Annotated in this window: 40 protein-coding genes and 1 pseudogene (2 of these 41 running past the window's edge); 17 read left to right on the top strand and 24 right to left on the bottom strand. The window is 72.9% G+C overall.

Annotated features, from left to right (window positions below):
- The 6 genes from acs to ACFZBB_RS08065 form a co-directional block, all read right to left on the bottom strand.
- Positions 1-526: the 5' portion of an acetate--CoA ligase gene (gene acs, locus ACFZBB_RS08040; RefSeq protein WP_391118981.1), read on the bottom strand. 1,466 nt of this gene lie to the left of the window's left edge; 526 of the gene's 1,992 nt are visible here — the first part of the coding sequence; it begins with the start codon at positions 524-526; its stop codon lies off the left edge, out of view.
- Positions 523-1,170 (bottom strand): acetate uptake transporter, encoded by a 648-nt coding sequence (locus tag ACFZBB_RS08045; RefSeq protein WP_391118983.1) that lies wholly within the window; start codon positions 1,168-1,170, stop codon positions 523-525. The genes acs and ACFZBB_RS08045 overlap by 4 nt, the downstream gene beginning before the upstream one ends.
- Before the next feature lie 183 nt (positions 1,171-1,353).
- Positions 1,354-3,201, bottom strand: coding sequence for a cation acetate symporter (locus ACFZBB_RS08050; protein WP_391118985.1), 1,848 nt, complete (start codon positions 3,199-3,201; stop codon positions 1,354-1,356).
- Positions 3,198-3,719: a hypothetical protein gene (locus ACFZBB_RS08055; protein ID WP_391118987.1), complete on the bottom strand. Its 522-nt coding sequence runs from the start codon at positions 3,717-3,719 to the stop codon at positions 3,198-3,200. The genes ACFZBB_RS08050 and ACFZBB_RS08055 overlap by 4 nt, the downstream gene beginning before the upstream one ends.
- Positions 3,716-4,471, bottom strand: a complete 756-nt coding sequence (locus ACFZBB_RS08060) for a LytTR family DNA-binding domain-containing protein (RefSeq protein WP_355341632.1) — start codon at positions 4,469-4,471, stop codon at positions 3,716-3,718. Before ACFZBB_RS08060 ends, ACFZBB_RS08055 begins: the two co-directional genes overlap by 4 nt.
- Positions 4,468-5,658, bottom strand: coding sequence for a sensor histidine kinase (locus ACFZBB_RS08065; protein WP_223187657.1), 1,191 nt, complete (start codon positions 5,656-5,658; stop codon positions 4,468-4,470). Before ACFZBB_RS08065 ends, ACFZBB_RS08060 begins: the two co-directional genes overlap by 4 nt.
- A 124-nt stretch (positions 5,659-5,782) precedes the next feature.
- Here ACFZBB_RS08065 and ACFZBB_RS08070 point away from each other — a divergent pair, with 124 nt between their 5' ends.
- Both ACFZBB_RS08070 and ACFZBB_RS08075 read left to right on the top strand, forming a co-directional pair.
- A complete protein-coding gene (locus ACFZBB_RS08070; protein WP_391118989.1) occupies positions 5,783-6,160 on the top strand; it encodes a VOC family protein in 378 nt (125 codons plus the stop codon).
- A 317-nt stretch (positions 6,161-6,477) separates the two neighbouring features.
- Positions 6,478-7,467 (top strand): Ig-like domain-containing protein, encoded by a 990-nt coding sequence (locus tag ACFZBB_RS08075; RefSeq protein ID WP_391118991.1) that lies wholly within the window; start codon positions 6,478-6,480, stop codon positions 7,465-7,467.
- 114 nt (positions 7,468-7,581) lie between these two features.
- On the opposite strand, the gene ACFZBB_RS08080 is transcribed toward ACFZBB_RS08075, so the two are convergent.
- Entirely contained in the window at positions 7,582-8,319 is a 738-nt protein-coding gene (locus tag ACFZBB_RS08080) for an SDR family NAD(P)-dependent oxidoreductase (RefSeq protein WP_391118993.1), read from the bottom strand.
- 130 nt (positions 8,320-8,449) lie between these two features.
- On the opposite strand from ACFZBB_RS08080, the gene ACFZBB_RS08085 reads away from it, so the two are divergent.
- Both ACFZBB_RS08085 and ACFZBB_RS08090 read left to right on the top strand, forming a co-directional pair.
- Complete coding sequence (locus ACFZBB_RS08085; protein ID WP_391118995.1) at positions 8,450-9,118, top strand: TetR family transcriptional regulator; 669 nt, start codon at positions 8,450-8,452, stop codon at positions 9,116-9,118.
- Positions 9,119-9,475: 357 nt separating this feature from the next.
- The gene (locus tag ACFZBB_RS08090) at positions 9,476-9,619 is read left to right on the top strand and encodes a hypothetical protein (RefSeq protein WP_391045879.1); all 144 of its coding nucleotides are present in this window, start codon (positions 9,476-9,478) and stop codon (positions 9,617-9,619) included.
- A 57-nt stretch (positions 9,620-9,676) separates the two neighbouring features.
- Here the strand turns inward: ACFZBB_RS08090 and ACFZBB_RS08095 are convergent, their stop codons facing one another.
- Positions 9,677-10,444, bottom strand: coding sequence for an FtsX-like permease family protein (locus ACFZBB_RS08095; protein ID WP_391118997.1), 768 nt, complete (start codon positions 10,442-10,444; stop codon positions 9,677-9,679).
- 4 nt (positions 10,445-10,448) lie between these two features.
- On the opposite strand from ACFZBB_RS08095, the gene ACFZBB_RS08100 reads away from it, so the two are divergent.
- Positions 10,449-10,685, top strand: coding sequence for a hypothetical protein (locus ACFZBB_RS08100; RefSeq protein WP_391118999.1), 237 nt, complete (start codon positions 10,449-10,451; stop codon positions 10,683-10,685).
- An 89-nt stretch (positions 10,686-10,774) separates the two neighbouring features.
- A pseudogene (locus tag ACFZBB_RS08105) lies at positions 10,775-11,469 on the top strand (response regulator).
- On the opposite strand, the gene ACFZBB_RS08110 reads toward ACFZBB_RS08105, so the two are convergent.
- Entirely contained in the window at positions 11,456-14,602 is a 3,147-nt protein-coding gene (locus ACFZBB_RS08110) for a glycoside hydrolase family 2 TIM barrel-domain containing protein (protein WP_391119001.1), read from the bottom strand. The pseudogene ACFZBB_RS08105 and the gene ACFZBB_RS08110 overlap by 14 nt on opposite strands.
- A gap of 267 nt (positions 14,603-14,869) precedes the next feature.
- Between ACFZBB_RS08110 and ACFZBB_RS08115 the strand changes: the two genes are divergently transcribed.
- Complete coding sequence (locus ACFZBB_RS08115) at positions 14,870-18,880, top strand: family 78 glycoside hydrolase catalytic domain (RefSeq protein ID WP_391119003.1); 4,011 nt, start codon at positions 14,870-14,872, stop codon at positions 18,878-18,880.
- Between the two features lie 160 nt (positions 18,881-19,040).
- On the top strand, positions 19,041-19,925 hold the full coding sequence (locus ACFZBB_RS08120; protein WP_391119005.1) for a TIGR03620 family F420-dependent LLM class oxidoreductase: 885 nt from the start codon (positions 19,041-19,043) through the stop codon (positions 19,923-19,925).
- A 74-nt stretch (positions 19,926-19,999) separates the two neighbouring features.
- Here the strand turns inward: ACFZBB_RS08120 and ACFZBB_RS08125 are convergent, their stop codons facing one another.
- From ACFZBB_RS08125 to ACFZBB_RS08135, 3 genes are all read right to left on the bottom strand, one after another.
- A complete protein-coding gene (locus ACFZBB_RS08125; RefSeq protein ID WP_355341605.1) occupies positions 20,000-21,067 on the bottom strand; it encodes a chitinase in 1,068 nt (355 codons plus the stop codon).
- A 135-nt stretch (positions 21,068-21,202) separates the two neighbouring features.
- Complete coding sequence (locus ACFZBB_RS08130) at positions 21,203-22,048, bottom strand: hypothetical protein (protein WP_391119007.1); 846 nt, start codon at positions 22,046-22,048, stop codon at positions 21,203-21,205.
- A gap of 221 nt (positions 22,049-22,269) precedes the next feature.
- Complete coding sequence (locus tag ACFZBB_RS08135) at positions 22,270-25,587, bottom strand: GH92 family glycosyl hydrolase (RefSeq protein WP_391119009.1); 3,318 nt, start codon at positions 25,585-25,587, stop codon at positions 22,270-22,272.
- A 472-nt stretch (positions 25,588-26,059) separates the two neighbouring features.
- On the opposite strand from ACFZBB_RS08135, the gene ACFZBB_RS08140 reads away from it, so the two are divergent.
- A complete protein-coding gene (locus tag ACFZBB_RS08140; RefSeq protein WP_391119011.1) occupies positions 26,060-26,899 on the top strand; it encodes a hypothetical protein in 840 nt (279 codons plus the stop codon).
- A 28-nt stretch (positions 26,900-26,927) separates the two neighbouring features.
- On the opposite strand, the gene ACFZBB_RS08145 is transcribed toward ACFZBB_RS08140, so the two are convergent.
- Positions 26,928-27,821, bottom strand: coding sequence for an alcohol dehydrogenase catalytic domain-containing protein (locus ACFZBB_RS08145; protein ID WP_391119013.1), 894 nt, complete (start codon positions 27,819-27,821; stop codon positions 26,928-26,930).
- A gap of 70 nt (positions 27,822-27,891) precedes the next feature.
- Here ACFZBB_RS08145 and ACFZBB_RS08150 point away from each other — a divergent pair, with 70 nt between their 5' ends.
- Positions 27,892-28,479, top strand: coding sequence for a TetR family transcriptional regulator (locus tag ACFZBB_RS08150; RefSeq protein ID WP_391119015.1), 588 nt, complete (start codon positions 27,892-27,894; stop codon positions 28,477-28,479).
- Between the two features lie 511 nt (positions 28,480-28,990).
- Here ACFZBB_RS08150 and ACFZBB_RS08155 read toward each other — a convergent pair.
- Positions 28,991-30,205, bottom strand: a complete 1,215-nt coding sequence (locus ACFZBB_RS08155; RefSeq protein WP_391119017.1) for an MFS transporter — start codon at positions 30,203-30,205, stop codon at positions 28,991-28,993.
- 99 nt (positions 30,206-30,304) lie between these two features.
- Here ACFZBB_RS08155 and ACFZBB_RS08160 point away from each other — a divergent pair, with 99 nt between their 5' ends.
- Positions 30,305-31,390 (top strand): DUF5937 family protein, encoded by a 1,086-nt coding sequence (locus tag ACFZBB_RS08160; protein WP_391119019.1) that lies wholly within the window; start codon positions 30,305-30,307, stop codon positions 31,388-31,390.
- A gap of 54 nt (positions 31,391-31,444) precedes the next feature.
- Here ACFZBB_RS08160 and ACFZBB_RS08165 read toward each other — a convergent pair whose 3' ends face one another.
- Positions 31,445-32,446 carry a serine/threonine dehydratase gene (locus ACFZBB_RS08165; protein ID WP_391119021.1) on the bottom strand — a complete coding sequence of 334 codons (1,002 nt, stop codon included), beginning with the start codon at positions 32,444-32,446 and terminating at the stop codon, positions 31,445-31,447.
- A gap of 390 nt (positions 32,447-32,836) precedes the next feature.
- On the opposite strand from ACFZBB_RS08165, the gene ACFZBB_RS08170 reads away from it, so the two are divergent.
- The gene (locus tag ACFZBB_RS08170) at positions 32,837-33,319 is read left to right on the top strand and encodes an NUDIX domain-containing protein (protein WP_391119295.1); all 483 of its coding nucleotides are present in this window, start codon (positions 32,837-32,839) and stop codon (positions 33,317-33,319) included.
- 31 nt (positions 33,320-33,350) lie between these two features.
- Here ACFZBB_RS08170 and ACFZBB_RS08175 read toward each other — a convergent pair whose 3' ends face one another.
- Both ACFZBB_RS08175 and ACFZBB_RS08180 read right to left on the bottom strand, forming a co-directional pair.
- Positions 33,351-34,658: a sigma-70 family RNA polymerase sigma factor gene (locus ACFZBB_RS08175; protein ID WP_391119023.1), complete on the bottom strand. Its 1,308-nt coding sequence runs from the start codon at positions 34,656-34,658 to the stop codon at positions 33,351-33,353.
- 7 nt (positions 34,659-34,665) lie between these two features.
- Positions 34,666-35,022, bottom strand: a complete 357-nt coding sequence (locus ACFZBB_RS08180) for a YciI family protein (protein ID WP_391119025.1) — start codon at positions 35,020-35,022, stop codon at positions 34,666-34,668.
- A gap of 203 nt (positions 35,023-35,225) precedes the next feature.
- On the opposite strand from ACFZBB_RS08180, the gene ACFZBB_RS08185 reads away from it, so the two are divergent.
- Complete coding sequence (locus tag ACFZBB_RS08185) at positions 35,226-36,527, top strand: MFS transporter (protein ID WP_391119027.1); 1,302 nt, start codon at positions 35,226-35,228, stop codon at positions 36,525-36,527.
- A 59-nt stretch (positions 36,528-36,586) separates the two neighbouring features.
- On the opposite strand, the gene ACFZBB_RS08190 is transcribed toward ACFZBB_RS08185, so the two are convergent.
- The 4 genes from ACFZBB_RS08190 to ACFZBB_RS08205 all read right to left on the bottom strand — a co-directional run bounded on the left by ACFZBB_RS08190 (position 36,587) and on the right by ACFZBB_RS08205 (position 40,015).
- On the bottom strand, positions 36,587-37,348 hold the full coding sequence (locus ACFZBB_RS08190; RefSeq protein WP_391119029.1) for an NAD(P)H-binding protein: 762 nt from the start codon (positions 37,346-37,348) through the stop codon (positions 36,587-36,589).
- A 104-nt stretch (positions 37,349-37,452) separates the two neighbouring features.
- A complete protein-coding gene (locus ACFZBB_RS08195; protein WP_391119031.1) occupies positions 37,453-38,196 on the bottom strand; it encodes a glucose 1-dehydrogenase in 744 nt (247 codons plus the stop codon).
- A gap of 105 nt (positions 38,197-38,301) precedes the next feature.
- Positions 38,302-39,390, bottom strand: a complete 1,089-nt coding sequence (locus ACFZBB_RS08200) for a M48 family metalloprotease (protein ID WP_391119033.1) — start codon at positions 39,388-39,390, stop codon at positions 38,302-38,304.
- A 187-nt stretch (positions 39,391-39,577) separates the two neighbouring features.
- On the bottom strand, positions 39,578-40,015 hold the full coding sequence (locus tag ACFZBB_RS08205) for a BlaI/MecI/CopY family transcriptional regulator (protein ID WP_391119035.1): 438 nt from the start codon (positions 40,013-40,015) through the stop codon (positions 39,578-39,580).
- 169 nt (positions 40,016-40,184) lie between these two features.
- Between ACFZBB_RS08205 and ACFZBB_RS08210 the strand changes: the two genes are divergently transcribed.
- The 3 genes from ACFZBB_RS08210 (at position 40,185) to ACFZBB_RS08220 (ending at position 45,596) form a co-directional block, all read left to right on the top strand.
- Positions 40,185-41,798, top strand: coding sequence for a glycosyltransferase (locus ACFZBB_RS08210; protein WP_391119037.1), 1,614 nt, complete (start codon positions 40,185-40,187; stop codon positions 41,796-41,798).
- Between the two features lie 115 nt (positions 41,799-41,913).
- Positions 41,914-44,598, top strand: coding sequence for a YfhO family protein (locus tag ACFZBB_RS08215; RefSeq protein ID WP_391119039.1), 2,685 nt, complete (start codon positions 41,914-41,916; stop codon positions 44,596-44,598).
- Entirely contained in the window at positions 44,595-45,596 is a 1,002-nt protein-coding gene (locus ACFZBB_RS08220) for a glycosyltransferase (RefSeq protein ID WP_391119041.1), read from the top strand. The genes ACFZBB_RS08215 and ACFZBB_RS08220 overlap by 4 nt, the downstream gene beginning before the upstream one ends.
- A gap of 90 nt (positions 45,597-45,686) precedes the next feature.
- Here ACFZBB_RS08220 and ACFZBB_RS08225 read toward each other — a convergent pair whose 3' ends face one another.
- From ACFZBB_RS08225 to ACFZBB_RS08235, 3 genes are all read right to left on the bottom strand, one after another.
- Positions 45,687-46,619: a ricin-type beta-trefoil lectin domain protein gene (locus ACFZBB_RS08225; protein WP_391119043.1), complete on the bottom strand. Its 933-nt coding sequence runs from the start codon at positions 46,617-46,619 to the stop codon at positions 45,687-45,689.
- Positions 46,620-46,688: 69 nt separating this feature from the next.
- Positions 46,689-49,379, bottom strand: a complete 2,691-nt coding sequence (locus ACFZBB_RS08230) for a right-handed parallel beta-helix repeat-containing protein (protein WP_391119045.1) — start codon at positions 49,377-49,379, stop codon at positions 46,689-46,691.
- On the bottom strand, positions 49,376-57,268 hold the full coding sequence (locus ACFZBB_RS08235; protein ID WP_391119047.1) for a putative T7SS-secreted protein: 7,893 nt from the start codon (positions 57,266-57,268) through the stop codon (positions 49,376-49,378). The genes ACFZBB_RS08230 and ACFZBB_RS08235 overlap by 4 nt, the downstream gene beginning before the upstream one ends.
- Positions 57,269-57,470: 202 nt before the next feature.
- Between ACFZBB_RS08235 and ACFZBB_RS08240 the strand changes: the two genes are divergently transcribed.
- Positions 57,471-57,671 carry the 5' portion of a hypothetical protein gene (locus tag ACFZBB_RS08240; protein ID WP_391119050.1) on the top strand. The gene runs 702 nt beyond the window's last position, so only the first 201 of its 903 coding nucleotides appear in the window; the start codon lies at positions 57,471-57,473; its stop codon lies off the right edge, out of view.

Here is a 57,671-nt window from a genome sequence, read left to right on the forward strand (position 1 = left end):
GGCCGCGCAGCGCGTCGGCGGAGAAGCCGCCGAAGACCACGGTGTGCGGTGCGCCGATACGGGCGCAGGCCAGCATCGCCACGACCGTCTCGGGGATCATCGGCATGTAGAGCGCGACCCGGTCGCCGGCGCGCACGCCCAGCGAGAGCAGGGCGTTGGCGGCCCGGCAGACCTGTTCCTGGAGGTCGGTGTAGGTGAGCGTGCGGGTGTCGCCGGGCTCGCCCTCCCAGTGGAAGGCGACCCGGTCGCCGAGCCCGGCGCGCACGTGCCGGTCGACGCAGTTGTCGGCGACGTTGAGCTTCCCGCCGACGAACCAGCGGGCGAAGGGCGCCCGGCTCCAGTCGCGTACCCGGGTCCAGGGCTCGGCCCAGTCGAGCCGGGCCGCGGCGGCGGCCCAGAACGCCTCGACGTCTGCCGCGGCTTCCTCGTACGCGGCTGCGGTGACATTGGCCCGCGCGGCCAGTTCGGGCGGCGGGGGGAAGCGCCGGTCTTCTCTGAGCAGGTTGGAGAGGGTCTCCTCGGTCATGAGTGGGGCTCCTCCACCGGTCCGCCGCGGCGGCCGACGGGGAGTCCTGACAACGGGAGCACGGGGACGACGGCGCGCTTCCAGGTGCTGTTGGTGACGACCGCGAAGGAGGCGTACCAGGCGAACACGGCGGTGACCAGGCCGATCCAGCCGCCGACCTTGGTGATGGTGACGGACTTGTCGAATTCCGCGACGGTCAGCACGATGAAGGTCGCCGACAGGGCCACGAAGACCGCGAACAGCGCGGCGTTGGTCCGCAGGGCCGCGACCGTCATGTAGACGGTGAAGATCGCCCAGATCAGCAGATAGAGACCGGTGGCCTGGTTGGCCGTGTCCGGGGGCAGGTCGCCGACGACGAATTTCACATAGGCCGCGTAGGAGAGCCAGAAGGCGCCGTAGGAACCGAAGGCGGTGGCGCCGAAGGTGTTGCCCTTCTTGAACTCCCACATTCCGGCGAGCACTTGCATGAGTCCGCCGTAGAACAGCGCGAGCGGCAGGACCACCGTGAGCAGATTCTGGTCGATGAGGTGGGCGTTGAAGGAACTCAGGACGAAGGTGGTGGCGGCGAACGCCGCGAGGCCGAGCGGTCCGGGGTCGGCGATGCCGTCCACGGGCGGCCGTTCGGTCGTGACGGGGGTGCTCATCTGCGGTTCCCTCCTCGTTGAGGAATGGCGGCGCGAGTCGCGGTACGTACGCCGCCGCAGGCCGTGCTGGGCCCGCTCCCACGCTAGGAACGCCGACGTCGGGGGGCCACAGCCACACAGCGGGCGTCGCCCAGCGGTCGGGTCCGGGCGACGGACGGTCCGTCAGATACGGTGAGCGGTCGGTCAGATACGGCGAACGGTCGGTGACGGCCCACCGGCGGGTTCCGGCGCGCCGGGCGTCTCTCGCGGTGCGGGGACGCCGAGTTGACCGGGCTGACCGGGTTCCGGCTGCGCGCCGACCTCCTCCGGCAGGTGCATGCGCAGCATCACCCGGTCGACGTCCGCGCGCGAGATCCGGCCGCGGGTCAGCAGCGACCCGACGACCATCACGGCGAAGGCCACGGGGACGGTCCAGGCCGCGGGTTCTTCGAGCAGCGCGGCGCTCCAGCCGCCGCCGGGTCCGCGCACGCTGGTCAGCACGACCGCGACGGCGGCGAGTCCGCCCCCGGCCACCAGGCCGAACAGCGCGCCCAGGTCGGTCAGTCCGCGCCACCAGATGCCCAGCACCAGCAACGGGCAGAAGGACGAGGCCGCGACGGCGAAGGCCAGTCCGATCGCGTCGGCCACCGGCAGGCCGGGGGTCGCGACCGTCATCGCCAGCGGCGGTACGGCCGCCGCGAGCGAGGCCCAGCGAAAGCCGTGGGTCGAGCCGCGCAGCAGATCCTGCGAGACCACGCCCGCCACCGACACCGTGAGTCCCGACGCGGTCGACACGAAGGCGGCGAAGGCTCCCGCGGTCGCCAGCGCCGCCAGCAGCCGCCCCGCCTCACCGGCCTGTGTGATCTGCGGCAGCACCAGTACCGCGGTGTCGGTCTGCCCGGTGAGCAGCAGTTGCGGCGCGAAGATCCGGCCGAGCGCGCCGTAGACCGGCGGCAGCAGGTAGAAGCCGCTCAGCAGGATCAGGACGAGCAGCGTCGTACGGCGGGCGGCCCGGCCGTCGGGGTTGGTGTAGAAGCGGACGAGGACGTGCGGCAGGCCCATCGTGCCGAGGAAGGTGGCCAGCAGGATCGAGTAGACGGCGTACAGCGGGTGCGATCTGCCGCCCGCGCCGGACAGCGGGCTCGCCCACGTGGCGCCGGTCGCCGGGGTGAGGCCGACCTTGTGCGGTACGGGGACGCCTTCGGGGAAGGTCAGGCCGGTGCCGCCTTCCGCCGTGTGCTCGCCGCGCACCAGCCGTACGGGCACGCCGTGTTGCCCCGCGCGCGATGCCCCCTTGTCGCCGTAGGCCGTGCCGTCGAGGGTGCCGCTGACCGTCACCGTCACGGGTGTCGTCACGTCGAAGCGAACCTGGCTGTCGAGCCGAACGACCGTGGTGTGCGGGAAGCGCGGCACGTCGGGCGCGGTCAGCGAGGGGGTGCCCGCCGACCGCCAGGCCAGGACGAGGAAGACGGCGGGCACCGCGATGGCGGTGAGCTTCAGCCAGAAGTGGAAGCCCTGCACGAGGGTGACGCTGCGCATGCCGCCCGCCGCCGAGACGCCGACGACGGCCACCGCCACGACCACCGCGCCGACCCAGCGCGGCGCGCCCGTCACCGTCTGGAGGGTCAGGCCCGCGCCCTGCAACTGCGGTACGAGGTAGAGCCAGGCGATGACGGCGACGAAGACGCTCGCCACCCGGCGCACGGCGGTGGACCCGAGGCGTTCCTCGGCGAAGTCCGGCAGCGTGTACGCGCCCGAGCGGCGCAGGGGCGCCGCGACCAGCAGCAACAGCACCAGATATCCGGCCGTGTAACCCACCGGGTAGGCCAGCATGTCGACGCCGTAGGCCATCAACAGGCCCGCGACGCCCAGGAATGAGGCGGCCGACAGATATTCGCCGCCGATCGCCGAGGCGTTCCACAACGGTGAGATCTCGCGGGAGGCGACGTAGAAGTCCGAGGTGGCGCGGGACAGTCGCAGGCCGTAGAAACCGACCACGACGGTCGCCACGAGGACGACGACGAGGGCGGTGAAGCCGAGCGCCGGATTCATCCGGCCTCCGGGCCGGGGGCGGTGGGCGCGGGTCCCGCCGCCGGGTCCGAGGCGGTGGGCACGGCCTGCGCCGCCGGGTCAGGGGCGGTGTCCGTCGGGGCCGCGGGCGCCGGGCCCGAACTCGGCGGCGCGTCGGGGGCGTTGAGCAGATCCGTGAAGTCCCGCTCGACGCGCTCCGCGTGCCGTACGTGGAACCAGGCCGCGCCCACCAGCAGCGGGTAGGCGACGACGCCGAGCAGCAGCCAGGCGAGCCGGACGCCGAGGACGTCCACCGTGCGCAGCCCCGGCGCGAGCGCGAAGGCGGCGGGCAGACCGCCGATGACGACCGCGAGGACGGCCAGTACGCCGAGCGAGAGCCGCAGTTGGTCCCTGACCAGGGAGCGGACATAGACCTGGCCGAGGCGCGGCTGCGCGTGCAGGTCCTCGGCGACGGCCCGCGCGGACCAGCCGCCGGTACGGTCGCGGCGCGGCGCGGTCACCGCGACCCGGCGCGGCGGGGGCGGTTGCGTACCGCTCATGACGGCCCCTCGCCGGGCGCGGGCGACCACTGCATCAGCAGGTCCCGCAGTTCCCTGGAGTGGCGTCGGCTGACCGGGAGTTCACCGCCCGCCACGCGTACCGTCCAGTGCCCGGCGTCCGAGCGCAACTCCTCCACGTGACGGAGCGAGACCAGGTAGCCGCGGTGGATGCGGACGAAGCCGTGCTGCGCCCAGCGCTCCTCCAGGACGGCGAGCGCTATCCGGACCAGTGGCGCATGGCCGCCCGCGTGCAGGCGTACGTAGTCCCCCTGCGCCTCGACGTACGCGACGTCCTCGCGGCGGATGAAGCGGGTGACTCCGCCGAGGTCGACCGGGATGCGCTCGTCGGAGCGGCCGGCGGGCGCGGCTCCCGGTGTGTTGCCCTCGATGACGGCGGCGACGCGGCGGACCGCCTCGGCCAGCCGTTCCCTGCCGACCGGTTTGAGCAGGTAGTCGCAGGCCTTGAGGGCGAAGGCGTCGACGGCGAAGTCCTCGTAGGCGGTGACGAAGACGACCGCGGGCGGCCGGGCGAAGCGGCCGAGGACGCGGACCAGGTCGAGGCCGTCGAGGCCCGGCATCCGGATGTCGAGGAAGACGGCCTCGACCGACTCGTCCTCCAGCAGCCGCAGGGCCTCGTCGCTGCTGCCCGCGCTGAGCACCCGGCCGACCCGCCGGTCGCCGCGCAGCAGGTACGTCAGGTCCTCCAGGGCGGGCGGTTCGTCGTCGACGGCCAGGACCTGCAACGGTTTCACGATGCGCGTACTCCGTTCCGGTACTTGGGCACCCGGACGTTGACCTTCGTCCCGGCGCCGGGGGCGGTCTCCACCACCAGGCCGTACTCGTCGCCGAAGACCGTACGCAGCCGCTCGTCGACATTGCCCAGGCCGAGCGAGTCGCCGTCGTCCTCTCCTGCGAGCCGCATCCTGACCTCCTCGGGGTCCATGCCCACGCCGTCGTCCTCCACACTGATGCGGCACTCCGCGCCCGCGTCCTCGGCCCTGATGGTGATGCGCCCCGGCGTCGACTTGGGTCCGAGTCCGTGGCGTACGGCGTTCTCAACGATCGGCTGGAGGCAGAGGAACGGTACGGCCACCGGCAGCACTTCGGGCGCGATGAGCAGATCGACGCGGAGCCGGGAGCCGAACCGGGCGCGTTCCAGGCGCAGATAGCGGTCGACGGACCGCAACTCCTCGGCGAGGGTGGAGAACTGGCCGTGCCTGCGCAGGCTGTAGCGCGTCAGCTCGGCGAATTCGAGGAGCAGTTCACGGGCCTGGTCGGGGTCGGTGCGGACGAAGGAGGCGATGGCGGTCAGCGAGTTGTAGACGAAGTGCGGGGAGATCTGCGCCCGCAGCGCGCGCAGTTCGGCTTCGATCATCCGGGTGCGCGAGCGGTCCAACTCGGCGAGTTCCAACTGCGAGATGACCCAGTGCGCGACCTCGCCCGCGGCTCTGACCAGGCCCGCCGACACCTGGCGCGCGTACACCGACAGCGCGCCGACGACCAGGCCGTCCACCACCAGCGGTACGACGACGGCGCTGCGGATCGGGCACCGGTCGTCGCCGCAGTGGATCTCCTCGGCCGGGACCACCCACGGCCGCCCGGCGTCCATCGCCTCCCGCGCGTGTTCCACGGCCTGCGCCGCGTGTCTGCGGCCCGGACCTTCCCAGGCGAGCAGTTCGCCGTCGCCGATGACGGCCAGCGCGGGTGTGCCGAGCAGCGCCCGCAGATGGCGGGCGGCGCTGCGGGCCGACTCGGGGTCGAGGCCGTTGCGCAGCGGGGGCGCGGCCAGTGACGCCGAGTGCAGGGTGGCGAAGGCGGCCCGGTCGGCGGGCGTACCGAATCCCCTGCGCCCGCGAACCAGCCAGAACAGGGCCGCCGCGGCGCCCGCGACCACCAGCGCGACCGACACCACGGTGATCACTGACCCCATGCCTCGCATTATCGCCAGGTGTGACGGCGTGAGACAGGTTCCGTTCGCAAGATTCCGTCGCGCGGGGGGCCGTACCGCCGGTTTCGGCCCCGCCGTCGCGCGCCGGAGCCGCCGTGCCCCCTACGCTCTGTTCATGATTGCCGAATTTCAGTGCGTGGTGCTCGACTGTTCCGATCCGGCGGAACTCGCCAGGTTCTACAAGTCGTTGCTCGGCGGTACGGTCGACCGGCCCGATCCGCGCTGGTCGTTGAGCGACGGCTGGGCGACACTGCACACCGCGGCCGGGCTGGTACTGGCCTTCCAGCGGGTCACCGAATACCGCAGGCCGCGCTGGCCGGAGCCCGCCTCCCCGCAGCAGTTCCACCTCGACTTCGGCGTGCCCGATCTGGCCGAGGCCGAGGAAAAGGTGCTGGCCAGGGGTGCGATCCTGCTCGACGACGGCGCCGGGACCCGGAGCTGGCGCGTCTACGCGGACCCCGCGGGGCACCCCTTCTGCCTGATCAAGCACTGAGTCCCGACTGATCGGACACCGCATCCGCGCGTCCCTACGCATCCCGCGCGTCCGGCCGCTGATTCCGCGTCCCCGAGCGCCGATTCCGCGTGTCCGGGCACCGGGCACACACCCGGTGACACCGCATCACCCTGTGTGACACACGCCACGCGGCGATCCGGCAGGCTTGGCCGTCGCTTTACGTGAGCCCTGCAACCGCCGTGATCGGGTAGGAGTCAGTAGTAGACGTACCGTGGTGATCAGGCGTAGCGGACGCGCCGGGACACGACCGTACGTACCGGACGTAAGTGACGCAGTGATACGAGTGGAGCACGGGCATGAGTCGGTTCAGGGGCAGCTTGGGTATCGCGCTGGTGGCCGGAGCGGTGCTCGCGGGCACGAGCGCGTGCGGCGGGAGCGGGCATGACGCCGCCTCGTCCGCTGCCGACGGGAAGGCGTCGGCGTCGGCGAAGCCGAGCGCCACGCCCTCGCCGACGAAGCCGACCCCGAAGGGGCCGCCGATGCTGCTCGACACGATCACCCCGCAGACCGGGACCACGGTCGGCGTCGCGATGCCGGTCTCGGTGCTCTTCACCAACCCGGTGGCGGCCTCGGCCCGCGCGAACATAGAGAAGCACCTCAAGATCACCACGTCTGTGCCGACCACCGGCGCCTGGCACTGGTTCAGCACCACCCGGGTCGACTTCCGGCCCGAGTCGTACTGGAAGCCGGGCACGAAGGTCACGGTCGACGCGAATCTGACCGATGTGCCCAACGGCAACGGGCGGTACGGGGTGCACGGCTACCACCACGCGTTCACCATCGGCGACGACAACGAGGCGACCGTGTCGGTGCCGGGCCACACGATGAAGGTCACGCACAACGGACAGGTCGTGAAGACCCTGCCGATCGACGCGGGCAGCCCCTCGTGGCCGTCCTGGGACGGGACGATGGCCGTCATCGACAAGGCGGAGAAGGTCCACATGACGTCCTGCAGCGTCCGCATAACCTGCGACAAGAGCAATCCGGACTACTACGACCTGACCCTGCCGTGGGACGTGCACCTGACGAATTCGGGCACGTACATCCACTACTCGACCGGGGACCCGCAGCCGGGGCACAGCTTCGGTTCGCACGGCTGCGTCCACCTGTCGCTCGCCGACGCCAAGTGGTTCTACAACTACGTCAAGCAGGGCGACCCGGTCACCATCACCGGCTCCCCGCGCGGCAAGGCCCCCGGTAACAACGGCTACGCCGACTTCAACCTGTCCTGGTCGCAGTGGCTCCAGGACAGCGGCACCGGCCAGATGACGACCACGACCGCCTGAGACCCGCCGCCGCCTGCCTGCTGCCTCCTGCTCCCTGACCGCTGACCGCTGACCGTCCGACGCGCGGCGTTCGCGTACCGGCGGCGCGGGACCGGCCGACCCGGTCCCGCGCCGTCAGCTCTGCGCGGTCGGGCGGACGACGATCTCGCCGACGTCGATGTCGGCGGGCTGCTCGATCGCGAAGGCGATGGCGCGGGCGACGGCGTCCGGCGGCATCGCGATCCCTTCCACCATCTCGGTCAGCCTGGCGCGCGCTTCGGGGCGCCGCATGCCACCCGCGAATTCGGTCATCGTCATGCCGGGCGAGACGATCGTCACCCGCAGCTTGCCCCCCGCTTCCTGCCGCAGGCCCTCGGAGACGGCGCGGACGGCCATTTTCGTACCGGAATAGACCGACTGGCTCGGCACAATTCGGTGGGCCGCCGTGGACGCGGTGTTCACGAAATGGCCGAAGCCCTGCGCGCGGAATACCGGAAGCGCGGCGGCGATGCCGTACAGCACGCCTTTGAGATTGACGTCGACCATCTCCTCCCAGTCCTCGACGCGCAGTTCGTCGAGCGGGGAGATCGGCATCGCCCCCGCGTTGCTGACCAGCACGTCGAGCCGCCCGTAGCGCTCGGTCGCCAGGCCCACGAGCCCCGCGACGTCGGCGCGGCTGCGTACGTCGGTGCGCAGGTGGGCGACCTCGCCGCCCGCTTTCCCGATCCGTGCGGCGACCGCGGCGAGCCGGTCCGTCCCGCGGGCGCCGAGCACCACTCTCGCGCCGCGTTCGGCGAGCAGCAGCGCGGTCGCCTCGCCGATTCCGCTGCTGGCTCCTGTGATCGCGACGACCTTGTCCTTGATTTCGGTCATGACTTTTCCGTCCCTGCGGGATTGAGAGGTTCGAGCGTGCGGGGAGAGTTCCGCACACGGAGAATGTAAGAGGGCTATCACTACGGTACGGTAAGAGGGCTATCACGTCCAGCGCGCGAGGAGGCGGCCCGTGTCGGGGAACGCGCAGGGCGGCCCCCAGCGGGGCCGCTACCACCACGGCGAGCTGCGCCCCGCGCTGATCGAGGCGAGCTTCGATCTGCTGGCGGAGGCGGGGCCCGCGGCCTTCTCGGTCGCGCAGGTCGCCCGCAGGCTCGGGGTGAGCACGGCCGCCCCCTACCGGCACTTCGCCGACCGCGACCACCTCTTGGCCGCGGTCGCGACCCGCGCCGCCGAGGAACTGGCCGAGCGGTTCCGGCAGGCCGCCGACGGCGCGGGCCAGGACCCGGCCGAGCGCTTCGCGGCGACCGCGGGGGCGTACGTCCGCTACGTCGGCGCGCGCGGCGCCGGTTTCGACGTGATCTTCGCCAGGCCCCTGGTGGCGCTCCAGGACCGCGACCTCGCCGACGCGGGCCGCCGACTGGTGGACCTGCTCTTCGAGCTGGCCCAGGACGCCCTCGGTCAGGGACCCGCCGCCGCGCTGACGCTCCTGGAGCAGCACGTGACGGCCGCCCACGGCTACGCGACGCTGCACCCCGGCGGCCTCTTCAGCCGCGTGAGCCCACGGGAGGGGGTCGACGGCACCGCGGACCTCGCGGTGGCGACGAGCCGCGCTCTGGTGCGCGGCGCGCCCGAAGCCGCCGCCCCCGGCCAGCCCTCCCCCGGACGCCCGCACGACTGACCGCGCGGGACCGCGACGGGACCGCGACGGGACCGCGACGGGGCCGCCGCATCGCCGCGACGGGGCCGCGACGGGACCGCCGCATCGCCGCGACAGCCTCCCGCCGGGCCGCACCGGGGCCGGCACCGGGCCCGCTTCGACCTCGCTCCGGACCCCGCCGACCCGCCAGGACCAACGCCACGTTCGGTCCTGCGGCCCGCAGGGCGTACCGTCATAGGCGGCGCGTACCGTCGTCCCAGGACGACCTGCCGTTTTCCCACGCACCAGGGCGGAGCCGTCACCAATGACGGCGACGACCGCCGCGGGCGGACCGAGGCAGCGGCGACCGCCGTCATCACCACTCACTGGGGGATCTTCATGGACTCTTCGCCTTCGCTCTTCTCCAATCCGGAGCAGACCGCCCCGCGCCCGGCCACAGTGCCCAACCCGGCGCCGGTCAACGACCCGTTCCTCGCGCCGCCGGAGGCCCCGCACGAGGAAGAGGACGAGGACGCCTCGTAACGACCGGCGCCCCCGTCCCGACCCGTCACCCGGTCACCCGGATCTTCGGTGGCTCCGTCACCCCGTCATTCGGTCCGCAGCGCCACCGCCGTCCGCGTCCTGGCCGCCCAACTCGCCGGGAGCAGCGCCCCGCCCTGCGATGGCCAGGCCCGCCACCGCGAGCAGGGCGGTCTGCGGGGCGTGGTGGACCGCGAGGTAGACGTGCGGGATACCCGTACCGGCCGCTTCGCCCATGCTCGGCAGCACATAGCCGTGCAGGGCGATACCGAGCGGCACACCCGCGAGTCCCGCGACCGCGCCGACCGAGCCCGCCGAGGTGAGCACCATGGCGACGGTCTGCCGCGGCGCCATGCCGAGCGCTTTGAACACCCCGAGGTCGTGGACGCGCTCGCGGGTGTCGAGCACGACGGTGTTGAGGACGCCGAGTCCGGCCACCAGGATCAGCATGAGCGTCGTCGTGGCGATGATGGCGCCCATGGCGGCGATCGTGGCGCTGATCTCGCTGTCGTTCGGTTCGGCCCGCGCGCCGAGCGGGCCGAGCGCGGTGTCGAGGGCCGCGAGGTAGCGGTCGCGGTCGGTGCCCGCCGTCAGGCGCACAAAGAACGTGTGCGGTCGGAAGGCCAGTCCGACGCGGGTGAGTGTCCGTTCGTCCATCAGGACCCGCATGCCCGAGTCGCCCGTGGAGAGCGCTTCGCCGACGATACGGACCGGCGTGCCGCGGCGGTCGCCCTCCAGAGTGACGGTGTCACCGACCCGGACCCCGGCCGCATTCAGGAACCGGTCGGCGACGACCGCCTCGCCCCGGCCCGGTGAACCAGCGCCCAACACCGTGAAGCACGGGGCAGGGGCGAGCGTCAGGGTCACCGTCGACTACCGGCCGCGGGAGGTACGGACCGAGGTGGCCGACACCGGCGGGGTCCCCTGCGCGCAGGGCGGTTCGGGCAACGGTCTCGGCCTGATCGGGCTGCGCGAGCGGCTGGCGGTCTACGGCGGCACCCTCGACACGGGCCGCCCGACCACCGGCGGCTTCCGGGTCAGGGCCGTGCTCCCGGCCGTGCCCGCGTGACCGATACGGAGGTGCGGGCGCCCGGCGCGGGCGGCCCGCTGCGCGTGGTGATCGCGGACGACCAGGCGCTGGTGCGTACGGGCTTCCGGATGATCCTGACCGCCGCCGGTATCGAGGTGGTGGCGGAACCCGCGGACGGCGAGCAGGCGGTGGAGGCGGTCCGGCGTACGCGCCCCGACCTGGTGCTGATGGACATCCGGATGCCGGTGCTCGACGGGCTGGAGGCGACCCGCCGCATCCTGACCGCCGGACCCGGACGCGGAGCCGGAGCCGGGACCGGGGCCTTCCCTGCCGCGGGCGCGCCGCGTGTGGTCATCCTCACCACCTTCGACCTGGACCAGTACGTCTACGCGGCCCTCGCGGCCGGTGCCAGCGGCTTTCTGCTCAAGGACGTCACCCCGGAGTACCTGGTCGCGGCGGTGCGGCTGGTGCGCGACGGCGACGCGCTGCTCGCCCCCGCCATCACCGGCGGCTCGTCGAGCGCTTCGCGGCGGGCGGCACCCTGACCGAGCCGCTCCACCGCGATCTGGCCACGTTGACGCCGCGCGAACTGAAGGTGCTGCCACTGCTGGGCAAGGGGTTCAGCAACGCGGAGCTGGCCGCGTACTTCCGGCTCAGCGAGGCGACGGTGAAGACGCATGTGACGCGCATCCTGTCGAAGCTGCGGCTGCGCGACCGCGCCCGGGCCGTGGTGGTGGCGTACGAGACCGGGCTGATCACGCCCGGCGCGCCCGGTGGTCCGGGCGCGCCGAACGGTGACGGAGGCGCGGTCAGGTCCCGCTGACGGTGAAGTCGGTGATGCGCTGGGCGCCGTCGGGTGTGCCGGGGGCGGCGCTGGTCAGGTCGAGGCGCAGCCGCGGGGTGCGGACGGCGGGGAAGGTGATGACGGTCGGCGCGCCGCTCGCCGTCGCCCAGGTGATCGCCGGGTTCTTGACGGGCACGTAGCGGTCGCCGTCCCAGTAGGAGAGCGTGACGGCGCCGGGCAGGGAGTGGGTGGCGTCGACGGTGAAGGTGACCGACAGGGTGTCGATCCGCTGCGGCGCGGCCCACGCGACCGACACCCAGTCGGCGGGGCGGGCGCCGCGAAAGGCGGGCAGCAGGGCGGTGGCGCTCTTGTTGAAGGCGTTGGACCAGCCGGTGGCGGGGTCGCCGTCGAGCATCGCGGCGGGCAGCGCGTTGCCGGCGCCGGAGTAACTGGCGTCCGCCAGCGGGTAGATGACGGGCCCTGGGCCCGGGTCGGGTGAGAAGCGGACCGGGGGTGTGGTGGCGACGGGTCCCGACGCGCGGCCGGTCCGTATCGAGGTGGTCGCGGGGTGCAGCCCCGGCGCGCTCGCGGTCAGGGTGAGGCGGCCCGCCTCGGTGCCCGAGCGGACGATGGCGAGTGCCTTGCCGTGGAAGGCGGTTCTGGTCGTGGCCTGGTAGCGCTCGGCGCTCTCCTGCTGTCCGTTGTCGAGTCCGGCCAGGGAGCCGCCGGTGGCCTTGAAGGTGATCAGGTGGTCGGCGCCGGGGACGACGGTGCCGTGCGCGTCGATCACCTCGGCGGTGACGAAGGCCAGGCGATCGCCGTCTGCGGTCAGGGAGTCGCGGTCCGGGGTCAGGCGCAGGCCGCGCGGCTCGCCCGCGGTGCGCAGCACGTCGGTCGCGACCGTCCTGCCGTTCTTCCGGGCGACGGCCTTCAACTCACCGGGTGCGAAGGGGACTTTCCAGGTCAGGTGGAGTTTGCCCGCGCTGCCGTTGGGGCTGGTGTAGCTGCCGGGGTACGGGCCGCCGGTGACCGTCTTGTCGTCGCCGGTCGCCTCGGTGGTCTCCAGGTACGTCCGCCCGTCGACGGTTTTCTTGGTGTCGAAGCGCCGCACCCCGAGCGAACGGCCGTTGAGATACAGCTCGACGGTGTCCACGTTGGCGTACGCCCAGACCTCGACGGTCTCGCCCGGCGTGTGGTCGGTCCAGTCCATGGGCACCAGGTGGACCATCGGCTCGCTCGTCCACTGGCTGCGGAAGAGGTGGTACATGTCCTTGGGGAAACCCGCGGTGTCGACGGCGCCGAAGAAGGACGCCTTCACCGGGAAGACGCCGTAGGGCGTGGGTTCGCCGATGTAGTCGGTGCCCGACCAGAGGAATTCGCCGGCGAAGAAGGCGCGGTCGCGGTCCTTCTTCAGCCCGTACTCGCCGCTCATCGTCCAGGACGCGAGGTTGTTGTCGTAGCTGGAGGTGGCGCGCTTGCCCGGGGTGTAGTTCTCGCCGGTGTTGAGGTGTTCCGGCTCCTGGTAGGCGCCGCGGGTCGAGGTCTCGGACGACGACTCGGACTCGAAGAGGAACAGGTGCGGGTAGCGGGCGTGCAGGGCGTCCACGGAGGCCGCGGTGTTGTAGTTGAGGCCGAGGCCGTCGAGTTTGGCGAGCATGAGGTCGGCGGCGGAGCCGACCGCGGGCAGGCCGCGGTATTTGTCGGAGCCGATGACGACCGGGCGGCTGGTGTCGCGCGCGCGGACCGCGGTGATCAGCCCGTCGGCCATGCCGAGGCCCGCGGTGCTGGTGGAGTCGGGGATCTCGTTGCCGATCGACCACAGGATGACGGCGGGCGAGTTGCGGGCCGCGTCGACCATCTCGGTGATGTCGGCGGCGCTGTGGGCGTCGAAGAACCGGCCGTAGTCGTAGGTGTTCTTGCCGCTGCGCCAGCAGTCGAACGCCTCGACCATCATGACGATGCCCAGTTCCTCGCAGACCTGCACGATCTCCGGCGACGGCGGATTGTGCGAGGTCCTGAAGGCGTTGACGCCCATCGACCGCATGATCGTCATCTGGCGGCGCACGGCGTCGATGTGGACGGCGGCGCCGAGCGCGCCCTGGTCGTGGTGCAGGTCGACGCCCTTGAGCTTGGCGTACCGCCCGTTGACGAACAGTCCGCGGTCGGGGTCGATCGTGACGTGGCGGATGCCGAAGCCGGTGGTGTACGTGTCCACCGTCCGTCCGTTGACGCGGACTTCGGTCAGCAGGGAGTACCGGTGTTCCGGGGTGTCGAACGACCAGAGGTCGGGGCGGTCCACGCGCAGTTCGGCGGTGACGTCCCGCGCTCCGCCCGCGCCGGGCAGCGTCAGCGGTGAACTCGCCTTCGCCACCTGGCGGCCACGCCGGTCGAGGACGGTGTTGACGACGGTGGCGGAGGCCGCCGCGCCCGACTCGTTGACGACCGAGACCTGCGCGCGGACGGTGGCGTAGCCCTTGCCGTGCGAGGCGGCGAGGGTGTCGGCGAGTCCCGGCGTCGTCACATGGGTGCCCCAGCGCGCGACATGCACGGGGTCGGTGATGACCAGGCGGGCGTTGCGGTAGATGCCGCTGCCGGAGTACCAACGGCTGCTGGGGAGTTGGTTGCGGACTTCGACGGCGATGACGTTGGGGGTGCGGCCGTCGGTGTGCAGCAGGTCGGTGAGGTCGAGGGCGAACCCCGTGTAGCCGTAGGGGTGGTTGCCGACGAGTGTGCCGTTGCAGTAGACGTTGCTGTCCATGTAGACGCCGTCGAATTCGACGGAGACACGGCGTCCCGCGACCGAGGGCGGCAGGGTGAACGCCTTGCGGTACCAGCCGAGTCCGCCGGGCAGATAGCCGGTGCCGCCCGAGGTGCCGTTGGCGGTGGTCGGGGTCTGCTCGATGCTCCAGTCGTGCGGGACGCGGACGGTACGCCAGCGGTAGTCGTCGTAGCCGGGCTGTGCGGCGTCGGCGTAGGCGCCGGTCGGGTCGGTGATGCCGCCCGGGTTGACGAGGGCGAAACGCCACCCGTCGGCGAGGTCGACCGTCCGCGAAATGGTGGTTCCTGTTGATCCGGAACGGGCGCTCGCGACTCCGGTGAGACCGGGGAGCGAGGGTACGGCGACGGCCCCCGCCGCCCCCGCGATCAGGAACGACCTGCGATCGACCGGCATGGTGGATCCCTCCTCATTGAGGTACGCGCATACCGGCGCCCTCGACCGAGCGTCGGCAACTCACGGGCGAACAACCGGCATTGAACAGAATCAACCAATCGCACACGGATTCTTGCAGGGCCGCACCGCCGGGGGTCAAGGGTCGCGTCACCGCCGGTTCGGTCGGCACAGAAATCGCTGTCGCACACCTTGTCGTGGCACCGCCACACGCCGTAAGAATCTATCCATGCATCTTGAAACGTTTCGATCGCATACCAGGAGAACACCGTGAAGCGGCCGATCCGGACGACCGCCGCACGCGTCGCCCCCCGGCGCCGCTCGGCGCTCCTCGCGGTGACCGCGGCCGTCGCGGCCGTGCTTCCCGCCGTCGGCTCGGTGACGCCCGCCCAGGCGTCGTCCGGGCACGTCGGCGCACTCGCGCCGACGTCCTTGCAGGTGGACGGGCAGTCCTCGGACGCAGTCGTCGGCGGTCAGCGCCCCACGTTGTCATGGGTGGTGAACGACTCGCGGCGGGCTGAGGCGCAGACGGCGTATCAGGTCGTGGTCGAGGCGGCGGCCGTCGGGAAGGGCGGCCACGCGCATCAGGTATGGGATTCGGGCCGCGTTCATTCGGCCGACTCGGTGAATCGTTCTTATGACGGTCCCGCACTGGCGAGCAACACCACCTACACCTGGTCGGTGCGCACCTGGGACCGGGCGGGCGACCGCTCCCCCTGGTCGGCCCCCGCGCACTTCGACACCGCGCTGTTCTCCGCGTCCGACTGGTCCGCGTCCTGGCTGCGGGTCGCCGACGGCGCGCTGGTGCGCGGCGGCGTCGACCTCCCCAAGTCCGTCGCCCGCGCCCGGCTGTACTTCGGCGCGCAGGGCATCGTGGAACTGCACGTCAACGGCGCCGTGGCCGAACCCGACCAGGTGCTCAACTCGACGGTGACCGACTACACCAAGCGCGTGCTCTACCGCGACTTCGACGTCACCCGGCAACTGGTGCGCGGACACAACGCGTTGGCCTTCATGGCGGGCAAGGGACAGTTCTCCGGCCAGCCGACCTTCGTCGCGCAGCTCAACGTCACCTACACCGACGGCACCTCCGCGGCCTTCGGCACCGGACCGGCCTGGCGCACCACCGCGGGGCCGGTGACCGGCGACGACTTCTACCTCGGCGAGACGTACGACGCCCGTCGGGCCATGCCCGGCTGGGACACCGCGGGCTTCGACGACAGTGCGTGGAAGCCCGTCGTGGCGGTCGCCGCCGCGACGCACCCGCAGAGCCTCGCGCAGGGCAAGCCGGTGACCTCGCGGGACACGACCTCCTGCTGCGGCTGGTCGCCCGCCGCCCTCACCGACGGCGTCGACGGCTCGACGGACGCCTCCCAGGGCTACCACTCGGCCGTCGCGACGACCGCGGACGACGCCAAGTGGGTGCAGGTCGACCTCGGTTCCGCGCAGCCGCTCTCGGGCGTCAGCCTCTTCCCCGCCCGGCCGACCAACGACCCGGCGGGCGACCTGCCCGGCGCCGGATTCCCGGTCCGCTACCGCGTCGAGGCCGGCGACGACCCGACCTTCGCCACCGCGACGACCCTCGTGGACCGTACCGGCGCCGACCAGCCCAACCCCGGTACGGCGTCGGTCGCGATACCGGCCGAGGTGACGGCCCGTTATGTGCGCGTCACGGCCACCAAGCTGTACTGCAACGGCTCCGGGTGCAGTCTCCGGCTCGCCGAACTCGGCGTGTACGGCGCCCACCCTGCCACCGTCTCCAGCGCGCTGACCCGGCTCCAGGCCGACACGACGCCTCCGACACGTATCGTCAAAACCCTCAAGCCGGTGGCCGTCACGCACCCGGTGGCCGGTTCGCAGGTGTACGACTTCGGGCAGAACGTCGTCGGCTGGGTGACGATCAGGGCAAGCGCCCCGTCCGGCACCACCGTTGACATCAAGAAGGGCGAGATCCTCGCCTCGGACGGCCAGGTCACCACGTCCAACATCAGCTTCGGCGACGGCGATCCGGTCCGGCAGACCGAGCATTACACCTTCGCCGGCAAGGGCGCCGAGACCTACGCCCCGCACTTCAACTACTCCGGTTTCCGGTACGCCCAGCTCACCGGCGTGCCCGCGGGAACCGCCGTCACCGTCACCGCGCAAGAAGTGCACTCCGACGTCGCCACGACCGGACATTTCGACACGTCGAACAGGGTGCTGAACAGCATTCAGACCGCCCTTGTGCAGACCCAGTTGAACAACCTCCAGTCGATTCCGCTGGACTGCCCGACGCGTGAGAAGCACGGCTGGCTCGGCGACGCGGGCGACACCGACGTCGAGGCGATGAGCAACTTCGACATGCGGGCGTTCTACGACCAGTGGGCGCAGACCGTCGTCACCAGCGCCCACGCCGACGGCAGCCTGCCCTCGGTCGCGCCCACCCAGGGCGCCACCGACTGGTTCACCGACCCCGCGTGGGGCTCGGCCTACCCGCAGATCATCTGGGACTCCTACACGCAGTACGGCAACGCGGGCCTGGTGCGCGCCAATTACGCGCAGGTGAAGAGCTGGGTCGACTACCTCGGCACGATCAGCGACAGCGACCACGTCGTCACCGACGCGCCCGGCTCCTGGGGCGACGACTGGGTGGCGACGGTCAGCACCCCGCACGTCTTCTTCCAGACCGGCTACTACTACCTGGACGCCACCCTGCTGGCGAAGATGGCCACGGTCGTCGGCGACACCGCGGACGCCAGGCGCTACACCGACCTGGCGCGGCAGATCGGGGCGGGCTTCACCAAGCGGTTCCTCGACGCCGACACCGGTGTGTGGAGCACCGGCACCCAACTGACCTACGCCATGCCGCTGGTGCTCGGTCTGGTCCCGGCCGCTCAGCAGAAGGCGACCGTCGACCGGCTCGTCCAGGACATCGCCAAGCACGGCAATCACGTGACGACCGGCTTCGTCGGCACGTCCTTCGTCTACCAGGCGCTCGGCATGTTCGACCGCAACGACGTGGCGCTGGCCGTCGCGGAGCGCACCGACTTCCCGAGCTTCGGCTACATGGTGGCCAACGGCCCCGGCACGATCTGGGAGAAGTGGCCGAACTCCTCGGCGGCGGACGGCACCTCGTCCAAGGACCACATCGGTCTCGCCGGTTCGATCGGCCAGTGGTACTACCAGCAGCTCGGCGGCATCCAGCCGGACACGGGACCGGCGGGCGCCGCGTACCGCGCCTTCACCCTCGCGCCCAGCGTCGTCGGCGACCTCACCCGGGTCTCCGCTCGGCAGCGAACCGCGCGCGGTACGGTCGTCAGCGCCTGGCAGCGCGACGGGTCCACGCTGACCTACCACGCGGTGGTGCCGGTCGGCTCGACCGCGACCATCAAGGTGCCGCTGCTCGGCGGCGCCCGGTCGACGGTGACCGAGAGCGGCCGGACGATCTTCGCGGACGGCCGCCGCGGCCGGAGCGACCCCGGCCTGAGCGTGGGCACGGCGGACGGCAAGACGTTCACCGTGACCGCCGGGTCCGGTGACTACACCTTCACCGTCCGCCCGCCGCGGACCCCGTACACCCAGGTGTCGGTCTCGGCGGGCGCGCCCGCGCCCGCACTGGTCAAGGGGAACGGCGGTACGACGATCGGCGCGGTGGTCGAGGGCCACTCGACCGCGCCCGGCGCCACGGCGACGGTCGGCGCCGACGTCCCCGCGGGCTGGACCGTGACGTCCACGCCCGCCCGCGTCCCGCTGACCCCGGCGTCCACCGCGACCTTGGCGGACGTCAAGGTCACACCGCCGAGCGGGACGAGGAGCGGTACGTATCCGGTCACCGTGACCGTACGGTCGTCCGACGGTACGACGGCCAAGGCCGCCCTCGATGTGCTGGTCCTGGGCAGTTGGCCGCAGGGCACCACGGCCGCCGCCTCCAGCGAACACGCGCCGAACGTCGTGGACGGCGCGACCCGTACGTACACCGCGGGCAATGCCGTCGACGGTGATCTGAGCACCTTCTGGAACGACGACACCGACTCCCGGTACCCCGACACCCTGACCGTCACCGCACCCGCCGCGACCACGCTGAACGGCGTGGGCTTCGCCTCGCACAGCGACGGCGTCCCGACCGCCTTCACCGTCCAGACCTGGGACGGCGCGGTGTGGGTGACACAGGCCGACATCACCGGCAACACCGACCAGTACCGCTGGATCCCCTTCGCGGGCCCCGTCTCCACCACGCGGGTCCGCGTCGTGGTGACAGCGGCGCAGAACAGCTTCACCCGGATCGTGGAGCTGACCCCCTAGGGCCGCCGTCCCAGGGCGTCTCACACGGGCGGCCCGGCTGTTCGTACCCGTTCGGCTCACCGGGTGCGGAACAGACGGGCCGCCCGTTCCGCTTGCATGGGTGACGGACCGCGCCCGGCCGACCGGGCGGGCGCGCGGCGCGCATCGAGGAAGGGCTCACATGGGACAGTACGACCGGCTGGGCAGGATCGGGATCTGGAGCGGCGCCTGGACAGCGGCGGTGAACGGCGCCGGGGTGACGTACACCGGCGCGTACGACGAGGCCGCCGCCGAGGTCGAGGCGCTGGGGTACGGCGCCGTCTGGCTCGGCGGGAGTCCCGGCGTCGCCGTCGCGGAGCCGGTGCTGAAGGCCACCACCCGGCTGACCGTGGCGACCGGCATCCTCAACATCTGGAACGACGAGGCCGCGGACGTCGCCTCGCAGTGGGCGGCGGTGGAGCGTACGCATCCGGGCCGGTTCCTGCTCGGGCTCGGTGTCAGCCACGGCCCGCTGGTCAAGCGCTACGCGCGGCCGTACTCCGCCATGGTCGACTACCTGGCGGCGCTGGACGCGGCGCCGGAGCCGGTGCCCGCCGGGCGGCGGGTGCTGGCGGCGCTCGGCCCGAAGATGCTGGAGCTGTCCCGTGACCGTGCGGGCGGCGCGCACCCGTATCTGGTCACCCCCGAGCACACCGCGAAGGCGCGCGCGGTCCTCGGTGCGGGGCCGCTGCTCGCGCCCGAGGTCAAGGTCGTGCTGGACACGGACCTGGAGTCGGGGCGTGCCAAGGCCAGGGACCATCTGAAGCTGTACCTGGCGCTGCCCAACTACACGAGCAATCTGCTGCGTTCGGGCTTCACCGAGGAGGACCTGGCGGACGGTGGCAGTGACCGGCTGGTGGACGCGGTCTTCGCCGTGGGTGACGAGAGCGTCATCGCAGCGCGGGCGGCGGAATTCCTCGCCGCGGGCGCCGACCACCTCGCGGTCCAGGTGGTCACCGGGGATCCGGCGCGGCCGTTGCCGCTGGCGGAGTGGCGCAGGCTCGCTCCGGTGCTGATCGAGGGCTGAGTCTCCGCTCGCTCGCGCGGAGTAGACCGGGACGCCCGCCCGCCGCGGACGGGCGCCCCGGATTCCCGCCGGGATCAACGGCCTTGCAGCGCCTTGACGTTGTTGCCGAAGGTCCAGTTCTTCGAGCCGTCCCAGTTGAGCGACCAGGTCATCAGGCCCTTGAGCGCGCCGCTGTAGCTGTTCCACGCCTGCGAGACCAGACCGGTCGTCATGTAGCCGCCGCCCGCGCCGGGTTGGGCCGGAAGACCGGGGACCTGCTTGTCGTACGGGACGCGGATGGTGGCGCCCTGGACGACGAGCCCCTTGTTGAGGCAGGTGGTCTGCGCGGTGAAGCCGGCCACCGTACCGGCCTGGTAGGAGTCGCCGGAGCAGCCGTACATGCTGCCGTTGTAGTACTGCATGTTGAGCCACCAGAGCTTGCCGTTGTCGGCGTACTTCTTCACGATCGGCAGGTAGGCGCCCCAGATCGAGCCGTAGGTGATGCTGCCGCCGGTGACGTACGCCGTCTCGGGGGCCATCGTCAGGCCGAAGCCCGCGGGCATCCGGGACAGGACGCCGTCGATGATCCGCTCCAGGTTGGCCTGCGAGGCGGAGAGGGTGTTGATGTTGCCGCTTCCGACCAGGCCGGTCTCGATGTCGATGTCGATGCCGTCGAAGTTGTACTTCTGGAGGATCGGCACGACGGTGGCGACGAAGCGGTCGGCGACCGCGCTCGAGCTGAGGTCGATGCCGGCCGCGGCCCCGCCGATGGACATCAGGATCGTGGCGCCCGCGGCCTTGGCCTGGCACATCTCGGCCGGGGTGGCGACCTTCACGCCGGTGTCCATGCCGTCCTGCCACAGCACGGTGCCGTCGGACTGGATGACGGGGAAGGCCGCGTTGATCACGTTGTAGCCGTGGGCGGCGATCCGGCTGTCGGTGATGGGAATCCAACCGAGGCCGGGGTGCACGCCGTTGGCGGCGCCGTCCCAGTTCTCCCAGTACCCCTGGAGCACCTTGCCCGAGGGCCGCGCCTTGGTCGCGCAGGTGTCGGCGGCGGCCGACGCCGGTTGTGCCGCGTGGGTCGCCGCGGCGACCGGAATCTGCGCCAGGAAGGCCATGGCGAGGCCGACTCCCAGCAGACGCACCCTCCGACCGATCATGTCGTACTCCTCGTGGTGTCGTCGCGCACTCACAGGACGTAGTGGACCGGATCGTAAAGTGGTCTGAACCACTCGTCAATAGGTCTGGACCAAGCCCGTGGTGCGGCGACGACAGTGACGGGGGATACGGAAGGGTCAGCCGGTGGTCGGACGGTAGGCGTAGGCGGTGGTGGAGACCGCGCACACGCTCGGCGAGATGATCTCGACCCGCAGCACCTTCGCGTTCGCGTCGTAGTCGACGCCCTCGGTCTCGAAGCCGCCCGAGCAGATGCTGCTGCGCGGCACCTGGAAGAGGGTGGCGACCCGGCCGGTGACGGGCGTGCCGTCGAGCGCGTGCGGCAGGTCGACCTGGAAGACGTCCTTGGCGTCGTTGTCGGAGACGCAGACCAGCCGGGTCGCGGAGACGAAGTCGCAGCCCTGGACGTCCGTGACGGCCTTGTCGAGGCTGATCTGTCCGGCCTGCGCGAGGGTGCCGCCGGTGGCCGGGGTGGCGGGGTTGGTCACCGGGGCGGGGAAAACCTGGAGCCGGTTGACCGTGCCCCACTCCCCCTCGACCAGCCACTGCGCGTCCGGCGAGACGGTCGCGAAGGAGTTGTTGAGCAACTCGCCCTGGTCCAGCGGGTGCACGTAGTCGTAGCTGTGCCCGTCGGGCGTGGTGACCTCGAACATCTTCGAGGTGGCGCTGTCGCCGCCCTGGTAGGCGTCGAAGACGTAGCCGTTGACGATGTCCGGGTCTCCGACGTGGTTCCAGCCCGCGATGCGCAGCCGCAGCGGGATCGAGCCGAGGCCGCGGGTGAGGACCGAACCGTCGGCCCGGGTGGCGATGCCCTCGCCCGCGGTGAGCGTGCTGTACACCGTGTTGCCGGCGGCCACCCACCCGCCGGGCGAGTCGGCGTGCGCGGTGGAGGTGCCCACGGCGGTCAGGGCCGCGGTGGCGAGCAGCAGGGCGGCGGCGCGGCTACGGAGTGCGCGTGCGGTCAACGGAACCCCCGGTGTGGACGGTGGGGGCCGCCCGCGGCACGGGGCAGCCCTGTGACAGCAGTGACCCTAGGGCCTGACGGGCCGACGCCACCACAGCGCGTGGGCCAACTCGGCCTGAACGGGCGGCGATCGATTCATTCGCGCCGGACATGGGTGCGGGGCGGGCGGAGCCGGTCGTGCCGGTCCTCGCCCGCCCCGCGCTCTCCGCGGCGGCTGCCGGGTCAGGCGGTCGCCACGGAGAAGATGTGCATGTCACCGCCGTTCGTGCTGGACGGCAGCGTCACACTGGCCAGTTGCTTGCCCGCCTGGAGCGCGATCGGCGCGGTGGAGAAGATCTCGGTGCCCACCGGGTCCTTTCCGCCGCCCTGGACGTCGCGGTACGCGGTGTGCACCGCCACGACGTTGCCGTACGAGGGCTGCTGGGAGCCGCCGCCGAGCGTCCAGTCGCTGAAGCCGATGTCGGCCTTCTGAGTCGTGCCGTCGGTGTACGTCAGCGTCACCGTGCCGGTGGTCTGGCCCTCGCTGGCGCTGCCGAGCAGGCTCAACTTGGTCGCACCGGCAGCGGACTTGGAGACGTCGAGCACCTGGTCACCGCCGCCCACCACGATGTTGTCGGGCGCGCCGGGCGCCACCTGGGGCCAGGTGAAGTCGAAGCCCCCGGAGGACACCGTGCCGCCGGGCGCGGCACCGGCCGCGGCGAGCGCCGCCGCCGAGTAACTCCAGCCCTCGCCGTCGAAGTTGGCGGACGGATTCGTGTCGTCGGCGGAGATGCCGTTGTTGTTGACGTACCAGGTGAGCGTGCCGCGGACGCCGACCGTCACCGACAGCGAGGCCGCCGGGGCGGTGCCGCCGTGCGCGGAACTGAGCGTGATCGGGACCGTGTAGACCCCGGCCTTGGTGTCGGCGGCCACCGACACGGACAGCTTCGCGCTGGTGGCGCCGCCCTTCGGGACGGTCACCGTGCCGGACGCGGGCTTGAGCGTGATGCCCGCGGGCGGCTTCGCGGTCCAGCGGACGTCGACCTTCTTGTCCTGGATCGTGGACAGCTTGATGGCGGCGTCCGCGGAGCCGCCGGGCTCGATCTTCACCTGGCCGGGGTCGGTCGAGGCGAAGAACGGGGCCTCACCGTCACGGAAGGACGGCGGCGCGTTCTTGGCCGCGCTTCCCCACGTGGTGTTCGCGGTGCCGCCCAGGGTGTAGTCCAAGGTGCCGCCGCGGGTGACGAACGAGGCGGGGACCCACGGCTGGTCGGACTTCTTGCCGTTGACGCGCAGGCCCTGGATGTAGATGTTCTTGGCCGACGCCTGCGGGGCGTTGACCGTGATCGTCTTCCCGAGCCCGGTGTGGATCACCGCGCGCGGGAAGACCGGGCTGGAGAGCACCAGGTCGGCGCGGCTGGGCACCTGCGGGTACATGCCGAGCGCGGAGAAGACGTACCAGGACGACATCGTGCCCGCGTCGTCGTTGCCGGGGATGCCGCCGGGCGCGTTGGTCCACAGGCCGTCGGTCTCGGCGCGCACGGTCTCCTGGGTCTTGTACGGGGCGCCCAGGTAGTCGTACACATACGGCGCGTTGATGTCGGGCTCGTTGGTGGCGTCGTAGCGCGTGTCGTCCTTCGCGGAGAAGTCGAAGGTGCCGTCCGGGTTGCGGAAGAAGGCGTCGAGCCGGGAGATCGCGGTGGCGTTGCCGCCCATGGCCTTGGCCAGTCCGGCGATGTCGGAGTAGACCATCCACGTGTAGCGGGCGCTGCTGCCCTCGACGAAGCCGCTGCCAGTGGCGGGGTTGAAGTTGGCTCCCACCCACGACCCGTCGGACTTGCGGTCGCGCATGTAGCCGCCCTGCGCGGTCGCGTTCGGATCGAAGACGTTGGTCCAGTTGCCGCTGCGGTCGAGGAACTTCCGCTGGTTCTTTCGGTCGCCGACCTGTCCCGCCAGCTCCGCGAGACCGAAGTCCGCGGCGGCGTCCTCCAGGGTCTCGGCGGCGCCTCCCCAGCAGTGGCAGTTGTCGGACGGCACGTAGCCGAGCGTCAGGTACTTGTCCAACGCCGGGCGCTGGCCCACGCATTCGACGTTGCAGCCCGAGCTGTCGGAGTCGTTGGCGGTCGGCACGGTGGCCGCCTTCACCAGCGAGGCGAGGGCGCCCCTGACGTCGAAGTCCCGGCCGCCGAAGGCGTAGATGCCCGCGAGCGCCGCGTCGGACGGGTCGCCGGACATGATGCTGGTCTTGCCGTTCTCCAGCAGCCAGCGGTCCCATTCGCCGTCGCGCTGCTGGGCATAGTTGAACAGCGACTGCGCGTAGTCACTGCCGACTCTCGGCTGAAGCAGCGTCAGCAACTGCACCTGCGCGCGGTACTGGTCCCAGCCGGAGAAGGTGCCGTACTGCTCGTGCTGTCCCCTGGCCAGCGAGTGGGTCTTGCGGTCGCCGCCCAGATATTGGCCGTTGACGTCGCTGGTGAGGGTCGGCTCCAGCATCGAGTGGTAGAGCGCGGTGTAGAAGGTGGCGTTCTGGTCGGCGGAGCCGCCGGACACCTGGATCTTGCGCAGCGCGGTGTTCCACGCGGCGGTGGCCTTCGACCTGATCGAGTCGAAGTCTGCGCGCTGCGGGTTCTCCGCCGTCAGGTTGGCCTCGGCGTTGCGCGCGCTCACGTACGAGATCGCGACCTTGGCCTGCACCTGCTTGGTGCCGGACGCGAAGGTCACATAGGCGCCCGAGCCCTTGCCCGCGGTCGCGTTGCCGCTGGAGTTGTAGCCGGTGCCGCCGCCGGCCGTCGTGGAGCCGGGCGTCAGGGTGCCGTCGGTCCAGGTGCCGACCTTGGCGAAGGGCTGGTCGAAGTGGGCCGTGAAGTAGAGGGTGTAGACGTCGTGCCGGTTGTTCGCGCTCTGCGGTCCGCAGAAGTTGCCCGCGCTGACCGAACCGGTCACGGTGCGGGCCGCCGCGTTCACGGTGACGTCCGCCGCGGCGCTGCCGCTCTCGGAGTTGGACGTACGGAACAGCACGCTGGCGGGCTTGTCGGCCGGGAAGCCGAACTGGCCGGTGCCGGTGCGCTCGGTGGTGGTCAGCCGCGCGCTGGCCCCGCTGTCCAGGCCGACCTGGTAATAGCCCGCCTGCGCCGTCTCGTTGGCGTGCGAGAAGGTCGAGGCGTACTTCGCGTCCTTGGTGTCGGCGCTCGGCGACGAGTCGACGTCGCCCACGTACGGCATGATCGGTATGTCGCCGTTTGCGCCGGAACAGCCCACGCCGTTGAGGTGGGTCAGGCTGAAGCCGCGGATCTTCGTCGCGTCGTACCGGTATCCGCCGGGGGCGGGTGTCGAGAACTGGTTGCCCGTCGAATTCTGCGGGCTCCACGCCAGCATGCCGAACGGCAGCACGGCGCCGGGGTAGGTGTTGCCGGCGTTCGAGGAGCCGATCAGGGGATTGACGTACGAGGCCGGGTCGGCGTCATGCCCCCCGGAGGCGCCCGGACTCGCGGTGGCGGGTCCGGCGCCGAGGCCCAGGCCGATGCCGAGGACCGCCGTCGCCACCGCGGCCACGGCGCGCACGCCGCGACCCTTCCACCGCCTTCTGTCCACGGGTCGCACTGATCTGTCCGACACGGTTCCCGCCCTTCGTGTGTATCGCTTACGACAACGTTGTCAAACGATCAACTGTAGATGTTCCTCCCGGGGTTGGAGGGTGTCAAGAGTTGTCAGGTACCCGCGGGCGGGGTGGGGGGCGGCTTGGAGCGGGGTGGGGTGGCGGCTCGACGGGAGGCGGAGTCGTGGCGGCGGGGCGGCGTCGTGCACGGCTCGCGGGCTGCGGTGTTTGGGCAAGTGGGTGAACACAGCGGGGTGCCGTGACGTCGATCGGGGAACTTTGGCCTGCACGCCTGCCGCGTCGGCCGCGGGGCGGGATCGGGAGCCGCCCCCGTAGGCCGGCCGCCTTTCGCCGGGGACCGACCGGCAGTGTCCGGCACTGACCGGGCACTGACTGACGCCGTCTGACGCCTTCCGACTCCGTCTGAGAAGGGACTTGATGGACACCACCGCCGCCGCCGACCGCTTCGAACTGCCCGCCAGCGCCCGCGCCGTGCTGCGCGCGCTGGCCACCGACGGCCCGGCGACCCGGCCGCAGCTCAGCACCGCGCTCGCGCTGTCCCGGCCCACGATGTCGGTGGCCATGGCGGAGCTGTCACGGCTCGGCCTGGTCGCGGGGCAGGGCAGTTCGCGCGGCGCCACCGGGCGCAGCGCCGTCCTCTGCTCGCTCGCGCCGACCGCCGGGCACGTACTCGGCGTCGAGATCGGCGCGACCGTGGTCCGGGCGGCGGCGTACACCCTCGACGGGCAGGAGATCTGCGCCGCCGAGGTGCGGCTGCCCTCCGACCAGCCGACGGTCACACCGGAGGCGGCGGACGCGGCAGCGGGGGTGGTGCGTACGGTGCGCGAGGAGGTCGGGGCGCGGTACGGGCCGCTGCGCGAGGTGGTGGTCGCGGCGCCGACGCTGCCGAATGTGGGGGCTTCCGGTGCGGGGCGCGGGGGCGGTGGCCTTCAGCCGGACGGCACAGTACGGATCACCGACGCGCTCGCCGTGCCCGACGGCGTGCCGGTCACCGTCGAGAACAACGTCAACTGCGCCGCAGTCGCTGAGCACCGCCTCGTCGCCGCCGTCGTCGCCCTGCTCGACCCCGGCCTCGTCGTCCTCGGCGGCGGCGTGGGCCAGAACCAGCTCGTCCTCCTCGAAGTCCGCCGCACCGTCCACGAGCTGACCTGGCCCACCGACATCACCATCGGCGGCCTCGCCGACCGCGCCACCCTCCTCGGCGCCGTCCACGTCGCCCTGACCCGCGCCCTGGACTCGATGACCCAGGTGTACTGACCCGCAAGGTCTCGTCTGGCCCGGCGGGTCAGACGATCAGGACTCTGCGGCCGCGGGTGTGGCCGGACTGGCTGTCGGCGTGGGCCGCGGCGGCTTCGGCGAGGGGGTAGGAGGTGTCGACGGGGATGTGGAGCGCGCGGCGGGTGATGAGGGCGGCGGCCTCGGCGAGGGCGGCGGGGACGCTGCCCGCGGTGCCGGAGAAGCGGACGCCGTGGTCGGGGGCGGTGAGGTCGGCGATGGAGACGACCTTGCGCGGGTCGCCGGTGAGGGCGACGAGTTCGGGGACGACGCCGGAGCCCGCGAGGTCGAGGGCGGCGTGGACGGGGCCGAGGGCGCGGACCCGGTCGGTCCAGCCGTCCCCGTAGGTCGTGGCGAGGGCGCCGAGTTCGCGGAGGTAGTCCTGGTTGGCGGGCCCCGCGGTGCCGATGACGGTGACGCCGCGGTCGCGGGCGATCTGGAGCACGGCTGATCCGACGCCCCCGGAGGCGCCGCTGACCAGCAGGGTCTGTCCCGCCTCGACGCCGACCTCGCGAAGGATCCGCAGCGCGGTCTCGACCACGGAGGGGTATCCGGCCGCCTCTTCGAAGGTCAGCCCTTCGGGCATCCGGGCCCAGGCCGAGAGGACGGCGAACTCGGCGTAGGTGCTGGTCCCTTCGCCGAATACGTGGTCGCCGATCTCGACACCGTCGACGCCCTCGCCGATCTCGTCCACCACCCCGGCGGCGTCCAGCCCGACTCCCGAGGGGAGTTGGACCGGATGGGCCTTGAGGATCTGGCCCTCGCGGACCCGCCAGTCGGCGGGGTTCACACCGGCCGCCCGTACGGCGACGCGTATCAGGCCGGGGCCCGCGTGGGGCTCCTCGGCGTCGATGAGGCGCAGGACATCGGGGCCGCCGAACTCGGCGAAGCTCACTTTCTTCATGCGACGGACCGTAACACTAACGGTTAGCGTTTTGAAACCGTTCCTGTTTCGTAGCTGATAGTGTGCGGCCATGACCGTGCCGACCGGACGCCGTGAGCGCAAGAAGGCCGCGACCCGCCGGAAGATCGCCGACACCGCCCTGCGGCTCTTCCTGGAGCGCGGGTACGACGCCGTGGGAATCCGTGACGTGGCCGCCGAGGCCGACGTGGCCGTCACCACGCTCTTCTCGCACTTCGCCGCCAAAGAGGCGCTGGTGTTCGAGCAGGACGAGGACTTCGAGGAACGCCTCACGCGGGCGGTCACCGACCGGGCGCCGGACGAGCCGGTCGTGCCCGCGCTGCGCCGCGAGATACACGCCCTGGTACGGCACTGCACGGCGGACGGCGCCGCGCCGGTCTGGCGGATGATCGACGGGTCGCCCGCGCTGCGGAAGTACGAGGAGTCGATGCGGCTGCGGCACGCGGAGTCGGTGGCCGCGGCCCTCGTCGCCGATCCCGGACTGCCCCAGAGCGCGACGGCCTGCCGGACGCTCGCGAGGTTCGTGATCGACGCCTTCTCGCTGGCCCGCGAGTCGGCCGATCCGCAGGCCGCGGTGGACGAGGTCTTCGGGATGATCGAGGCGGCCTGGGAGGCCGCCCGCCCCTCACGGCAGGCGTGAGAAACGCGAAGAACGCGAAGAACACTGGGAACACGGGGAACGCAACGACCGCGAGGAACGCTAGAAACGCGCCGCGGCGACCTGCGGCTCAGGCAAGGAAAGCCCGCCCGCGGCTCACGGGCGGAAGGTGCGGCCCCGCACCGTCCCCTCCGCGATCCCGACGTAGACCTCCGCGACCTCGGCGACGGGGGTGCCCGCAGCGGGATCGGCGGACATGGCCCGGAGGGTCTCGCTGATCCAGCCGGGCTGACGAGGTTGAGGCGCAGCCCGCGCGGGAGTTCGCTCGCGGCGTTGCGGACGAAGCCCTCAAGGCCGCTGTTGATGAGGGCGCCCAGCGAGCCGCCGGCCATGGGGGCGGCGAAGGTGCCGCCGGTGTGCTCGCGGTCCGCACGCGCCTGGGCAGCCCGGAAGCCGGTCCGGCAGTCTGAGTTTGTCAACCTTCCGAACTCCCACCGTAGCGGCGAAGACCGGCTTTGAGGAGGGCCGTCCGGCAGAAGGCGCTCCGTCCGCGTCAACCGCTGAGCCGCGCCCCCTGGTCCTTCTCCGTGGCGACCGCGGCGGAGGACAGGAGCGTCGCGGCGGCGAGGCTGCCCCACAGTGCGGTCGAGCCGTACGGGGCGAGGGCGGTGATGGCCGCGGGAGAGACGGCGAGGCCGAAGCCTGTGGAGAGTTGGAAGCGGGCGAGGGTGCGTCCCAGGACGTGGGCCGGTGCGAGGGCGGTGACGAGCGCGGTGGCGCTTCCGGCGTAGATGATCTCGCCGAGCGTGCAGACCACGGACACGGTGGCCACGGCCGGGGCGCCCCAGCCGTGCCCCAGTTCGGTGGCCGCGAGGAAGCCGAGGTAGGACGCGGTGAGGACGACCCCGGCGAGGGCGAGCACGGACCGCCGGGAGAAGCGGGACATCAGGACGGTGACCGGGACCTGGAGGGCGACCACCAGCACGGTGTTGGCCACGAAGACGGCCGCCGACCACACCGGGGACGCGTGCAGTTGGGTCACCAGGACCAACGGGAGCGCGATCTCGGGGACGTTGAGGCAGAAGACGTAGACCACGTTGGCGGCCAGCAGCGCGCGCATCCGGGGCGCGGGACCGCTGTCGCCGCCGTCGGCGGGGGCGGCGGCCGGGTCCGCGCGCAGCCGGACCGACCACGCCAGGGCCGCGGCGGTGAGATACGCGAGCCCGGTGACGCCCGCCAGGACCTGCAACGCGGCGGCGCCGCCCGCCAGGCACGCGGTGGCGAGCAGCGCGCCCGCGCCCATACCGGCGTTGCGCAGGGCGCGGCCCGCCGCGAGCGCGGTGTCGCGGTCCCTGCCGTGGGCGACGGTGGCCACCACGGCGGCGTGGGCGGCGGGCCACGCCTGGTTGCCGATGCCGAGGAAGAGCGCCGCCGCCGCGAACATCCAGCCGTTGCCCGCCGGGGTGGCCAGCAGCAGCGCCACGCCCAGCACGCGCACCAGCATCGACGCCGCGACGGCCGTACTGCGCGCGCCCCGGTCCAGCCACAGCCCCACGGCGGGCACGCACACCAGCCCCACGACGACACCGGCCGTCATGGCGATGCCGGTGGCGGGCGCGGACAGGCTCAGCACCGTCACCCCGTAGAGCAGCAGGAACGGCCGCAGCAGGCCCGTGCCGAGCGCGTCCACGGTCATGGCGACGGCGTAACGGGGGCCTCCGGAGGCACGGACGAGGGCGCGGGGCCGGATCTGGGTGGTGGTTGCCATGGCGACAACGGTGCGTTCGGCCGCCGCGCCCGCCGCGTCGGTTGACGCAGACCGTCAACCGACGCGGCCGGGGCCTTCTGCGCTGCTCATAATGGGTGGGTGACCTTGCGGATCGACATCGGCGGCCTGCCGCCCGAGCGGCTGCGGTTCGCCGCCTCCCCGCTGGCGGAGCTGACGGCGATGCTGCACGTCCTGGCGGAACCCGGACACCATCCGCGGCTCGCCGGGTGGGCCGCGGACGTGTGGGCCGCGCTGCGGCCCGAGCTGGCCGAGCGGCTGCGGGAGGCGGAGTTCCTGTGGCGGTCCTCGCGCGCCGACTTCCTGGTGCCCGCCCGGCCCCGGCCGACCCTCGCCGAGGAACTGGACGATGTGGACCGGATCGACGACGCCCGGTACGTGACCGCCGCGCTGGTCACCACCTGCGGCAGCAACCGGATCCACTTCGGCTCCCCGTCGCCGCTCACCGACGCGACCGCGCGCGAACGGGCCCTTGACCTCGCCCAGGCGCGCGGCGCGTTGCAGGAGGCGTTCGCGGAACGGCTGCTCGCGGACCCGGCCGCCGTGCGGGCGCGGGTGCGCGACACCCTCGAACAGTGCGCCGGGGCGTTCTTCGACGCCGCCTGGTCGGGGGCCGCCGTACGCATCGCCTCCGACCTGCGCCTGAAGCACGACCTGCTCAAGCGGCAGGGTCTCGGGGCGGCGCTCGCCTCGGTCTCCGGCGCGGTCGCCCTGGCGCCGGGCGGTGACCGGATCGTCGTGGACAAGCTCCAGGACAGCGCGACCGCCGCCCGCGACGACGGGGTCACCTTCATCCCGAGCGTCTTCGGCCGCCCGCACCTGGTGGCGGTCCACGCGCCCGGATGGCGGCCGGTGGTGCAGTACCCCGTGGCTGAGCCGGGCCCGTCCGAGCAGGTGCCGATGGAGACGGTCACGCTCCGGCTGGAGGCGCTCGCGCATCCGGTACGGCTGCGGCTGCTGCGCACCCTCGCGCGCGGCCCGCACACCACCGTCGAACTGGCCCACGCCTGGGAGCTGTCGCCCCCCGAGGTCTCCCGCCACCTCGCCGTCCTGCGGCGCGCGGGCCTGCTCACGAGCCAACGGCACGGCCGTTACGTCCGGTACACCCTCAACGCGCCCGATCTGACGTCGCTGGGCTCCGATCTGCTGGCGGCCGTCCTGCGCTGAGCGACGCCGGTCGGAACGCCCCGCCCCAGCGGGACGCCCTCGAACGGCCGCGGCTCAGCCTTCCGCGCGGGCCACCAGATCGCCGGGGTCGGTGTTGGCCCCGCACAGCAGGACCGCCACCTTCTCGCCGGGGCGCGGCTCGTACGGCCGCCCGCCGCCGTCCTCTCCCCCGGTCGGCAGCAGCGGCGCGAAGGCGGTGGCCCCGCCCACCTCGGTGACGATCCTCAGCTCGTCCCAGAGCGTCTGGCGGGCGGCGATGATGGCCCGGTCGGGGACCAGGACGGACCGGGCGTTGTCCTGACGGCCCGCGTGGACCGCCATCTCGGTGGCGCGGCGCGCGCCGAGCGAGTCGCCCGCGACGGAGTCCACGGTCACGTCGACCGGGTGACCGGCCTCGACGGCCGCGTGCAGCGTACGGGCGTTCTCCGGCTCCACCGCGACGGCGCGGATGCCGTGCTCGCGCGCGGCGGTGGCGACCCCGGCGAACAGTCCGCCGCCGCCGACCGCCACAAGGACGGTGTCCAGGCCGGGAATCGCGGCACGGATCTCGTCCAGTACGGTGCCCGCCCCCGCGGCGATGTACGGGTGGTCGTAGGCGTGGCTGCCCAGCGCGCCCGTGGTGGCGGAGAACTCCTCGCAGGCGGCGAGCGCTTCGGCGTACTCCTTGCCCACCAGGCGTACGTCCGCGCCGTACGCCCGCAGGCGCGCGACCTTCACCGCGGGGGCCGTCTCGGGCACGAAGACGGTGGCGGGAACGCCGAGTGCCTTGGCCGCCCACGCGCAGGCGAGCCCGGCGTTGCCGCCGGACGCGATGGTGACGCCCGCGGCCGGGAGGGTGCCGGCGGCGCTGTGCGCGAGCAGGAAATTCCGCGCGCCCCGCGCTTTGAAGGAGCCCGTGAACTGGAGGTATTCCAGGGCGAGCCACAACTCGGAGGGCTCGCCGCCCCGGCCGCCGCCGACGAGGCCGGGATCGGCCCTGGTGACGGCCACCGGCCTGATGTGGCCGTCGATGCGTTCGGCCGCCTGCCGGATGTCGTCGTAGTCGAGGTGGCGCACGCGCTGCTCCGGGGGTTCGGGGGTTCGGGGGTTCGGGGGTTCGTGAAGGGCTTCAGATCAGGTGCTTCAGGCGAAGCGCTTCAGGTCAGGGCTTGAGGTCAGGGGCTTGAGGTCAGGGCCGCTCTTCGCGGTCCGATCATCGTGCCACGCGCCCGGTCGGCGCCCCGCGCCGCCCAGGAAGCCTGGTCGTACCCGGTCGACGTCACCATGGAGATCCCCTGCCGCACGGACGGCGACGGCTACGACCCGAGCGGCGCCGTAGGGCGGGTGCGCGTGTCGACCGCGGCGCGGGGTGACGCCGGTACGCGGCCTTGCGCGGGCCCGGCCCGGCAGGCGTCTGTCTGGTGCGCCTCTCCCGTAAACCTCGGCCGGGAGGCCAGACTTGGCGGTGTGGTGAACAAGCGCAGCGCCGGGGTCCTGCTCTTCCGCGAGGGCGGCGGCGCGGACCGGGACGGCGGGATCGAGGTCCTTCTCGGGCACATGGGCGGGCCCTTCTGGGCCCGGCGCGACGCGGGCGCGTGGTCGATCGTCAAGGGCGAGTACGGGCCGGACGAAGCCGCGGTGGACGCCGCCCGGCGCGAGTTCCGGGAGGAGGTCGGCCTGCCGCTGCCCGACGGCGAACTCCTCCCGCTCGGCGAGACCGAGCAGTCCGGCGGCAAGGTCGTCACGGCCTGGGCGCTGCACGCCGACTTCGACCCCGCCCTCGCCGTGCCCGGCACCTTCACGATGGAGTGGCCGAAGGGGTCGGGCCGCCTCCAGGAGTTCCCGGAGATCGACCGGGTGGCCTGGCTCGCTCTGCCGCTGGCCCACGAGAAGATCGTGAAGGGGCAGCGCGTCTTCCTCGACCGCCTGGCCGTGCTGCGCGCCGGTTGACGCCGGGCGTACGGGGCCGCCCCCACCGGCCCTACGGCGTCGGCCCGTTGAGCGACCGCCGCCTGCCGCGCAGAAAGGCCCGCTCGGCCGCGTTGTCGGTGCGGCCGAGCGCCGCGTCGTAGGCCGCCGCGGCCTCCCGCGTACGGCCCAGACGGCGCAACAGGTCGGCGCGGACGGCGTGCAGGACGTGGTAGCCGTCCAGGTCGAGGCGGTCGACGAGGGCGAGCGCCGCCGCCGGTCCCTCGACCTCGGCCACCGCGACCGCGCGGTTGAGGGCGACGACCGGGCCGGGGGAGACGGCGAGCAACTGGTCGTACAGCGTCACGATCTGCGGCCAGTCCGTGGCCGCCGCCGTCGGCGCGTCGCTGTGCACGGCGTTGATCGCCGCCTGGATCTGGTACGGACCCGGCTGCCCCCGCCGCAGGCACTGCCGTACGAGATCCTGGCCCTCCGCGATCAGGGCGCGGTCCCACCGGCTCCGGTCCTGGTCGGCGAGGAGGACGAGGCCGCCGTCCCCGGTGCGGGCCGCCTCCCGCGAGCGGGTGAGCAGCATCAGCGCCAGCAGGCCGGGCACTTCGGGCTCGTCGGGCATCAGCGCGTAGAGCAGGCGGCCGAGCCGTACCGCCTCGGCGCACAGGTCGGCGCGGACCAGCCGGTCGCCCGAACCGGCCGTGTGGCCCTCGTTGAAGATCAGATAGACGACGGCGAGCACCGCGTGGAGCCGGTCGGGCAGGTCGGCGTCGGACGGGACGCGGTAGGGGATGCGCGCGTCGCGGATCTTGCCCTTGGCCCGTACCAGCCGCTGCGCCATGGTCGGCTCGGGCACCAGGAAGGCGCGCGCGATCTCGGCCGTGGTCAGCCCGCCGAGCAGCCGCAGCGTCAGGGCGGTCCTGGCCGCCGGGGAGAGGGCCGGGTGGCAGCAGGTGAAGATCAGCCGCAGCCGGTCGTCGTGCACGGGGCCCTCCTCTCGCGCCGGTTCCCGGTCGGCCCGCAGCAGCGCGGCCTGGGCGTAGTGGTCCGCGCGGGAGGACTCGCGGCGCAGCCGGTCGATCGCGCGGTTGCGGGCGGTGGTGATGATCCAGCCCGCCGGGCTCGGCGGCACCCCGTCGGTCGGCCAGCGCCGTACCGCCGTGGTGAACGCGTCCTGGACCGCCTCCTCGGCGATGTCGATGTCGCCGAAGGAGCGGACGAGGACGGCGACGGCGCGGCCGTACTGCTCGCGGAAGACGCGGGCGGCCTCCGGCTCGGGCGCCGCCCCCTCTCCCGGCCCGTACGCCGTCCGTGGTTCCAGCCCCGGCTCCGGCTCGTACGGCGTCCGCCGCTCCGGCTCGCGCGTCATGCCGACGTCACTCGGACGGCCCGTCCTGGAGCGGCCTGACCTCGATCGGGAGGGTCGTCGCGCGGGCGAGCCTGCGGCCCCACGCGAGGGCGGCGTCCAGGTCGGGCGCCTCGACGATCGTGAAGCCGCCGAGGTGTTCCTTGCCCTCGACGTACGGTCCGTCGGTGGTCAGGATCTCGTCGCCCTTGTGCCGCAGCACGGTGGCCGTGTCCGCGGGGAACAGGCCCGCGGCGAAGACCCAGGCCCCGGCTGCCTTCATCTCGGCGTTGAGCGTTTCGAGGTCGCGCCGGATCGGGGCGAGGAATTCGGCGGACGGCGGCTCGTCGGTGTCGGGCTGGTAGACGCTGAGCAGATACTGCGGCATGGGGTGCCTCCTGGGTCCGTACCGGGCTCCTGCCCGGCTCGTGCGGCCGGTCCGCCGACCGGCTCTCACTGTCCATACGAACGGGTCGGGCCCGGATCGACATCTCGGCTGTTGTTGAATGGTGGACGGCCCGCCGCCGACCGAGGGCGTGCCCGGTGAGGTCCGGCCCGAGGTGAGGCAATCAACAGGTGAGTGCGCGTCCCGTGTCCCTGAGGAGTCTGATACCGGCGGTCTTCCTGCCGGTCCTGATCTTCGAGACGGGCATGGGCGCCCTCGCTCCGGTGCTCGCGCTCAGCGGCAGAGCCCTCGGCGCGAGCGTCGGCAGCGCGGGGCTGGTGCTGGCGCTGCTCGGCGTCGGGCAGATCCTCGGCGACGTGCCGGCCGGTGCGCTGGCGGCGCGGTTCGGCGACCGCAAGGCGATGCTGGTCGCCTCCGGGGTCACGGCGGTGACGCTGACCGGCTGCGCGCTGGCCCGCAGCGTGTGGCAGCTCGCGGCGGCCGTGACCGTCACCGGCGCCTCCAACGCCGTCTTCATCCTGGCCAGGCAGTCGTATCTCACCGAGGTCGTGCCCACCGGGCTGCGCGCGCGGGCGATGTCCACGCTCGGCGGCATGTCGCGCGTCGGGGCCTTCGTCGGGCCGTTCCTCGGCGCGGCCGTGCTCACCAGGTTCCCCGTGCACGACATCTACTGGCTGGCGCTGCTGTGCACGGCGGTGACGGTCGTGGTGCTGCTGACCGTGCGCGACGTCGCGGACGCGGCGGCGGGGGCCGTACGGGAGACCGCCTCGGTACGGTCGGTGCTGCGCGGCCACCGCCGGGTCTTCCTGACGCTGGGCCTGGCCGTCCTGCTGGTGGCCTCGGTCCGCGCGACCCGGCAGACGGTGCTGCCGCTGTGGGCCGACCATCTGGGTCTGAGCCCTTCGTCCACCAGTGTGGTCTTCGGGGTCGCGGGGCTGGTCGACACCCTGACCTTCTACCCGTCGGGGCAGGTGATGGACCGGGCGGGCCGCCTGTGGATCGCCGTGCCGTCCATGGTGGTGCTGGGCTGCGCGCAGGCCGCGCTGCCGCTGACCCACAGCCTGGCGTCGCTGACCGTCGTCGCCATGCTGATGGGCTTCGGCAACGGGATCGGCAGCGGCATCCTCATGACCCTCGGCGCCGATGTCGCGCCGCCGCGCGCCCGCTCGCAGTTCCTCGGTGTGTGGCGGCTGTGCGCGGACTCCGGCGCGGCGGGCGGTCCGCTGGCCGTCTCGGCCGCCGCCGCCCTCGGCAGCCTCGCGGCCGGGATCGCCCTCATGGGCGCGGTCGGCCTCGCGGCGGCGGGCGCGCTGCTGCGCTGGGTGCCGCGCTATTCGGCCTACGCGACGACCGGTACCCGCCGGTCGAGCACACGGGTCGCGGGCGGCGCGGCCCCCGCCCCCGTACCCGAGCCGCGCCCGCCGGGGGACGCGTCCGGGCAGCCGGAGAATCCGGTCCGGGGCAGGGGCGAACCTCCGCGTACGTGAGGGCCGCCCCCTCGTACGCGGAGGCGGACGGCGGCGCGCGGTGTGCCCAAGTGCCGTGGTCAGACCGTCCGTTCGGCCAGGAACGCCTCCCAGGTGCGCTCGCCGACGGTGGCGCCCTCGGTGGTCAGATTCTCCCCGTCCCGGTACACGCGTCCGGCCTTGCCCGGCATCGGGACCGGCACGATCGGGCGGCGCTTGCCGACCGCCTGGAGGTAGCCGCGGGCCGCCTCGGCCAGCGTGTAGACGGTGGGTCCCACCATGTCGGGGACCCGTCCCGCGGGCTCGGCGAGGGCCAACTCGACCATGCGGGCGGCGACTTCGCGTGAGTCGACCGGCTGGAGCCGCATCACGCCGGGGATCGGCAGCACCGGCAGCTTGGCCATCTTCCCGATCACGGTGAAGGCGAACTCGTGGAACTGCGCGGCGCGCAGCGTCGTCCACGGCAGCCCGGACTCGGCCACCATCCGCTCGGCGGCCAGCTTCACCTTGAAGTAGCCGAGCGGGACCTTGTCCGCCGCGACGACCGAGATGTAGACGATGTGCCGTACGCCCGCGGCCGACGCGGCGGTCAGCAGGGCGCGGGTCGACTTGTCGTCGCCCTTCGCGTCGCCCGCGAGGTGCAGGACGGTCTCGATGCCGTCCACCGCCGCGTCGATTCCCTCGCCCGTGAGCAGGTCGCCGGTGACGTACTCGACGCCGTCGCCGGACGCGTGGGCCGTACGGCTCAGCACCCGGGGTTTGTGGCCTGCCTCCAGCAGGAGCGGGATCACGTGCCGCCCGAGGGTGCCCGTACCGCCGGTGACCAGGATGGATGCTGTCATGACGTCTTCTCCGTGTTCGTCTCGCGAGTCGTCCGGCGGTCTCGTGCGGAGCCGGAATTCGATGATCTGTTGCGGGGACACCGCGGGGACATCTCAGGGTGCCGCTAGCTGAGGCCGCCGTCCGCGCGGAGATTCTGGCCGGTGAGCCAGCGGGCGGCGGGGCCGGCGAGGAAGGCGACGACGTCCGCGATGTCGGCGGGGCGGCCGAGGCGGCCGAGCGGGGTGAGGTCGATGAGCGGCTGGAAGTCCGCACCCGGGTTGGCCTCGCGCAGGAGGTCGGTGTCGGTGGCGCCGGGCGAGACCGTGTTGACGGTGATGCCGCGCGCGCCGAGCTCGCGGGAGGCCACGCGGGTCAGTTGCTCGATCGCGCCCTTGCTGGCCGCGTAAGGCGCGTTCCCGGGCGCCGGGCGGAGCGTGTTGAGGGTGGAGATGTTGACGACACGGCCGCCGTCGCGCAGGTGCCTGGCCGCGTAGCGCATGGTCAGGAACGTGGACTTGGCGTTGCCCGCCATCACGCGGTCGTACATCTCCTCGTCGGTGTCGGCCAGGGGCGCGGGGGTGATGCTCAGCGCGGCGTTGTTGACCAGGATGTCCAGGCCGCCTAGGTGGCGGTCGGCGGTGGCCATCAGCCGCTCGGCGGCGCCGGGTTCCACGAGGTCGGCCTGGAGCGCCCGCGCGGTCCCGCCCGCCTCTTCGACGGTGCGCACGACATCGGCCGCGGCCTCGGCGTCGCGCGCGTAGCCGAACACCACGTCCGCGCCGTCGCGCGCGAGCCGTTCCACGATCGCCCGGCCGATCCCCCGCGAACCGCCGGTGACCACAGCGGTCTTGCCCTTGAGCACGGTCATGCAGCCCTCCCCCGGCGGCCGTTGCGGCCGCGGTCTCCGCCCCAGAACCTACGCCGGTCCGTACCGGCGCGGAACAGGGCGCGCCAAGGGCGGTGCGAGCCGCACTCACCCCGAGAGGCGGTCGCCGCCCGTGTCGCGGTCGGCCCGGTCCCGCGCGAGGGCGGGCATCAGCGACGAGTGGAGGTGGCGGGTGACCCGGCCCGGTGCGGGGGTGTGCGCATGGTGGGGCGCGGGGACGCGTGCGTGCATATGGACGTGGTCACGCACGGTGGCGGGTGGCGGCTGGGCCGCGCGGTCGAAGAGGTGCTCGCCGGTGCGTTCGACGGCGACGGTGGCGACCGTACTGGCGACCAGCAGCGCGGCCAGTGTCGTGAGGGCCAGCGGGCGGCGGCGCGGCGGGCGGCCGAGCAGGGCGTGCACCCGCGCGGGGACATCGCTGCCGGTGGCCGCCGCGACGGGCGCGGCTCCGGCGCCCGGGTGCGGCGCGTGGTGCTGGAGCAGCGCCGCGCGGGCGATGGTCCTGGCGACGAGCGGCCGGTCGCCGACGCTGCGGGCGGCGTCCTCGTCCGCCCAGCGCTCGACGGCCTGACCGGCCGCCTTGGCGGTACGGCGCAGCAACGGGTTGACGCCCGCGGCCAGTTCGGCGGCGAGGATCCACCAGATGTGCCGGTGGTTGAGGTGGGAGTGCTCGTGGGCGAGGACGACCTGCCGCTCCTGCGGGGTGAGCGCCGTGAGCAGACCGGTGGTGATGACGATGCGCGCGGCGGGGGCGGGGGTGGTGAAGGCGTCGGGCCACGCGTTGTCGACGATGATCACGGGGTCGGCGGTGCGCGGGCCGCGGGTGATCCGGTAGACGGCGGCCAGTGCGCGCAGTCGGCGGACGACGGTGAGCGAGGCGTGCGCGACGGCCGCGGCCAGCAGGACGAGGCTGGCCGCCGCCAGCGGGTCGGGCACGGGGTCGAGGGCGTCGAGGCGCTTGGGCGACCACGGTCCGAGCGCGGCGATCGCGGGCACCTGTCCGAGCCAGGTGAAGCCCAGCTCGCCGAGGACGAACAGGGTCGATGCGGCCACCGCGACCGCGGCGGGCACGAGCAGCCGGGTGGCCGTGGCGGGCGGCAGCAGCTTTCCGAGCCGGGGCGCGGTGAGCGCGAACAGCAGGCAGACGAGGGCGGTCGCGCAGACGGCTCCGGTCACGTCGCCTCCCCGGTGTCGGCCGCCCGCCGCCGGTCCGGGGGTGTCGGACGGCGTGATGCGGCCGAGCCGGTCGGGTCCTGAGGCGTCGATCCGCGCAATGCGGTCGGATCCCTGGGCATCGGGCCGCGCATGGCGGTCGCGCCCGCCGCGTGCCGCCCGTTCCTCGCGTCCACCGCTGTCAGCACCTTCACCGCTTTCCGTCCGGCTCCGGTCCGTCAGACGGATCGGCCACGCCGTCGGTTGCCTCGCCGTCCGGGCGACTTTCGGGGCCCGGAGGGTCGAGGAGGCTGCGCAGGAGGTGTTCGTCAGCGGCCTTGAGCGTGCCGACGAAGCGGACCAGCACACCGGCACGGTCGTCGTCGGCGTCGAGCAGCCGCTGCATGCGCTGCGCGGTGACCTCGGCCGGGTGCGCGGGCGCGGTGTACGCGTAGCCGCGGCCCTCTTGCTGCCGGGTGACCTCGCCCTTGGCGTGCAGCCGGGTGAGCACCGTCATCACCGTCGTGTAGGCCAGCTCCCCGCCGAGCGCGTCGCGGACCTGCGCGGGGGTCATCGGTCCTCCGCCCGCGGCGAGTACGGCCTGGATGTCGCGTGCCAGACTGCCGCGGCTCCGGCGCTGAGGGGCCATCGGTGATCTCGTCTCCACTTATTACGCTACTACAATGCCTGTAGTAGCTTCCGGTTCCGGGTGGTTACTACAAGGAGTGTAGTAACCACTGGCATCACGGCGTCCCGGAGCACCGGGGCCGCCGACCGGGAGAGGGCCGACAGGGAGTGGCCGCCATGGACGGTTCGCCATGCGGATGACAGGGCCGGGCGTGTGCGTCGTCGTCATCGCCCGCGACGACGCGGAGTCCGTCGGCGCCGCCGTACGGTCCGCGCTCGCGCAGGGCCGGGCCGTCACCGAGGTCGTCGCGGTGAACGACGCCTCCCGCGACCGGACGCCCGACGTCCTGGACGCGCTGGCCGCCCGCGAGCCCCGGCTGCGCGTCGTGCACCGCGCCGAGAACAGCGGCGGTCGCGGCACGCCGCGCAACGACGGCGTCGCGGTCGCCACCGCCGAGTACGTGATGTTCCTCGACAGCGACGGCGTGCTGCCGGACGGCGCCGTACGCGCGCTGCTCACCGCCGCGGAGACCCACGGCACGCCGGTCACCGTCGGCGTCGCCGTACGCCGCGAACTGCCCGGCGGCCGCGAGGTGCGCTGGCAGCCCGCGCTCTACCGCGAGGCCGCCGTCCTCGCGTCCCCCGAGGACCATCCGGAACTGCTGCGCGACACCCTGTGCGTCAACAAGCTCTACCGGCGCGCCTTCCTCGACCGCCACCGGCTCCGTTGCCCCGAAGGCCCCTTCGCCTACGGGGACTTCGTCTTCACCGCCCGCGTCCTGGCCGCGGGACCGCCGATCGCCGTCGTGCCCGACACCGTCTGCGTCCGGCGGGCGCGCCGCGAGGCCGGGGGGCCGGTCGCGCCCGCCCGCCGGGACATCGGCGACTGGGCCGCCCGCGTCGCCGCCCACCGCCAGGCCGTCGACGTCTTCACCGCCGCCCGCCGCCCTCTGCTCGCCGCCGCCTGCCGCACCAAATTCCTCGACGACGACCTGTGCCTGTACGTCCGCGAACTGCCGGGCCGCGACCCCGCGTACCAGCGCGCGTGGTGGAAGCTGGCCCGCGCCTACCTGGCCTCCTTCACCGACGCCGAGCGGGCCGCGGCGTCGGCCCCCGCCCGCTGGATCGCCGCGGTGGTGCTGGCCGGTGACGCCCCGCGCGACCTGGCCCGGCTCGCGCAGCTCGCGGCCGACCCGGCCAGACTGGCCCCGCCGTACGCGCGGACGTCGGCCGGTCCCGTCTGGTCGGACGGCCTGCGCGACGTCAGGCTCGACGGGCTCGGCGAACTCCCGCTCGACGCACTGCCGTTGACGGTGGACGGCACGCTGTTCACCGGCCGTCACGGGCGACTGCGGCTGCGAATCCGCGATATGTACGGCCGTCTCGCCGCGGTCGGCGGCCCGGTCGCCGTGGAGGTCGACGTCATCGCACGGGACGGCGCGGAACCCGCCGTCACCACCACGGCCACGGCGTACGACGAGTGCGGTCGCTGGCGCGCCAGCGTCCCGCTCGACGTGGGCCGGCTCGCCGCCGCCGGCTGTCGCGGTACCCAGACCTGGGACGTACGGGTGCGGCTGCGGTACGCCGACGGCACCGTGACGGCCCCGCTCGCGCCGCGCGCCCAGGACTCCGGGCTGCGGCGCACGGTCACCCCCTGCGGGCGGTACGGCGTCGCACTGATCCAGGCGTACCGGACGGCGGGCGGTTCGCTGGCGCTGCGCCTGGCACCCGGCGCGCGCGGGGCCTTCGACGTGGCCCTGAGACGGCTGCGGAGCCGGTCGCGTACGACGGCGTCAGCGGTATGAGCCCCGGCGGTCGGCACCGGAGGACGGCGAAGCGGCGAAATGCCGAAAACTACTACAAAGAACGTAGTAGGATGCGCCGGGAGACGATCCGAGGCATACGAGCAAGCGAGACACGGTGCTGACCTCCTCCTCCGCGACCATCGACACACCCGCAGGGGCGCAGCCCGCCGACCCGCCGCGCCGGCCGGCACCCCGGGCCGCCGCGACGCCGCTGGCGGCGCTGCTCGCGGCGGCCGTCTCCATGGGCTCCTACTGCCTGGCGCTGGCCGTGCACGGGACGTATCCGTTCGGACCGAGATCGCGGGCCGTCAACGACCTCGGCAACCAATTCGTGCCGTACCACGCCCACTTGTGGGACCTGATGCACGGCCGCGCCACCGGCGACCTGATCGTCAACTGGGGCAGCGGATACGGCGTCCCCTTCCTCGCCGACTTCTTCACGTATCTGATGAACCCGTTCTCCTGGCTGGTCGGACTCTTCCCGCGCGACGCCGTCAACGCGGCCGTCTTCACGGCCACTGTGCTGAGCATCGGACTCGGCGCGGCCCTGATGACGGTCTACCTCGGCAGGCTGCGGCCGGGCTCGCCGTGGCTGCGCGCGCTGCTCGCGGTCGGCTACGCGGTGAGCACCTGGACGATCTCGGACGGCTTCGGCGACCCCATGTGGATGTGGGGCCTGTCGTCCTTCCCGCTGCTCGGCATCGCCTACGACTGGTGTCTGCACGGCCGCCGTTGGGTGCCCGCGACGCTCCTGATCACCCTGTGCTGGGCAGCCAACTTCTACACCGCGGCCATGGCGACCCTCGGCATGGGTCTGGTCCTCGGCACCCGCCTGCTGCTCGACTCCCGTCCGGTACGGGACCGGTGGCGCGCGCTGCTGCGCGCCGCGGCGGCGACCGCGACCGGTATGTTGCTGGCCGCGCCTGTGCTGACGGTGAGTTACACCGCCAGCAAGGCGTCCCAGCCCGCCGGGCCCCAGGACTACACGCCGCCCGCCGCCCTCGACTACCTCGCGCACCTGCTGCCCGGCGGCCTCTACCCGTCCGCCCCGCGGATCTCCGTCGGACTGCTGCCGCTGCTGCTCGTGCTCGCCTTCCCCTTCATGCGGCGGGTGCCGGGCAGGGAACGCGCGGTCTGGACCGGGCTGCTGGTCCTGGTGGCCCTGTCGTACGTCTGGAAGCCGACGGTCCTGCTGTGGCACGGCCTGGCCATGCCCAACGGCAGCCCCTACCGCGCCGCCATCGCGCTGACGTCCATGCTGGTGGCGGTCGCCTGGCTGGTGCTCTCCCGCAGGCCCCGTCCGCGGGAACTGCTCGCGGGCGGGGCCGCGTTGGCGGTCCTGCTCGCCGTGGTGAGCGGCGGTCACTACTTCACGCGCGGCGAGTGGATCCTGATCCTCGGCGACAGCGCCCTCGTCCTCGGCCTTCTGCTGCTGCTCGCCCGCCACCGGACCGACCGTCGGGTACGTATCGGCGTGTTCGCCGCGTTGACCTGCTCGGTCTTCCTCGCCACCGCCTACAGCGTCTTCTCCGTCAGCGTGATCAGGGACAACAACCCCTGGTGGACACCGAGGGAGACGATCAGCGCCGCGTCGCTGACCGCGCACGCGGCGGTCGGCGCGCGGGACGACTGGCCCGCGACCCGCACCGACCCCGGTCCGCACCAGTACACCGACAACGACCCGCTGCTGCTCGGCGGCGAGGGCGGCTCGTACTACAGCAGCTACCTGCCCGCGCGGACCGCGACCACCCTCCAAGCCCTCGGCTCCGCCTGGACCATGAGGGGCCGTCATACTTACGGCCTCAACGACCCGGTGGGCCGGGCGATCATGGGAGTGAGCAGTTCCCTCGGCATTGTGCCCGGCGCGCCCAGCGCCGTCGCCCAGCACACCGCGCCCGCTCCCCCGATCGTCACCCTCAGGCCCGGCGCGGCCTTCGACGGTCCCACCCGCGACACCTCGGTCTTCGCCCGGCAGCAGCGCGTGCTCGGCGCCCGGGTCTACCGCGTGCCGCGGCTCTCGCCCGCCTCCGGGCCCCGGCCCGTCCCCGAGCCGAACGGCACCTGGCGGCTGCCGGGCAACGCCAAGGGCGCGGCCTGGACATCGTTCACCGCGACCTGCGCGCCGGGCACCCTCGCGTATCTGTACGCGCCCTGGTTCTCCGGCCCCGTCCGCGCGAACGGCGCCGAGTACCGGGCGGTCGGTGTCAACGACCAGGCCGCCAACGGGATCATGGCGCTCGGCGCCGTACCCGCGGGCGGCCGGATCCGGCTGGCGCTGGGCACCACCACCGCGCAGGACATCCCGCGGTTCCCGGTCGGCTGCCTCGACCAGGGCGCGCTGCGGCGCGCGGTCGCGAAGCTGCGGGCCACCGGGCCGGCCGAGGTCACGGCGGGCGGCCACACGATCGCGGCCACCTTCCGCCGGGGCAGCCACGGCACCGCGGTCCTCGCCGTACCCGCCGTGACCGGCTGGCGCTGCTCGGTCGACGGCGGGGCGTCGGCGGCCCCCCGCACCCTCGGCGGCCTCCTCGCCGTGGATCTGGGCGGCGGTTCGCGGGTCTCCTGCTCGTTCCGCACACCCGGTCTGAACGCCGGGCTCCCGGCCTCCGGCCTCGCCCTGGCGGTGCTGCTCGCGGTCGGCGTCCGCGACCGCTCGGGGCGGAACGGCTCCTCGGGAACCGCCGGACGCACCCTCGCCCGGCGGCTCTTCCCCCAACGCCCCACGCCGGACGGGCTGTTGGACGGGTCCGCGCTCCGGAGAACCGGCCTCGGTCTCCGTCGCCTCGGGAGGCGCGCATGACGAAGCTCTCGGTCGTCGTGCCCTGTTACGACGAGGAGGCGGTCATCGACCGCTTCGACGCGCAGACAAGGGCCGTGCTCGGCGGCCTCCCGATCGAGTACGAGATCTGTTACGTGGACGACGGCAGCGCGGACGGCACGCTCGCCCGGCTGCGGGCGCTGGCCGACCGGCACCCGGACACCACCCGGTATGTGTCGTTCAGCCGCAACTTCGGCAAGGAGGCGGCGATGCTCGCCGGGCTGCGGGAGGCGGAGGGCGACGCGGTGGTCATCATGGACGCCGACCTCCAGCATCCGCCCGAGCTGATCGGGCGGATGCTCGACCTGTACAGCCTGGGCCACGACCAGGTCGTGGCCCGGCGCGGCCGGGAGGGCGACAAGGCGCTGCGCACCGCCCTGAGCCGCTTCTACTACCGGGCGGTCAACCGCTGGGTGGACGTCGAACTCACCGACGGTGTGGGCGACTTCAGGCTGCTGTCCCGGCCCGTGGCGGACGCCCTGCTGTCACTGCCCGAGAACAACCGCTTCTCCAAGGGCCTGTTCTCCTGGGTCGGCTTCGACACCGTCACCTTCCACTACCGCAACGCGGCCCGCGAGGCGGGCAGTACGAAGTGGCGGTTCGGCGCGCTGCTGAACTACGGCATGGACGGCCTGATCTCGTTCAACAACCGCCCGCTGCGGCTGGCGATCTGGCTCGGCGTCACGCTCGCCGGGCTCGGCGGCCTCTACGCGGCCTGGGTCACGGTGGACGCGCTGGTCACCGGGGTCGACGTGCCCGGCTATGTCACCCTGGTCGCCATCATCGTGGGCCTGGGCGGCGTCCAGATGGTGATGCTCGGCCTGATCGGCGAGTACATCGGCCGGATCTACTACGAGACCAAGCGCCGCCCGCACTTCCTGGTCAAGGAGGCCCACCATCCGTCGTCGCAGGCGCCGGAACCGCTGGACGCCCTCCGGCACCAGCGGCAGCGGGAGCTCCGGCACGGCAGGGTGATCTGACGGTGTATCACCCTGTCGTGCCGCGGCCCCCGCTGCCGCCGCGGCGACACCGCACGCCCGCACGGCCCCGGAATTCGGGACGATGGGCCGTCAGCTCTTGCGTTTCCACGCCTGATTGCTGCCGCCGTTGCACGGGTGGAGCTTGATCGGAGTGCCGTCGGAGGTCGCGGCCATCCATACGTCGACGCACAGGCCCGACTGGTCGCCGCGGATCACGCCGCCGCTCAGCGTGAACTGCTGCGCCGGATTGCCGCTGCAATAGGCGATCTGGACGACCGTCCCGTCGTCCGTGCTGCCCCAAGCGGCGTCCATGCACAGGCCCTTGCTGCGGATCGTGCCGTCGGAGGCGAACGTCCACTGCTCGTTGACGTTGCCGTTGCAGGTCCACAGTTGCAGGTGGGTGCCGTCGGAACCGGCCGAGGCGTTCAGGCACTTGCCCGACCCGCCGCTGACCAGGAAGTCGCCGACCCTGGCCGGAGCGGGCGGCGCGGCGGCCTTGGTCGCCTTCGCCGGCGGCTGGGCGGTCTGCCTGGTCGCCGGGCTCGTGGCCTTCTTCGTGGCCCGGGTGCGCGGGGCGCCACCCCCTGATCCGGCCGAGCCGCCCGAACCGCCGGAACCGCTGGAGCTCCCGGCGGGCGGGGCGGCGGCGTGCTTGGCCGCGGGCGGCCTGGTCGTCGGCGGCGGGCTCGTCGTGGTCACCGCCGCCTCGGGGGTGGTGGCGGTGCTCGACGGCGTCGCGCTCGGCGACTGGGTCCGCGCGGCGGCGACCACCGTGTCCGACGTACGGCCGCCGTCCCCGCCGTTGCCGCCGCCGAGGGCGCCGAGCAGCGGGACGACGAGCACGCAGACGGCCGTCACCGCCGCGGCGCCGCCGATCGTGCCCCACACGCGCACGCCGGGCACCAGGCCGCGGCGGGGCACGGAGGCGTGCTCGGCGAAGGTGGCGGAGAAGTTCGAGGCGGCGGGCGGCGGCGCGGACGCGGGCTTGTCCAGGGCGGGCGGCGGGAGGTCGGGCGTCGGCACGGGGGTCTCCGGGGGGATGTCGGGCGCGGGGGCGGGGTGTTCGCTCGGGGCCGGGGCCTCGGCGTCTCCTCAGAGTCTGAGGACGGGGCGGGCGACGGCGGGTGCTGCGGGCAGGGCCACGGGCTGCGGCGGCAAGTCGTCGGCTTCGAGGGCGACCAGGTCCTCGGCGCGCGGATCGGCCAGTTCCGCGACGCGTTGCGCCTGACGTTCCGTCATTTCCTGGAACACCTGGCGCGCGGAACGGCCGTTGCCGAAGCCCTCGCCGCGCGGCATCCGGTCGAAGAAGCCGCTCAGTTCCGCGCGGGCCTTCTCGGTGAGTTCGTAGCGGTGCTCGGCCGCCTGATGCTCCACGATCGAGACGAGTTCCGCCGCGTCGTAGTCCACGAAGTGCAGGGTGCGGCTGAAGCGGGAGGACAGGCCGGGGTTGGAGGACACGAAGCGGTCCATCTCGGTGGGGTAGCCCGCGGCGATCACCACGATGTCGTCGCGGTGGTCCTCCATGAGCTTGACGAGCGTCGAGACGGCCTCGGTGCCGAAGTCGTTGCCGCTGTGCAGCGGCGACAGCGCGTACGCCTCGTCGATGAACAGCACGCCGCCCAGGGCCTGTTGGAAGGCAGCGGTGGTACGCGGCCCGGTGTGGCCGACGTACTCGCCGACCAGCGCGCTGCGGTCGACCTCGATCAGGTGGCCGCGGCGCAGCAGGCCGAGCGCCTTGAGCAGACGGCCGTAGAGCCGGGCGACGGTGGTCTTGCCGGTGCCGGGGTTGCCCGCGAAGACCAGGTGGCGGCTGAGCGGCGGCGCGGGCAGCCCGGCCTCCTGCCGTCGCCGTACCGTCTGCATCAGCTTGACCAGCGAGCCGACATCGCCCTTGACGCCGTCGAGGCCGACCAGCGAGTGGAGTTCGGCGAGCAGGTCGTCCAGATCCTCCTCCGGCGCGTCCGGGTCCGTTCCGTCGTCACCGAGTACGCCGGGCGTGGCCGTCCCGGACGGCGACGCGGGCAGGCCGGCGGACCGGCCCGCCGCTCCCCCGCCGGGCCGCGGAATCGTCGGCCGCCGTACGTCGTAGGAGACGCAGTCCTCGAAGGCGGGCCGCGCTCCCTCGTCCTGGCCCAGATCCTCGGCGCAGTCGCGGACCCGGCAGCGGCGGAAGACCGGGGCGGCGCCGCGTGCCACGTGGAGGGCGGGGAAGCCCGCGCCCGCGACCTCGCAGGAGGTGAAGGTGCCGCCCGCGTCCTCGGCGAGGTAGATGCCGTTCTTCGCGGGCGCGTCGATGAAGACCCCGCTGACCTCGGGGAAAGCGCCGGTCCACACGACGATCGCGGAGCCGGCGCTGCCTTCGACGGAGCCGCCGTCGACCCGCGCGGTGCCGCCGGAGTCGACCACGATCCCGGCGGCCCCCGCGGCGACGACCCGGACATGGGAGAGCCGTACGCCGCCGCCCGCGCCGACCTCGACGCCGGTCTTCGCGGCGCGCAGCACCGTGCAGTGCTCCAGTTCGGTGCCCGCGGCGGAGACGGCGTGCACTCCGGTGGCGGTGTCGGTGAGGCGGCAGCCGCGGGCGGTGAGTGTCGCGGTCTCCGCGGTGTGCAGGCCGGTCATGGCGATACGGGACAGGCCGCATTCGGTGAGGTCGGCGTGCGCGGTGCCGACGGCGTGCAGTCCGTGCTCGGCGCTGTCGCGTATCCGGCAGTCGAGCAGGGCGGCTTTGGCGGCGTCGGCGAGGTGGACGGCGCTGTAGCCGGTGCCGGAGATCGCGCAGTCGGCGAGGCGGGCCGTGGCGGTGCCGAGGACCAGCAGGCCGTTGGCGCGGGAGTCGGTGACCGCGCAGCCGGTGGCGGCCAGCCGCGCGGCGTCCTGGGCGACGAGACCGCTGGTGACGGAGCCGGTGATCCGGCAGTCGGCGATCTCGGCGGTGGCGGAGCCGGTGAGGCGGATGCCGACCGCGCCCGCGCCGGTGACGCGGGTGTCGCCCGCGACGAGCGCCGCCTCGTCCTCGACGAGCAGTCCGCTGCCGCCGGTCCCTTCCAGCGCGCAGTCCACCAGTGCGGCGGCGGCCCGACCGCGGATCCGCAGGCCCGTGCCGGTGCAGTCGCGTACGCGCAACCGCTCGGCGGAGAGCCGGGCGGTGCCGGACAGGACGACCGCGGTGCCGTCGACGGCCTCGATCCGCAGGTCGTCGGCGCGGGCGCGGGCGGTGCCCGACAGGTGCAGGCCCGCGCCGCCCGCGCCCGCGATCCGGCAGCGCAGCAGGAGCAGCGCGGGTCCCGGGTCGCGGGTCGGGGCCAGATCGGGGTCGGGGTCGGCGTCGAAGTCCAGGCCGTCGGGGTCGGGGACACCCAACTCCCGCGTTGCGCCGTTTTCTTGGGAGCCGTCGTCGGCGTCCGTGCCCGTCACCTCGACCCGGCCGCCGAGGACCACGCAGTCGTGCAGCGCCAGCGTCGAACCGTCGGTCACGCGGACCGCCGCCTCTGCGTGGTCGGCGCCGCGCAGGGTGAATCCGTGGACCGCGCAGTGCGCGTCGGCCACGGTCAGCGCGGGCGTTCCCTCGGCCGCCGGGTACAGCGTGACGCTGCCCGCGCCGTGTTCGGCGCGCAGCACCACCGGCCGGTCCACGGTCAGCGACTCCCGGTACTCGCCGGGCTCCACCAGGACGGTCGCGCCGGGCCGGGCGGCGCGTACGGCGGCGGCGATCGTACGGTGGGCGCCGCGTCCCTTGGCGGCGACGTGGACGGTGGGGGCGGTCGTACGGTCGGTGGTCACGGCTGCGGCTCCCCGCTGGTGTCGGAGGTGCCGGTGCCGGTCTCGGCGGTGGCGGTGTCGCCGTAACCGCCCTGGTACCACCAGGGGTTGATGCCGGCGCGGTACCAGTTGGTGAGCTGGGAGGTGAAGACCTTCTCGGGGAGCTTCCAGCCGAACTGGATGAAGAACTCGGCGAAGCCCTGCCGGTGGAAGAGCCGGCTGCCGCCGCCCATGATGAACAGGTTCTTCATGGCGCCGACGCTGACCGCGCCGGTCATGCCGGAGACGGCGTTGATCAGGCCGTCCAGGGCCGCGGCTCCGCCGCTGAGGTAGACGGTGTCGCCATTGGCGTCGGTGATGCCGAACACCGAGGCGTTCATGCTGCCGTTGACCCAGGCGGCGAGCGTGGAGGTGCCCACGTTGTAGCTGAAGTCGTACATGCCACCGCGCCAGCGGGTGGGCGCCTCGTTGCCCGCCCACTCGTTGGACCAGTGCTTGTCGTGGTTCATCGGCTTGCGGTACCAGGGCTTTCCGCTGTCGGTGTTGGCCAGGCCGTTGCGCCAGTCACCGGTGCGCTGCAACCCGCTGATCTTGTTGTCGTGGACGAGGCTGCCGACGGCGGTCTTGATGCCCGCGCTGACGCTCGCGTTCGCGAACGCCTTGAGCGCGTCCTTCCCGGAGAACGGCCTGTTCTGGATGTCCGCGACGATCGCGTTGACAGCGAGATTCGCGGTGAACTCCAGGACGAATTCCTGGAAGAGTTCGATGGCGGCCTTCTCCATGACCAGCTTCCACTGCGGCTGGTAGAGGCCGTCGCCGATCCGGGAGATGTCCATGCCGCTGAGGTCGGTCTTCCACTGCATGCGGTTGGGCTCGCGCAGCCGCCGTCCCCAGCCGCGCAGTTCGGCCGCCGGGCCGCGGAAGTCGACGCCGCGTCCGGTGAGTTGGAGGCGTCCGAAGGTGTCCGCCTCGAAGATGTAGCCGCTGTCGGAGCCCTGGGCGTGGATGACGCCGTTGCCGTCGTGCCGTACCCACTGGCCGCGCCAGGCGTCGGTGGTCAGGATCTGGTTGGTGCCGACGACCTTGCTCTCCACGACGGCCGCGTTGTGGTCGAACTCCTTCCAGACGTTCAGGTTCACAGGGTTGGGGGCGCCGGGGCCGAGGCGGGCGCCGTCGGGCAGGTACTCGCGCACGCGTCCCGTGGTGCTGGTGGTGGGCACCTCGCGGACGGTGATCGGCGCGGCGCCGCCGCCGAGGTCGACCCGGTCGCGGAAGGACCGGGCGCCGGTGAACCAGTCGTCCACGTACGCGCCGGCCCCGCCGCCCGCGCGCGGATTCCACCACTGGCGGGTGCCGGCGCCGTGGAAGTCCACGGCGTTGCCGAACGCGTCGTACTTCGCCCAGCGCCACTGGTGGCTGCCGTCGGGGTTGGTGACGCGCCAGGAGTCCACGTGCTCACCGCCGCCGAGCATGTCCCGGCCGCGGATCGCCACCGGGCCGTTGTCGGTGCGGAGATACGCGCGGAAGGAGTCGTCGAACGGTGTGGCGCCGTTGAAGCCGCGGCCGAACTCGGTGAATCCGGTGGTGCGGTTGCCCGCGCCGTCGAGTCCGTCCCAGGCCCAATGACGGGTGTCGGTCCGGCCGTTGTAGCCCGACCAGTCCCAGTGCCGGGAGCGCGGCGCGGTGGTGGTGACGGTCGTCGGGCCGTGTCCGTGGCCGGGCCGCAGATCGGCGCCGGGCCAGCTCCGTACGTCGCCGACGGGCGCGCCGTGCACGTTCTTGGTCAGGGCCGCGCCGCCGTTGCCCTCGAAGGCGCCTGCCCGCACGCCCGGGCCGCCGTCCAGGACGGTGCCGGCCGCCGGGACCGGCTGGAACTCCACGACGGTGCCGTCCGCGTAGCCCGCGCGCGCCACCCTGGTCGGGGCGGCGTCCGCGCCGTACCAGTCGCCGCCGGTGAAGGCCCCGTTGTGGTCGACCTTGAAGTGGTCCTCCCAGATCCGGCCGCCGGGGGCGCCGGGCGTCTCGATCCGGTAGCCGGAGAGCTTTCCCGCCCCCTCGGTCCACGGCATGCGGTGGGCGACGGGGGCGACGCCCGCGGGCAGTGTGACGGAGTCGCCGACGGTGAGGGTGTTGCCGTGGTCCAGCTTGTACGTGCCGCGCGTCAAGGTGCCGTCCGCCGCGATGTCCAGCACGTTGTCGTTCATGGCGGTGAAGCGGAAGCCGTGTGTCTCGGCGCCCGTCGCCAGATCCGTCCTGGTCCACTTCGACATCTGGAAGCGGGTGTCTCCCTTGAGGAAGCCGTGCGTGTCCCACACGGCGTCGCCGATGCCGATGAGGTGCTTGCGGACCCACTGCGGCGGGCGCTGCTCGGACCAGCGCTGGACTTCCAGGAGTTGGTTGTCCGGCAGCTTCTCCAGGGCTCCGGCCGGCTTGCCGTGTTCCGACTGCTCCTTCCACAACTGCTCGGTGGCATTGGCCCCGTTGGGGTCGATGGTGACCGTCTTGGGCAGGTGCCCGTTGGCCGGGTCGAGCACGGCCTCGCGGTAGTGGTTGGCGTGGGACTGCGGCAGGTGCGCGGGCCCCCACTGGCGCTGCACGACGATGTCGCCGCCGCCGTGCCGCAGGTGGTCGGTCCAGCCGCCGTCGGCGTCCATCGTGCGTGTGCCGCCGAGCACCGGCCGGTGACGGGCGTCGTAGCGCACCCACGACCAGTTGCCCGCGCCGTCGCGGACGCCGAGGACGCCGCCGCCGTCGATGCCGGTGCGGTACTCGTGGACCAGGGTGCCGTGGTGGTCGATGCCCCGCCACGCCTTGCCGTCCAGCGTCCCGACGTTGCGCAGGCCCCAGTTGGTGACGTTGCCCGCGTTATCGGTGTGCGTCCAGCGGGTGTTCTGGCCGGAGAGCCTGCCGAAGCCGCTCGCGTCGGTACGGCGGAGGGAGTCGAGGAAGCCACCGGTCGCCAGCGGCCGGCGTTCGAAGACCTCCACGGCGCTCTTGCCGGGTTTGGCGACCAGCTTCACGTGGCCCGCGTCGGTGGCCACGTCGACCGTCCCGGAGTGCAGCAGGCCGCGCCCGGCGCCCGTGAAGGGGGCGCCCGCGACGGTGTCCATGAGCTGCCAGGTCTTCGCGTTCGGCGTGAAGGTGAGGACGAACCGCTGTCCCGGCACGCGGACACCGTCGCGCGTGACGTTGATCGCCTGCTGGTGGATGCCGCCGTCCGCGCCGAACTGCCGGTACTCGCCGCCGCGTACGCCCGCCGTGCGGTCCGTGACGCGCCAGCCGTCGCCGTGCGGCGCGAAGTGCGGCAGCGGTACGCCGTTGGCGTCGATCGCGAGCCGCTGGGCGGCGCCCATGGCGCCGGGCGCCGGGTAGCGGGTGACGCCGAATTCGTGCAGGGGCGCGCCGCCCGGGCCGTGCAGCATCACGGCGTGGTCCCCGAGGTGGCCGCCCGCGTGGTCGTGGGTCCAGTAGTCGCCGCGGCCGGTGTCGGTGACGCGGATCGTGGTGGGGTTGCCGGTGGCCGGATCGAGGTCGACGCGTACCGCGTGGTGCGGCACCGGCTGCCACGCGCCGTCGAGGTGCCCGGCCGCGCCGCCGCCGACGGGGAAGTCCACGGCGCCGCTCGGTCGGCCGTCCGCGCCCAGGAGTTGGCGGCCGTCCCCGGCCAGTACGTGGTCGGGGCCGAAGCGCTGGTACGTCATGGCCTGTCCCGCGCCGCCGGGCCGCTCGACGCGCAGGCCGCCTCCCGCTTGGTCGAAGACCTGGAAACCGCCGGGCCTGACACCGCCGGCCAGTTCGATGTGCGGGGCTCCGCCGCCCACCGGGCGCACCACGAGCCGCCCGTCCGCCGCGCCGCCGGGCAGCCGCAGCGGCGTACCGGTCTCCACGGCCTGCCCGCCGGTGATGTCGTGGCGGACGAAGGCACCGTCCGCGCCGTTCCGGTCGATCCGTACGGCGACGGTGGCGCCGGTCGCGTCGGTCTCGCGGACCGGCGTGAAGCCGCGCACGGGCGCGCCGTTGGCGTCGAGCAGTTGTGCGCCGCCGCCCCGGCCGGGCGCGGGGAATTCCACGAAGTGCGGGGCCCCGGCGGTCGTGTGGAGCCCGTGGCCGTCCGCGAGGTGCAGGCCGCCGGAGTCGAAGAGCTGGTACGTGGCGGACGTGCCGGGTGTCGCGGCGCGGTCGACGCGGAAGCCGTCGCCGGGTACGGGCAGCCTGGTGACGGTGGCGCCCACGTCCACGGCGCCGCCGGTGACCAGGTGGTGGGTGGCCGCGCCCGTCTGGTCGAAGGTCACCGAGATGCCGGTGCCGAGCGGCGCCTGCGGGCCGCGCAGCGGGACGGTCTCGGCGCGCAGCGATCCGTGCGAGTCGAAGGTCTGCCGGATGCCGGTGTTCACGTCGTGGACGGACAGTCCGCCACCGTTGACCTGGACGACCTGGTGGGTGGTAGCGGTGAGGTCGTTGCCCGCGCCGTCGAGGAGCCTGATGTCCACGCCGTTGACGCGGTAGCCGATGCTGACGCTGAGGCCGTGCGGCAGGCCGGTCGGGCCGCTCAGCGGCACCGACTCCTCGATGAGACGCCCGCCTTCGGCGCCCTCGACCCGGATGACGGGCGGCGGCACCGCGCCGCCGAGGAGCCGGGGCCGCTCGCGCAGCGACTGGAGGTTGAGGTCGGTGATGTGCTGGTCCATCGCGGCGGGGTTGATGCCGTGCTCGCGCAGGCCGCGTACCGCGACGTTGAACTGTTGCTGGGCGGCGGCCAGTTGGGTCCTGATCTCGGTGACGGCGTGGGACTCGCCGCTGGAGGGTCCGCCGGGCATCGCGCGCAGGTCGTCCAGGTGTTGTTCGAGGCGGCCGAGGTCGTGGCGTGCCAGGACGAAGTCGCCCCAGGCGTCGAAGCGCAGGGGCCGTGAGGGGTCGGTCGCCGGGCCGAACAGCGCGCCGATCCGCTCGCTGTCGGCCGACCACGCCTGGTCCAGTTCCTTGGCGGTCGGCCGCGGCGGCGGTCCGCCGAGCCGTACGTCACCGGCCGTGTGCGGGGTCGCGGCGGGCACGGGTGCCGGTCCGGGGACGTGTGCCGGTTCGGGGAAACGCGCCGGGGTGCCCGCGGACGCCTTGTCGCCGAGTCCCGGCACGGGGGTGCCGGCGAAGGCCGGGCCGTCCGCGCCGTGGCCCGACGCGCCGTGTCCAACTGTGCCGTGTCCGGACGCGGGGTGCGGCAGCGGCGAGGGGCGGCCGAGTGAGCCGTTGTCGAGCAGGTCCATCGCGGCGTCGAAGCGGTGCGCGGGTGGGAGGTCCACGCCCGCCGCGCCGCTTCCGCCGCCGTTGGCCGTGAGGACTTCGGGCCCCTTGCCCTTGCCCGCCCCCGCGCCCGCACCGCCGAGGTCGAAGGTGGTCACGGCCGGCGTCCCCGGCATGTGGGTGACGGCCACCGGCGGCGGCATGTGCGTGACGGCGGCGGACGGCGGGACCTGGGCGACCGCCGCGGGCGGCGGCATGTGGGTGGCCGCTCCCGGTGGCGGTACGGAGAGCGCGGCGGCGGGCGGCGGGACGGCGGCGACGGCGGCGGGCGGCGGCATGTGGGTGACGCTCGCGGCCGGCGGGACGGAGACGACCGACGCGGGCGGCGGGGTCGCGGTCAGCGCGGTGGTCGGCGGCGGGGTGAGGTCGCTCGCGGCGTGCCCGACGGTGTGGACCGGGCCGAGGTCCACCGAGATGTGCTGGGCGAGCGTCGCCATCGTGTGGCTGTTGGCGATGTTCGCGGCGGTGCCGGTGATCAGCGCGTTCGGAGTCGGCGCCAGGGCGTGCACGGCGACCGGGTTCGGGGTGTGCAGCAGGTCGAGCGCGTTGAAGGAGCCGCCGGTGTGGATGTCGGTGACCACGTGGGTGACGCCGCCGGTGAAGGTCGCGGGGACGTGCCCGGTGACCGGCACGGTCGCCGCGTGGAAGTTCACCGCGCCGTTGGTGGCCAGGTGCGGCAGAGCGGGCGCGGGAACCGTGTGGGCGAAACCGGCGGTGGCGGCGGGCGGCGGCATCGAGACCGCGCCCGCCACGTTCACATTGACGTTGACGGCCGAGGCGGGCGGCGGGGTGGCGATCGCCGCGGCCGGGTTCGTCAGATGGGCGCTGGTCACCGGGGTGGTCGGGGTGAAGGCGTGCACGGTCCCGGCGGGCGGGGTGGTCACGACGGCCGCCGGGGTGATGTGCGGGACCCCGATCGAGGAGACCACGGTCTGCGGCGGCACGACCAGGTCGGTGGCCTGCGTGACGATATGGCTGGGGACGGCGTTGGTGCCGATGCCCGGCACGTGGAAGGAGGGCGCGCCGACCTGGGCGTGCACGCCGGTCGCGCCGATGCCCGCGGTGTTGATGCCGGTGGTGGAGATGTGGATCGGCGGCGGCGGAGCCAGGATCGCGGCTGCGGGCGGCGGCAGCGCGTGCACCCCAGCGCCGACGTCGAAGGTGATCCCGGTCGGGGTGTGCGTGACGTTCGCCCACTCGCCCAGGTGCATCGAGGACAGTTCGGTGATCGGGGTGTCCAGCAGCGCGTCCTTGCCCATGATCGCCTGGAAGCTGAAGGTGATCGAGTCGCTGAACTTCGGCCCGAGGTCGAGGCTGAGCTTGGGCGGGTCGGGGATGAACAGGCCGGGCGCCGAGTGTCCCGCGCCGCTGAACTCCGGCGTCGGCAGGTGGCTGACGCCGCTGCCGACGGCCTGCACGCCGGGCCGCACGATGTCCGCCGCGCCGTACTTGAACTTGCCGAACACACCGCGGTCGACGAGCGCGATCTTCATGGCGCCGAAGACGCCGAACTTCCCGATCTCGTCGCCCTCGGCGGGCAGGAACACCCGCAGCCACTTCGCGCCGCCGAACTCGTTCTTGAAGAACGTCGCGCTGCCCTTGCCGAAATTGGTGACGAATTCCGGAACTCCCTTGAAGAAGGCGGGAATTCCCTTGATGCCGGTGAGGACGGTGAGCGAGCCGACCTTGAAGGCGTTGGCGCCGAGCTGGCCGAGGCCCTTGCCGACGCCCGACAGCCACAGTCCGCCCGCCTTGGTCCAACTCCCGGTCAGGTGGGCGAGTTCACTGAACGAGGGCAGCGCGACGAACGGCTTGGCGATGCCGGTCATCATGTCCTTGAGGAAGGTCAGGGTGGCGATGCCGCCCGCCTTGATGGCCTGCCAGCCGAGTTTGAAGCCCTTCGCGATCAGCGAGAAGATCGGCACGGCGCGGGTGGTGGGCGCGATCATGCCGAGCGCGGAAAGGAACAGGTCGAGCGCGCCGACCTTGCCCTGCGCGAAGTCCACCGCGGTCTTGATGAAGATGGTGAGGTTGACCGCCATCGCGACCAGCGCGATCGGACCGCCGAAGATCAGCGCGGGCAGGATCAGCGCGATGGCGATCCACTGGAAGATCTCCCAGAATTCCGCGCAGCCGGACACCGGCGACTTGATGTTGCCCGACGCCTTGCGCAGCGTGGTGGTGGCGGCGCTCGCCGCGTCCTTCTGCGTCTGACCCGCGGCGCGCGCGGTGCTCGCCAGCGTCTCCAGATTCGGGTCGTCCTTGGCCAGCCCGCGCCCCTGGTCGAGGGCCGCGTCCGCCTTGCTCTGCGCGGTCGACATGGCGTCCGCGTACGTGGTCAGGGCGGTGCTCGACCATTCGAACGCCTCGGCGATGCTCTGCACGAAGCCGCGCAGCCGCCCGCTGATCTGGTCCCGCAGCGCCTCGGCGGTCTCGCCCGAGAACGCCTCCGGGCCGGTCTTGTTGAGCACCGTCTCCATCGCGGTGTCGATCTCCCGGGCGGTCCTGCCCAGGTCGCCGATCGAGGTCGCCACGGTGTGGATCCGCACCGGGTCGCCGGGCGTGGGGTCGCCGCTCACACCGAGCGCGTCCCAGTCCGTGGGGCGTGGCATTCCGGGTCCTCTCCTGCCGTACCGCCGTGTGCCGCGAAGTTCTGCCGCATGTCTCACGTACGAGGAGCCCCGGCGGTTCACTGCGGGAAGTCCCGGACCCACGTCCCGGACCTGGGTGAACCGCGGGGACCGCTGGTACGTGAACATGTCGGACCGGCTGGTTCCGGTGACCCCGGCGGCCCCCGGCGCCCGTAAGGAGGAGATGGCATTGGTCGACTTCGCGCTCGACTACACCGTTCTGCACACCGCCCGTAACGACCTGCACGAACTGGCCGACAAGATCGGGCCGACGCTCAAGGACAGCGACTACGCCACGCTCGGCAACGACGACTCGGGCGACGCGCAGGACGTGTTCGGCGACGCCCAGCTCACCGCCGCCTTCAGCACGCTGTACTACCGCTCG

This window comes from Streptomyces sp. NPDC008139 (genome assembly GCF_042957025.1).
In the GTDB taxonomy this organism is placed as follows: Bacteria; Actinomycetota; Actinomycetes; order Streptomycetales; family Streptomycetaceae; genus Actinacidiphila.

Bases quoted from the DNA above. Each gene is read 5' to 3' on its own strand.
- ACFZBB_RS08045 (WP_391118983.1), bottom strand. From the start codon at position 1,170: ATGAGCACCCCCGTCACGACCGAACGGCCGCCCGTGGACGGCATCGCC.
- ACFZBB_RS08050 (WP_391118985.1), bottom strand. From the start codon at position 3,201: ATGAATCCGGCGCTCGGCTTCACCGCCCTCGTCGTCGTCCTCGTGGCG.
- ACFZBB_RS08055 (WP_391118987.1), bottom strand. From the start codon at position 3,719: ATGAGCGGTACGCAACCGCCCCCGCCGCGCCGGGTCGCGGTGACCGCG.
- ACFZBB_RS08065 (WP_223187657.1), bottom strand. From the start codon at position 5,658: ATGCGAGGCATGGGGTCAGTGATCACCGTGGTGTCGGTCGCGCTGGTG.
- ACFZBB_RS08070 (WP_391118989.1), top strand. From the start codon at position 5,783: ATGATTGCCGAATTTCAGTGCGTGGTGCTCGACTGTTCCGATCCGGCG.
- ACFZBB_RS08075 (WP_391118991.1), top strand. From the start codon at position 6,478: ATGAGTCGGTTCAGGGGCAGCTTGGGTATCGCGCTGGTGGCCGGAGCG.
- ACFZBB_RS08080 (WP_391118993.1), bottom strand. From the start codon at position 8,319: ATGACCGAAATCAAGGACAAGGTCGTCGCGATCACAGGAGCCAGCAGC.
- ACFZBB_RS08090 (WP_391045879.1), top strand. From the start codon at position 9,476: ATGGACTCTTCGCCTTCGCTCTTCTCCAATCCGGAGCAGACCGCCCCG.
- ACFZBB_RS08110 (WP_391119001.1), bottom strand. From the start codon at position 14,602: ATGCCGGTCGATCGCAGGTCGTTCCTGATCGCGGGGGCGGCGGGGGCC.
- ACFZBB_RS08120 (WP_391119005.1), top strand. From the start codon at position 19,041: ATGGGACAGTACGACCGGCTGGGCAGGATCGGGATCTGGAGCGGCGCC.
- ACFZBB_RS08125 (WP_355341605.1), bottom strand. From the start codon at position 21,067: ATGATCGGTCGGAGGGTGCGTCTGCTGGGAGTCGGCCTCGCCATGGCC.
- ACFZBB_RS08140 (WP_391119011.1), top strand. From the start codon at position 26,060: ATGGACACCACCGCCGCCGCCGACCGCTTCGAACTGCCCGCCAGCGCC.
- ACFZBB_RS08145 (WP_391119013.1), bottom strand. From the start codon at position 27,821: ATGAAGAAAGTGAGCTTCGCCGAGTTCGGCGGCCCCGATGTCCTGCGC.
- ACFZBB_RS08150 (WP_391119015.1), top strand. From the start codon at position 27,892: ATGACCGTGCCGACCGGACGCCGTGAGCGCAAGAAGGCCGCGACCCGC.
- ACFZBB_RS08155 (WP_391119017.1), bottom strand. From the start codon at position 30,205: ATGGCAACCACCACCCAGATCCGGCCCCGCGCCCTCGTCCGTGCCTCC.
- ACFZBB_RS08175 (WP_391119023.1), bottom strand. From the start codon at position 34,658: ATGACGCGCGAGCCGGAGCGGCGGACGCCGTACGAGCCGGAGCCGGGG.
- ACFZBB_RS08180 (WP_391119025.1), bottom strand. From the start codon at position 35,022: ATGCCGCAGTATCTGCTCAGCGTCTACCAGCCCGACACCGACGAGCCG.
- ACFZBB_RS08190 (WP_391119029.1), bottom strand. From the start codon at position 37,348: ATGACAGCATCCATCCTGGTCACCGGCGGTACGGGCACCCTCGGGCGG.
- ACFZBB_RS08195 (WP_391119031.1), bottom strand. From the start codon at position 38,196: ATGACCGTGCTCAAGGGCAAGACCGCTGTGGTCACCGGCGGTTCGCGG.
- ACFZBB_RS08205 (WP_391119035.1), bottom strand. From the start codon at position 40,015: ATGGCCCCTCAGCGCCGGAGCCGCGGCAGTCTGGCACGCGACATCCAG.
- ACFZBB_RS08210 (WP_391119037.1), top strand. From the start codon at position 40,185: ATGCGGATGACAGGGCCGGGCGTGTGCGTCGTCGTCATCGCCCGCGAC.
- ACFZBB_RS08220 (WP_391119041.1), top strand. From the start codon at position 44,595: ATGACGAAGCTCTCGGTCGTCGTGCCCTGTTACGACGAGGAGGCGGTC.
- ACFZBB_RS08235 (WP_391119047.1), bottom strand. From the start codon at position 57,268: ATGCCACGCCCCACGGACTGGGACGCGCTCGGTGTGAGCGGCGACCCC.